At 57.9% G+C, this 57,671-nt stretch carries 47 protein-coding genes, 3 rRNA genes and 2 riboswitches (2 of these 52 only partly in view); of the genes, 34 read left to right on the forward strand and 16 right to left on the reverse strand.

Going from position 1 to position 57,671, the window contains the following annotated elements; translation table 11 throughout:
• Positions 1 to 1,174, reverse strand: the 5' portion of a protein-coding gene (locus JDEN_RS03245; RefSeq protein WP_015770939.1) for an ABC transporter ATP-binding protein. 596 nt of this gene lie to the left of the window's left edge; 1,174 of the gene's 1,770 nt are visible here — the first part of the coding sequence; the start codon lies at positions 1,172 to 1,174; its stop codon lies off the left edge, out of view.
• Between the two features lie 45 nt (positions 1,175 to 1,219).
• On the opposite strand from JDEN_RS03245, the gene JDEN_RS03250 reads away from it, so the two are divergent.
• From JDEN_RS03250 to JDEN_RS13940, 5 genes are all read left to right on the forward strand, one after another.
• Complete coding sequence (locus JDEN_RS03250) at positions 1,220 to 1,624, forward strand: DUF3817 domain-containing protein (RefSeq protein ID WP_226926609.1); 405 nt, start codon at positions 1,220 to 1,222, stop codon at positions 1,622 to 1,624.
• Between the two features lie 5 nt (positions 1,625 to 1,629).
• Positions 1,630 to 2,283 carry a hypothetical protein gene (locus JDEN_RS03255; protein WP_015770941.1) on the forward strand — a complete coding sequence of 218 codons (654 nt, stop codon included), beginning with the start codon at positions 1,630 to 1,632 and terminating at the stop codon, positions 2,281 to 2,283.
• Between the two features lie 30 nt (positions 2,284 to 2,313).
• Positions 2,314 to 3,894: a glutamine-hydrolyzing GMP synthase gene (gene guaA / locus JDEN_RS03260; protein ID WP_041287796.1), complete on the forward strand. Its 1,581-nt coding sequence runs from the start codon at positions 2,314 to 2,316 to the stop codon at positions 3,892 to 3,894.
• A 196-nt stretch (positions 3,895 to 4,090) separates the two neighbouring features.
• Positions 4,091 to 4,666: a hypothetical protein gene (locus tag JDEN_RS03265; protein WP_015770943.1), complete on the forward strand. Its 576-nt coding sequence runs from the start codon at positions 4,091 to 4,093 to the stop codon at positions 4,664 to 4,666.
• Between the two features lie 183 nt (positions 4,667 to 4,849).
• A complete protein-coding gene (locus JDEN_RS13940; RefSeq protein ID WP_174564709.1) occupies positions 4,850 to 6,007 on the forward strand; it encodes a hypothetical protein in 1,158 nt (385 codons plus the stop codon).
• Here JDEN_RS13940 and JDEN_RS03275 read toward each other — a convergent pair.
• Positions 6,004 to 6,270, reverse strand: a complete 267-nt coding sequence (locus tag JDEN_RS03275) for a hypothetical protein (protein ID WP_015770945.1) — start codon at positions 6,268 to 6,270, stop codon at positions 6,004 to 6,006. The genes JDEN_RS13940 and JDEN_RS03275 overlap by 4 nt on opposite strands.
• The gene (locus JDEN_RS03280) at positions 6,267 to 7,661 is read right to left on the reverse strand and encodes a PspC domain-containing protein (protein ID WP_015770946.1); all 1,395 of its coding nucleotides are present in this window, start codon (positions 7,659 to 7,661) and stop codon (positions 6,267 to 6,269) included. The genes JDEN_RS03275 and JDEN_RS03280 overlap by 4 nt, the downstream gene beginning before the upstream one ends.
• A 121-nt stretch (positions 7,662 to 7,782) precedes the next feature.
• Here JDEN_RS03280 and JDEN_RS03285 point away from each other — a divergent pair, with 121 nt between their 5' ends.
• From JDEN_RS03285 to JDEN_RS13360, 3 genes are all read left to right on the forward strand, one after another.
• Positions 7,783 to 9,108: an ATP-binding protein gene (locus tag JDEN_RS03285; protein WP_041287797.1), complete on the forward strand. Its 1,326-nt coding sequence runs from the start codon at positions 7,783 to 7,785 to the stop codon at positions 9,106 to 9,108.
• Positions 9,105 to 9,761: a response regulator gene (locus JDEN_RS03290; protein ID WP_015770948.1), complete on the forward strand. Its 657-nt coding sequence runs from the start codon at positions 9,105 to 9,107 to the stop codon at positions 9,759 to 9,761. Before JDEN_RS03285 ends, JDEN_RS03290 begins: the two co-directional genes overlap by 4 nt.
• Before the next feature lie 85 nt (positions 9,762 to 9,846).
• Complete coding sequence (locus JDEN_RS13360; protein ID WP_226926608.1) at positions 9,847 to 10,542, forward strand: sirohydrochlorin chelatase; 696 nt, start codon at positions 9,847 to 9,849, stop codon at positions 10,540 to 10,542.
• Here the strand turns inward: JDEN_RS13360 and cobA are convergent.
• From cobA to JDEN_RS03320, 5 genes are read right to left on the reverse strand one after another with little or no spacing between them, the layout of a single operon-like run.
• Positions 10,460 to 11,803 (reverse strand): uroporphyrinogen-III C-methyltransferase, encoded by a 1,344-nt coding sequence (gene cobA, locus JDEN_RS03300; protein WP_015770950.1) that lies wholly within the window; start codon positions 11,801 to 11,803, stop codon positions 10,460 to 10,462. The two genes, JDEN_RS13360 and cobA, sit on opposite strands and share 83 nt — an antisense overlap.
• Before the next feature lie 21 nt (positions 11,804 to 11,824).
• Positions 11,825 to 13,129, reverse strand: coding sequence for a sulfate adenylyltransferase subunit 1 (locus tag JDEN_RS03305; protein WP_015770951.1), 1,305 nt, complete (start codon positions 13,127 to 13,129; stop codon positions 11,825 to 11,827).
• Positions 13,129 to 14,046 (reverse strand): sulfate adenylyltransferase subunit CysD, encoded by a 918-nt coding sequence (gene cysD, locus JDEN_RS03310; RefSeq protein WP_015770952.1) that lies wholly within the window; start codon positions 14,044 to 14,046, stop codon positions 13,129 to 13,131. The genes JDEN_RS03305 and cysD overlap by 1 nt, the downstream gene beginning before the upstream one ends.
• Positions 14,043 to 14,867, reverse strand: a complete 825-nt coding sequence (locus JDEN_RS03315) for a phosphoadenylyl-sulfate reductase (protein WP_015770953.1) — start codon at positions 14,865 to 14,867, stop codon at positions 14,043 to 14,045. The genes cysD and JDEN_RS03315 overlap by 4 nt, the downstream gene beginning before the upstream one ends.
• Entirely contained in the window at positions 14,864 to 16,567 is a 1,704-nt protein-coding gene (locus tag JDEN_RS03320) for a nitrite/sulfite reductase (RefSeq protein ID WP_015770954.1), read from the reverse strand. The genes JDEN_RS03315 and JDEN_RS03320 overlap by 4 nt, the downstream gene beginning before the upstream one ends.
• A 402-nt stretch (positions 16,568 to 16,969) precedes the next feature.
• Between JDEN_RS03320 and JDEN_RS03325 the strand changes: the two genes are divergently transcribed.
• Positions 16,970 to 17,332: a hypothetical protein gene (locus JDEN_RS03325; protein WP_015770955.1), complete on the forward strand. Its 363-nt coding sequence runs from the start codon at positions 16,970 to 16,972 to the stop codon at positions 17,330 to 17,332.
• Between the two features lie 13 nt (positions 17,333 to 17,345).
• A complete protein-coding gene (locus tag JDEN_RS03330) occupies positions 17,346 to 17,819 on the forward strand; it encodes a DUF456 domain-containing protein (protein ID WP_015770956.1) in 474 nt (157 codons plus the stop codon).
• A 35-nt stretch (positions 17,820 to 17,854) separates the two neighbouring features.
• Here JDEN_RS03330 and JDEN_RS03335 read toward each other — a convergent pair whose 3' ends face one another.
• Entirely contained in the window at positions 17,855 to 18,604 is a 750-nt protein-coding gene (locus JDEN_RS03335) for a GntR family transcriptional regulator (RefSeq protein WP_015770957.1), read from the reverse strand.
• A gap of 284 nt (positions 18,605 to 18,888) precedes the next feature.
• Here JDEN_RS03335 and JDEN_RS03340 point away from each other — a divergent pair, with 284 nt between their 5' ends.
• The 8 genes from JDEN_RS03340 to JDEN_RS03375 all read left to right on the forward strand — a co-directional run bounded on the left by JDEN_RS03340 (position 18,889) and on the right by JDEN_RS03375 (position 28,641).
• Positions 18,889 to 19,776 carry a transporter substrate-binding domain-containing protein gene (locus tag JDEN_RS03340; protein ID WP_041288117.1) on the forward strand — a complete coding sequence of 296 codons (888 nt, stop codon included), beginning with the start codon at positions 18,889 to 18,891 and terminating at the stop codon, positions 19,774 to 19,776.
• 5 nt (positions 19,777 to 19,781) lie between these two features.
• The gene (gene ehuC, locus JDEN_RS03345; protein WP_041288118.1) at positions 19,782 to 20,510 is read left to right on the forward strand and encodes an ectoine/hydroxyectoine ABC transporter permease subunit EhuC; all 729 of its coding nucleotides are present in this window, start codon (positions 19,782 to 19,784) and stop codon (positions 20,508 to 20,510) included.
• A complete protein-coding gene (gene ehuD / locus JDEN_RS03350) occupies positions 20,507 to 21,163 on the forward strand; it encodes an ectoine/hydroxyectoine ABC transporter permease subunit EhuD (RefSeq protein ID WP_015770960.1) in 657 nt (218 codons plus the stop codon). The genes ehuC and ehuD overlap by 4 nt, the downstream gene beginning before the upstream one ends.
• Positions 21,147 to 21,968, forward strand: coding sequence for an ectoine/hydroxyectoine ABC transporter ATP-binding protein EhuA (gene ehuA / locus JDEN_RS03355; protein ID WP_269149087.1), 822 nt, complete (start codon positions 21,147 to 21,149; stop codon positions 21,966 to 21,968). The genes ehuD and ehuA overlap by 17 nt, the downstream gene beginning before the upstream one ends.
• A gap of 121 nt (positions 21,969 to 22,089) precedes the next feature.
• Positions 22,090 to 24,591, forward strand: a complete 2,502-nt coding sequence (gene pcrA / locus JDEN_RS03360) for a DNA helicase PcrA (RefSeq protein ID WP_015770962.1) — start codon at positions 22,090 to 22,092, stop codon at positions 24,589 to 24,591.
• Between the two features lie 145 nt (positions 24,592 to 24,736).
• Complete coding sequence (sucC, locus tag JDEN_RS03365; protein WP_015770963.1) at positions 24,737 to 25,903, forward strand: ADP-forming succinate--CoA ligase subunit beta; 1,167 nt, start codon at positions 24,737 to 24,739, stop codon at positions 25,901 to 25,903.
• Between the two features lie 22 nt (positions 25,904 to 25,925).
• Complete coding sequence (sucD, locus tag JDEN_RS03370; RefSeq protein WP_015770964.1) at positions 25,926 to 26,819, forward strand: succinate--CoA ligase subunit alpha; 894 nt, start codon at positions 25,926 to 25,928, stop codon at positions 26,817 to 26,819.
• 220 nt (positions 26,820 to 27,039) lie between these two features.
• Positions 27,040 to 28,641, forward strand: a complete 1,602-nt coding sequence (locus tag JDEN_RS03375; RefSeq protein WP_015770965.1) for a methyl-accepting chemotaxis protein — start codon at positions 27,040 to 27,042, stop codon at positions 28,639 to 28,641.
• A 33-nt stretch (positions 28,642 to 28,674) separates the two neighbouring features.
• Here JDEN_RS03375 and JDEN_RS03380 read toward each other — a convergent pair whose 3' ends face one another.
• Complete coding sequence (locus tag JDEN_RS03380; protein WP_015770966.1) at positions 28,675 to 31,089, reverse strand: glycogen/starch/alpha-glucan phosphorylase; 2,415 nt, start codon at positions 31,087 to 31,089, stop codon at positions 28,675 to 28,677.
• Between the two features lie 488 nt (positions 31,090 to 31,577).
• On the opposite strand from JDEN_RS03380, the gene JDEN_RS03385 reads away from it, so the two are divergent.
• The 4 genes from JDEN_RS03385 to JDEN_RS03400 all read left to right on the forward strand — a co-directional run bounded on the left by JDEN_RS03385 (position 31,578) and on the right by JDEN_RS03400 (position 38,312).
• Positions 31,578 to 33,123: ribosomal RNA gene (locus tag JDEN_RS03385) — 16S ribosomal RNA — on the forward strand.
• 353 nt (positions 33,124 to 33,476) lie between these two features.
• Positions 33,477 to 36,582, forward strand: a 23S ribosomal RNA gene (locus JDEN_RS03390).
• Between the two features lie 94 nt (positions 36,583 to 36,676).
• A 5S ribosomal RNA gene (gene rrf, locus JDEN_RS03395) occupies positions 36,677 to 36,793 on the forward strand.
• The 16S, 23S and 5S rRNA genes sit together here, the layout of an rRNA operon.
• Positions 36,794 to 36,929: 136 nt before the next feature.
• The gene (locus tag JDEN_RS03400; protein ID WP_015770967.1) at positions 36,930 to 38,312 is read left to right on the forward strand and encodes a cell division protein PerM; all 1,383 of its coding nucleotides are present in this window, start codon (positions 36,930 to 36,932) and stop codon (positions 38,310 to 38,312) included.
• On the opposite strand, the gene JDEN_RS03405 is transcribed toward JDEN_RS03400, so the two are convergent.
• Complete coding sequence (locus JDEN_RS03405; RefSeq protein ID WP_015770968.1) at positions 38,309 to 38,812, reverse strand: hypothetical protein; 504 nt, start codon at positions 38,810 to 38,812, stop codon at positions 38,309 to 38,311. The two genes, JDEN_RS03400 and JDEN_RS03405, sit on opposite strands and share 4 nt — an antisense overlap.
• A gap of 106 nt (positions 38,813 to 38,918) precedes the next feature.
• On the opposite strand from JDEN_RS03405, the gene purN reads away from it, so the two are divergent.
• Positions 38,919 to 39,596 carry a phosphoribosylglycinamide formyltransferase gene (gene purN, locus JDEN_RS03410; RefSeq protein ID WP_015770969.1) on the forward strand — a complete coding sequence of 226 codons (678 nt, stop codon included), beginning with the start codon at positions 38,919 to 38,921 and terminating at the stop codon, positions 39,594 to 39,596.
• Positions 39,597 to 39,600: 4 nt separating this feature from the next.
• Positions 39,601 to 39,687: riboswitch (ZMP/ZTP riboswitch) on the forward strand.
• 19 nt (positions 39,688 to 39,706) lie between these two features.
• Positions 39,707 to 41,350, forward strand: a complete 1,644-nt coding sequence (gene purH, locus JDEN_RS03415; RefSeq protein ID WP_083775100.1) for a bifunctional phosphoribosylaminoimidazolecarboxamide formyltransferase/IMP cyclohydrolase — start codon at positions 39,707 to 39,709, stop codon at positions 41,348 to 41,350.
• 89 nt (positions 41,351 to 41,439) lie between these two features.
• On the opposite strand, the gene JDEN_RS03420 is transcribed toward purH, so the two are convergent.
• A complete protein-coding gene (locus JDEN_RS03420; RefSeq protein WP_015770971.1) occupies positions 41,440 to 42,753 on the reverse strand; it encodes an FAD-dependent oxidoreductase in 1,314 nt (437 codons plus the stop codon).
• A gap of 92 nt (positions 42,754 to 42,845) precedes the next feature.
• Positions 42,846 to 42,979: riboswitch (FMN riboswitch) on the forward strand.
• 126 nt (positions 42,980 to 43,105) lie between these two features.
• Between JDEN_RS03420 and ribD the strand changes: the two genes are divergently transcribed.
• The 6 genes from ribD to JDEN_RS03450 all read left to right on the forward strand — a co-directional run bounded on the left by ribD (position 43,106) and on the right by JDEN_RS03450 (position 48,166).
• Positions 43,106 to 44,191 carry a bifunctional diaminohydroxyphosphoribosylaminopyrimidine deaminase/5-amino-6-(5-phosphoribosylamino)uracil reductase RibD gene (gene ribD / locus JDEN_RS03425; protein WP_049754413.1) on the forward strand — a complete coding sequence of 362 codons (1,086 nt, stop codon included), beginning with the start codon at positions 43,106 to 43,108 and terminating at the stop codon, positions 44,189 to 44,191.
• Entirely contained in the window at positions 44,184 to 44,816 is a 633-nt protein-coding gene (locus JDEN_RS03430) for a riboflavin synthase (RefSeq protein WP_015770973.1), read from the forward strand. Before ribD ends, JDEN_RS03430 begins: the two co-directional genes overlap by 8 nt.
• Positions 44,813 to 46,048: a 3,4-dihydroxy-2-butanone-4-phosphate synthase gene (ribB, locus tag JDEN_RS03435; protein WP_015770974.1), complete on the forward strand. Its 1,236-nt coding sequence runs from the start codon at positions 44,813 to 44,815 to the stop codon at positions 46,046 to 46,048. The genes JDEN_RS03430 and ribB overlap by 4 nt, the downstream gene beginning before the upstream one ends.
• Before the next feature lie 9 nt (positions 46,049 to 46,057).
• Positions 46,058 to 46,531: a 6,7-dimethyl-8-ribityllumazine synthase gene (gene ribH, locus JDEN_RS03440; RefSeq protein WP_015770975.1), complete on the forward strand. Its 474-nt coding sequence runs from the start codon at positions 46,058 to 46,060 to the stop codon at positions 46,529 to 46,531.
• On the forward strand, positions 46,528 to 46,830 hold the full coding sequence (locus JDEN_RS03445; protein WP_015770976.1) for a DUF3017 domain-containing protein: 303 nt from the start codon (positions 46,528 to 46,530) through the stop codon (positions 46,828 to 46,830). Before ribH ends, JDEN_RS03445 begins: the two co-directional genes overlap by 4 nt.
• Positions 46,831 to 46,945: 115 nt before the next feature.
• Positions 46,946 to 48,166, forward strand: a complete 1,221-nt coding sequence (locus JDEN_RS03450; protein ID WP_015770977.1) for an NADP-dependent isocitrate dehydrogenase — start codon at positions 46,946 to 46,948, stop codon at positions 48,164 to 48,166.
• Between the two features lie 55 nt (positions 48,167 to 48,221).
• Here JDEN_RS03450 and JDEN_RS03455 read toward each other — a convergent pair whose 3' ends face one another.
• On the reverse strand, positions 48,222 to 48,950 hold the full coding sequence (locus JDEN_RS03455; protein ID WP_041287800.1) for a TetR/AcrR family transcriptional regulator: 729 nt from the start codon (positions 48,948 to 48,950) through the stop codon (positions 48,222 to 48,224).
• 142 nt (positions 48,951 to 49,092) lie between these two features.
• Here JDEN_RS03455 and JDEN_RS03460 point away from each other — a divergent pair, with 142 nt between their 5' ends.
• The 3 genes from JDEN_RS03460 (at position 49,093) to JDEN_RS03470 (ending at position 54,406) form a co-directional block, all read left to right on the forward strand.
• Positions 49,093 to 51,933 carry a YhgE/Pip domain-containing protein gene (locus tag JDEN_RS03460; RefSeq protein WP_015770979.1) on the forward strand — a complete coding sequence of 947 codons (2,841 nt, stop codon included), beginning with the start codon at positions 49,093 to 49,095 and terminating at the stop codon, positions 51,931 to 51,933.
• Positions 51,934 to 52,052: 119 nt separating this feature from the next.
• Positions 52,053 to 53,036, forward strand: a complete 984-nt coding sequence (locus JDEN_RS03465; RefSeq protein ID WP_015770980.1) for a malate dehydrogenase — start codon at positions 52,053 to 52,055, stop codon at positions 53,034 to 53,036.
• Positions 53,037 to 53,086: 50 nt separating this feature from the next.
• Positions 53,087 to 54,406, forward strand: a complete 1,320-nt coding sequence (locus tag JDEN_RS03470) for an MFS transporter (protein ID WP_015770981.1) — start codon at positions 53,087 to 53,089, stop codon at positions 54,404 to 54,406.
• A 10-nt stretch (positions 54,407 to 54,416) separates the two neighbouring features.
• Here the strand turns inward: JDEN_RS03470 and purU are convergent, their stop codons facing one another.
• Positions 54,417 to 55,277 (reverse strand): formyltetrahydrofolate deformylase, encoded by an 861-nt coding sequence (purU, locus tag JDEN_RS03475; protein ID WP_015770982.1) that lies wholly within the window; start codon positions 55,275 to 55,277, stop codon positions 54,417 to 54,419.
• Positions 55,278 to 55,346: 69 nt separating this feature from the next.
• Here purU and JDEN_RS03480 point away from each other — a divergent pair, with 69 nt between their 5' ends.
• Positions 55,347 to 55,829: a GNAT family N-acetyltransferase gene (locus tag JDEN_RS03480; protein WP_015770983.1), complete on the forward strand. Its 483-nt coding sequence runs from the start codon at positions 55,347 to 55,349 to the stop codon at positions 55,827 to 55,829.
• A gap of 6 nt (positions 55,830 to 55,835) precedes the next feature.
• Here the strand turns inward: JDEN_RS03480 and JDEN_RS03485 are convergent, their stop codons facing one another.
• Complete coding sequence (locus tag JDEN_RS03485; RefSeq protein WP_015770984.1) at positions 55,836 to 56,651, reverse strand: ATP-binding cassette domain-containing protein; 816 nt, start codon at positions 56,649 to 56,651, stop codon at positions 55,836 to 55,838.
• Positions 56,648 to 57,671, reverse strand: the 3' portion of a protein-coding gene (locus JDEN_RS03490) for an ROK family transcriptional regulator (RefSeq protein ID WP_015770985.1). It continues 185 nt past the right edge of the window; the window shows 1,024 of its 1,209 coding nt (coding positions 186–1,209); its start codon lies beyond the right edge, outside the window; its stop codon occupies positions 56,648 to 56,650. Before JDEN_RS03490 ends, JDEN_RS03485 begins: the two co-directional genes overlap by 4 nt.

Raw genomic sequence — 57,671 nt, forward strand, 5'->3', positions numbered from 1 at the left:
CTTCCAGCGTGTCATGGAGTCGTGCCATGCGGCGGAGTACGGTGGCACTCACGTCAGGGTCTTCGCACACCAGTGCAGCGCAGGTGGCAGCAGGGAGCTGGATCCCGGTGGTGTGATCGATGAGGATTGCATCATCAGGCACTTGGGTTCGGGTACCGGTGTCAGTCACCGTGTTGGTGACACGCAGGACGCGGAGCACTTTTGATGCAGCCACATGGGTCCGAATAGCCACTTGAACGGTCATGATGAGGTTTTGCATCGGCCATGTCAGGAACGCGGCGTATCCGTAGAAGGTGACAAGTTGGCCGGGCGTAATGCGTCCAGCGAGTGCTTCGAGAGCGCCGACCCACAAGATGATGATGACGAACCCGCCGGGAAGGAGAACTTGCAGCCCGTCCATGAGGGATTGCAGATGCGCAACCTTGTTGCCGGCAGTTCGGACCCGTTGGGACTGCTCGTGATATTGGCGAGTAAAGACGCGTTCACCACCAATTCCGCGCAAGATTCGCAGACCTGAGACGGTGTCGGATCCAAGGGAGGTGAGACGTCCCGTGGCTTCTCGTTGATTGTCTTGTCGGCGCTGCAACGGACGGACAAGGAAGGTGAGGATCAGAGCTACTGCGGGCAGGCCAATTGCAATGATGATTCCCAGCGTGGGGGAGGTGGCAAGCATGATGATGGTGACAACAACATAGGTGGCTAACGACCCAAAGAACCGGGCAAGTTGGAAGTACAGATCGCCAATACGGTGGGCATCTGTGGCAACAGATGCGACAACTTCACCGGTGGGGAGTTCATCTCGGATGGCATCGCCCGTGGTGGCAACGGTATGCCCAAGAAGGCGTGAGGTGGTCAGCGCAGCACGGATCCACGAGTAGGTGTCATGGCGGTGACCGATCGCACCAAAGATCACTTGAATGAGTGCCGCGGCGAGCATGACCCCAGCCCACATCATCAAGGTTGAGGTGAGCCCGTTGTCCAGTCCTGCATCGATCGCACGACCGCCAGCAAATGGGGTGACCGCTTGGGTGAGAAAGCTGATCATGCCGCACACCATGGAGATCGCGATAATGCGCCGTTGTTGCCCGGCAAGCCACACCAGGTACCGGGTCGGTGAGGTGAGGGTTGAGGCTGGGGGAGTCTTGTCAGTCAGGGTCCACACAGTTGTGTACATTAGAGTGTGCCCCTGACATGTGGGTAGTTGTTTTTACACCTGAGGATGGTAACGAACGCCATGACGGATGCGCAGACACAGGGTGAACGCCAAAACCGCATCATTGATCGTGCGGCGTCAGCTCTTCGCCGCTACCAGGTGATGGCCTACGTGACCGGCGTGATGTTGCTCTTGCTCACCGTGGAAATGCTCATCATTTATGCGTTCCAGGCCACTCATCTGAAGCCGTACATTGCATGGATCCCGTTCGCGCACGGGTGGATTTATGTGGTCTATCTCATCACAGTGGTCGACATGTGGGTCAAAATGCGTTGGGACTTCACGCGACTCATCACCATGATCCTAGGCGGCGTGGTTCCAGTCATGTCGTTTGTGGTTGAGCGCCGGGTCACTGTTGACGCTCACGCTCGGCTGGCAGCAGCGCGTGACCTGGCACGAGGAGTAGCCTGACCCAGGTGCGTGTCACGTCGGCAGGACGCAGCGGTCGGTCGGTTACTGTTTTGTGCGCCAGTGTAGTGTTCCTTGTTTTCGCTCTCGTGCCATCGGCGACGGCTGGATTAGCAGTGGCCCATGACGTCGATGCTCCAGCCTCCACAGCGTTGCCAGCTACGCCGTGTGCCACAGCACCCCCGGCCCCCATGCGGCCAGGGATCGAGGCACATCTGCAGTTTGGTCTCACTGCGTCCAGCGGTCCCCGGTGCCGTGCGTTGCGTGTTGCGCAGGCGCTCGCGGTTGGGGCGGCAATCCGTGATCAGGTCACACAAGAAGGGGCGACCTGCACGCGTGTCGATGTGTCACATCGGCCTGGGTCGTTGTTGGACCCCAGTGGTGACCACTTTCCGGTTGCTGCGCTGTGGGTGTGTTCTCCGTATCACGGGGTCTACGCGGAGCGCGGCGGGACGACGTGGGGGGACACGTTTGTCACCGCGCAATCTCAGGATGCGGTGCTGGCGGATCCGGCGCTGGTTACCCATGAAGCTCGTCACGTTGCTCAGTGGTTTCGTTATGGCACAACGATGGTGTTTGCCTATGTTGCTGCGGGCACGGATCCGTGTCGCAACGTGTTTGAACAAGACGCAGGGTGGGCAGATGGTGGATACCGTTGCTGAGTTGGTGTGGGCTCCCAGTACCATAGGGGAGTGACCCAGACTCCAGGCTCCACTGAACATCCTGTCCTTGTTGTTGATTTCGGTGCCCAGTACGCGCAACTGATCGCTCGGCGTGTGCGCGAAGCGAAGGTGTACTCCGAGATCGTTCCCCACACCATGCCCGTTGAGGCAATGATGGCGAAGAAGCCTGCTGCCATTATTTTGTCCGGTGGCCCATCAAGTGTGTATGCACCCGGTGCGCCAAGCGTTGATCCGGCGTTGTTTGATCAGGGTGTTCCGGTGATGGGGATTTGCTATGGTTTCCAAGCCATGGCTGCTGCTCTTGGTGGGCGGGTAGCCCACACCGGGGTCCGTGAGTACGGCGGGACTGCGGTCGATGTGTGCGAGGCGGGCGTTTTACTTGCAGGTTCCGCCCAGTCGCAGATGACGTGGATGTCTCACGGTGACGCAGTCCATGACGCGCCGGACGGTTTCGTCGTGTTAGCAACCTCGCCTGGTTCGCCGGTGGCGGCGTTTGAAGACGCTGACCGCAAACTTTTTGGTATGCAGTGGCACCCTGAAGTGAAGCATTCCCAGGGAGGGCAAGCCGCGCTGGAGAACTTTTTGTACCACGGTGCTGGACTTGCGCCGACCTGGACGGCAGACAACGTTGTCGCCGCTCAAATGGAGTTGATCCGGGAACAAGTAGGTTCAGATCAGGTGATTTGTGGGCTGTCTGGTGGGGTGGATTCCTCTGTTGCTGCCGCCCTTGTGCAACGTGCTATTGGGGATCAGTTGACCTGTGTGTTTGTTGATCATGGGTTGCTACGTGAGGGAGAAGCTGAGCAGGTTGAAGTCGACTTTGTTCAGTCCACGGGTGTGCACTTGAAAGTCATTGACGCACGTGAACAGTTCCTCAACGCGTTGGCTGGGGTCACAGACCCGGAAACGAAGCGCAAGATTATTGGTCGTGAGTTTATCCGCGCTTTTGAGGGTGCAGCACGCGAGATTGTTGCTGACGCTGGCGACAAGGACGGTGACGTCAAGTGGCTCGTGCAAGGAACGTTGTACCCGGATGTGGTGGAGTCCGGTGGCGGTGAGGGCGCCGCAAACATTAAGTCGCACCACAATGTGGGTGGCTTGCCTGATGACTTGCAATTCCAGTTGATTGAACCGTTGCGGACGTTGTTTAAAGATGAGGTTCGTGCGGTGGGTGTGGAACTGGGGGTCCCGGATGAGATTGTGTGGCGTCAGCCGTTCCCGGGCCCCGGGTTGGGGATTCGCATCATTGGTGAGGTGACGGCTGAGCGGTTGGCGATCTTGCGTCAAGCTGATGCGATCGCTCGGGAGGAACTAACCCGTGCCGGTTTGGATCGTGAGATTTGGCAGTGTCCTGTTGTTCTTCTTGCCGATGTGCGTTCGGTGGGAGTTCAGGGTGACGGTCGCACGTATGGACACCCAATTGTGTTGCGGCCGGTGTCCTCTGAAGATGCCATGACGGCGGATTGGTCCCGGCTTCCCTATGACGTGTTGTCGGTGATTTCCACGAGGATCACCAATGAAGTCAGGGACGTGAACAGAGTGGTGCTCGATGTCACTTCGAAGCCGCCAGGGACGATTGAGTGGGAGTAATCCTAGAAAAATGGGGCTGTACATCCGCATATACCGGATGCACAGCCCCATGTTTCGTGCTTGCATAGAAAATGTTTGGCGAATATTCGTCAGCAACTTAGGTACTAGTGCCCAGATTAACCACGGACCTGACCGATATAAATGAGGTGTTGGTTCTTAGACACCGCACAACAACTCTTGAAAGTGAGGGCATCCCATGTCCACCACCGTGACCGTCAACCAGTTCAAGTCCGTGAAAATTCTCGGCATCATCACTCTCGTACTCGGGCTCGTCATGCTCGTCGCCGGTGGGGTGGCTTACGGCCTTGTTGGTTCCTACCTCAAAGAAGAAAACATCACCGTCGCAGGCGACGCTGACAACTTCGCCGGCAAGCAAGTTGCCGGCCCGTTCACCGCATTTGCTCAGGCTGAGATCATCGACAAGCACGCACTTGCTGGTTCCAACGGTTTGACCTACGCCGAACTGGGTGACCTGCAACGTGAAGCATCCGCCAAGGTGGAAGAACTTGCTGGCCAGGGCCTCGGTGAAGGTGACGCTGAGTACGACGCTGCCGCAGCAGAACTCGCCGAGATCAGCCAGCAACGCACCACAGTAATGAACGGTTCCTTCCTCCGGGCTTCCCTCTTCACCTCCGTTGTCTCCTTCGGTGTCTCAGTGCTCGTGATGGGAACTGGTGTTCTCTTCGCGATCGTTGGATTCGCGCTGGTCAAGCTGTCCAGTGGCCCCAACGTTGTCACTGAAACTGCACCCAAGCCAACCGCAAGCGCGTAACACTTTTCGCCCCGCGTGGCGAGGCGAAAGCGCGTGACAGGAGATGGCCCCACCCAAACGGGTGGGGCCATCTTTGTGTGTGATGTGGGTGTGGGACGCTACGCCGTAGGTGCGTTGTGGTGGCGACGGGGGGTGCCGGACGGTAGATTCGCAGGCAGAAGTCCCCACAATGAAGGAGAAATCATGGGTTCACGGATCACAGTGCGACCAACAACATCTGTTGGGGTCATTGGGTTGATAGCGATCATCAGTGGCGTCGTGATGGCTGTTGTTGGTGTGGGGGCGTGGGTGGTGGTGTCACAGCAGCTGGGAAGCGAACGCATCACCGTTGCGGATGACGCCCCCTTTTTATCTGGGGCGCGCGTCGCTGACCCATTCACCGCGTTTGCTCAAGCTGAGGTTATCCGCGACCATGCACTCGACGCGAGTGATGGGCGCACATACGCTGAACTGGAGCAGGGCGATCCCACGCGCGCGGTGGTCATGAATGCATCGTTTCTTCGCGCATCACTGTTCACATCAGTTGTTGCGTTTGGGTTGTCAGCGTTCGTGACAGCATCAGGGGTGCTCTTCATCCTGGTGGGGTGGGCGTTACGCCGGTCAGCTGGCGGCCCCCCTGTGGTCATTGACACTGATTCTGCAGGCCCCATCCATGTCCAGGACCATCGGGGTCGAGAAGCTCGCGGTGAGTTTGGAGCACCACCAGCAACCGACAGCACCGTGGTGGGGGGCGAAGAGCAAGACACCCAGGATGCGCCGGTGGCTGAGGGCACCAGCGGTCACAATCACGAAACACTTGGTATGGCTGGGGCACCAGGTGGCGCTCCTCGTGCCACCTCACCGGGGGTGAACGACTCGACCGATGACGATGAGTGGATTCCTGCACCGCCACAGACAGTGGACGCTCCCCCCGCGTCACAGGCCACTGACGCACCCGAGCCCATTTCTCCACCGGCAACCACGCAGACACCTGCCCCGTTGCGCATGAGCCGCTCCGATCGTGCGCTGTCACAGCAACGGTCCTACCCAGCTGATGGGACACCATCCATTTCAAGCGCCATCCCGGTTGTGGGCGAACCACCAGCGCAGGGTATCCCTGCTGACACATCACCATCTGGGGAACGCACACACAGCGAACCTGCACAGGGTCCTGTGGCCGCAGACGCCCCCAAACTCGAGCCAATGAACGAGGACGGTCAGAACACTCCCACCAGTCATGACCCAGACCGCGCCGATGCAACGAGCGCATCGCCCGAACAGAGCACTGAACCGCGCCCGATCACAGGTGCGGTTCAGTGGGGGTCCCCGAAGGATCGGCTCCAGGTGAAGAACGAGGACTAGTGGGGGTGGATTGACGGGGGTGGGTCGTGCTGTGGACGTGACCGTAAGGTACGCACTAGGGAGACGCCCACAAGCAACACCCCGGTCAATCCGAGCAGTGCAATAAGCCCCAGTTGTGCATCAATGTGGGCGCCGAGTGCCACTGCGATCGCGCCACCTCCGACAGCGATCAGAAGGATGCCCCACACGATGGTGGTCAAGCGTACGCGACGAGTTGTGGGCTGTGAGTTTTGTGCTGAGGTGCCTGGATCGTTGCTGGTCATGAGATCTCCTCTGTGATGGTGATGCTGCCGATTCCCATGGTGATGTCGAGGTCAAAAACTGGGTCCTCGCCCGCTTCAGCACGTGAGTTTTCATAAGTAACAATGCCTACTCCAATTCCCCCGGTGCTCGATGAGGTATTGGCCCCCTCTTTCCTTGTTTCTCCAATTCCCACCCCTTGGTTTGCGGTCACAGCAACATCGGAGGGGACAACTATCGTGATGTCCCCGATCCCGCCACTGACGGCGATGGTGACTGGTTGGTCATCACGTGGAGGCTCTTCAAGTTCAGTGAGATCCAGCGTGGTGTCTCCAACACCGAACGCGAAGCCATCAGTCACCTGCGAGAGCGATGTCGGTGTGTAGGTGCTGTCTCCCAGCACTCGCCAGTTATCACGGGTGATGCTGATTCCGCTTGCAGTGGCGCTGGTTGCGCTGAGCGTCACAATGAGTGCAACAATCGCAAAGAACCCGGAAGACCCTGAGCTGTAGCCGCGGATTCCGTTGACCACAACAGCGAGACCACCAAGAACTAAGGCAATCGCGGAGACCAGAGCAACGAGACTGAGATCGTCAACGAGCATGCCACTGGTATCAGCAACCAAGAACCCTGCAGCGACGAGAAAGACGAGTCCAAGCAGGAGCGCAAATTGGCTTCCTCCAGTGGGATTGCTGGAGTTGTGCACTGGTGGCGGCGTCCACCCACTGGTTGTACCGGTCTGGGATGCAGGCGCTGACCACGGTGTGGCTGAGCCGGGGGCAGCGTCAGAAACAGGTGTGCCACTGTGATCATGAACCGCATCGGTTGGCTCCGGTGATTGCGCCGGGATCACTTGCGTGGTGCTCTGGTCAGCCGGGGTGGGGTGAGCCTGCGTGAAGGAGGTGGTTGAGTACCCCTGAGCAGGAGCTGTGCCCGGTGCGGGGTGTGAAGCTGTCGGCGAGGACGGCCCCGACTGTTGCACAAGGTAGTAGATGCCGATGGCAACAGCGATCGAAGCAACAATCCAGAAGACAGCAGCAACTGGGCTGGTGTTGTTTCCAAAGACAAAGAAATTGTCAATACTTCCCAACCCAAGAACAACCATCACCCCGATACCGACCAGTGCCCCATCAAACACCCCCCGGAACGCTTGTTCGAGATGGATGCGCCCATCGCGCTGCTCAGGAAGAAGAAGCCACGCCACCGCATACACCAAGAGAGTGATACCGGTGACAACGATCCCAGCAATAAGAAAAGCGCCTCGAATGATGAGCGGATCAACACGGAGCCGTGACGCTAACCCACTTGCGACACCACCAATCCAGCGCGATGGGGCACGCGAGAATCCGGAGCCTCGGATAGAGTCAAAAAACTGTTGCCCACCAACAGGGGGCGTAGGTTGTGGACTGGTCATGGTTCTATCCTCGCGCTGTTGACGTGGTGGGGCCATCAGGAGTTCCCCTGATCTCTACCCTGACTTTCCGCCAGGGTCGTGGCGAACCAACGAACCGATGTGTGACGATGCTCGTGTGAGTATGCCATCCGCTGCGGTGCCCGCGGCCCCTGACCGACTCCCACTGTTGCGCCCGCGACGTGGCAGGCGTATCGCTGGTGTGTGTGCCGCACTGTCAGCCCACCTGGGTGTGGACGTGCGGGTCATCAGGCTTGTCATGATCGTGACGAGCCTCATGGGAGGGCTCGGGGCAGTCCTGTACTTATTCCTATGGATGACCGTCCCGCCAGGTGACCCATGGGCCACAGCACGGGAACACTCTCCCACCTCACGGGCAGTTCCCCCGCTGACCACAATGGAAGCACCAAGCCCACCGTGGTGGGCTGCGATCCCCATCAAAGATGTCGCCATCGGTGCAGTACTTGTCACCACCGCCGCTCTTCTCATTGCAGATCGAGCCGGTGTTCATCTCCCCTGGGGAGTGGTTCTTGCCGTTGTCGTCACAGTGATTGGGTTATTTCTTGCCTGGGGACAACTCAACGAAACCCAACGAGGGCAACTCGCCAAACACGTCGGTGGACGAACCCCCACATCGATTATGCGCATCACCGGTGGGATAGCTCTTGTGGTTGTGGGGGTCGTGCTGCTCCTTGGCCAAGAACGTGGTGGGACCATGCTCATGCCCGCTCTCGTGTCCGCCGTGGCTGTTCTTGTTGGGGCTGGACTGGTATTAGCCCCATGGTGGCTGCGCCTCATGCGTGACTTGGCCGATGAACGCGCCAGTTCAGCACGAGCACGTGAACGTGCCGACATCGCCGCCCACCTGCACGACTCAGTCCTCCAAACCCTTGCCCTGATCCAACGCAGCGCCCACCAACCAGGCGAAGTCACCCGGCTGGCACGGAACCAAGAACGCGAACTACGCCAATGGTTGTACGAAGACACTCCCCAAGAAGGAACCTCAGTACAGGAAGACGCCCGTGCCCTGATCGCCACCATCGAAAATGATATGACAGCGGCACTAGGCGGACACGAACCTGTCACCATTGATGTTGTCATCGTGGGGGACACCCCACCAGATGACACCTCCCACGCCATGCTGCAAGCACTCGGAGAAGGGGTCAAAAACGCTGTCCGCCACGGGCGTCCCCCCGTCAGCGTGTACCTGGAGATCTCTGACCACACCATGGACGGGTCTGTCACCGACCGCGGCGATGGCTTCGACATCGACGCAATCCCTCACGATCGTTTTGGGGTGCGAGAATCAATCATTGGCCGGGTCGAACGCAGGGGTGGAACCGCACAATACAAACGTCGCGCAGCGGGCGGAACAGAACTACGCATCACCGTCCCCCGAACTCCCACCCGTCCCTCACCACAATCCGCTCAATCCCCGGAGGCATCATGAGCATCCCTATCCGCATCGCCATCATCGACGATCACGCCATGTTCCGAGCCGGAGTGCGCGCCTCCCTGCCACCACGCTTTGACGTGGTCGCGGAAGCAGGTGACGTCGACAATGCAATCACTGTCCTTCATGACACCACCCCCGACGTTGTCCTCCTCGATGTTCACCTCCCCGGTGGCGCAGGCGGTGGCGGGGCTGAAATCCTCACCCGCTGCCACGCCCTCAACGGGGACACAAAATTTCTTGCACTCTCTGTCTCTGACGCAGCAGAAGATGTGGTCGCAGTCATTCGGGCCGGCGCTCGCGGGTACGTGACAAAAAATATCGCCCCTGACGAACTTGCTGATGCGATGGTGCGGGTTCGGGATGGTGACGCAGTTTTTTCGCCGCGACTAGCAGGCTTCGTGTTGGATGCGTTTGGAACCCAACACGCTGACATTGCGACCACAGATGATGAGCTTGATCGTCTCAGCGCCCGGGAACAAGAAGTGATGCGTTTGATTGCACGGGGGTATGCCTACCGTGAGGTGGCGTCGGAGTTGTTCATTTCGGTGAAGACTGTGGAGTCTCACGTCTCAGCGGTGTTGCGCAAGCTCCAGTTGTCGTCTCGCCATGAGTTGACCAGGTGGGCGGCTGCACGCCGGCTTTTGTGAGTGCGTCTGTGACAACGGTGTTAACTTTGACCCGCATGGCGGGTGTTCATGCCGAGCAATGGCTGGAAGAGGGCACGATAGGACCATGATGTTACGTCCCGTGCTGCTTGCGTGCTCCCATGGAACTGATAATCCGACCGGCCAGCGTGTGGTGTCGAGCGTCCTTGACCAGGTCAGAGTTCTCCTCCCTGACGTTGAGGTGATCGAGACCTATGTCGATGTGCAGTTCCCCCAAATTGATACCGTCATCCTTGAGGTGCCTCATCATCGGGATGTCATTGTGGTTCCGGTGCTGTTGTCGGCGGGGTACCACGTGCATCATGACATTGCGCAGGCGGTTGCCGCGCGCAATGAGGCAACAGGTCCACGGTCACAGGCGGTAGCGACACCGGCACTTGGGCCGCACCCGTTATTGGCTGACCTGGTGGTGGATCGGCTACGACAGGGGGGTGTTGACCGTGGTGATGTGGTGTTTGCTGCAGCTGGGTCTTCTGACGCGCGGGCCAGCGCTGATGTCGAAGCGATGGTTGATTTGGTGTCACAGCGTTGGCAGGGGGCAGTGACCCCCGGGTATTGTTCAGCAGCATCGCCGCGCGTTGGTGAGGTGATCACGCCAACTACAGATGCGGTGGCGAATTACTTGCTGGCACCGGGCTTCTTTGATGATCGGCTCCATAAGGTGGCAGATCCACTGGGGGTTACTGTGTCAGCCCCGCTTGGGCATGACCCTCGTGTCGCGCAGGTGATTGTTGACCGATACTGCCAGGCAGAGCAGCACTGAACGGTGAGTGAGCGAACGCAGCGACGTCACCAACAACGGTGATCGCGGGGGATTGCACCCCTACTTGCCGGGCTGTTTGTGCGATGGACGCCAAGGTTCCCGTGGTCGTGCGCTGCCGTGGCCCGTATCCGTCTTCAATGATGGCGCAGGGTGTGTTGGCTGAGTTGCCTTGGGCGATGAGTTGCGCGGTGAGTTCTTCCAACCGGGACACCCCCATGAGCAAAACCACGGTGTGGTCCTGTGCCAGGGGTGCTTTGTCAAGGTCGCAGTGTCCAGTGAGCACAGTGAAACCTCGTGACACTCCACGATGGGTGACAGGAATTCCGGCTGCGGCGGGTACGGAGACAGCCGATGTCACACCGGGGAGCACGGTGACAGGAATGTTGTGCCTGGTGCACGCCTCGTATTCTTCTCCGCCCCGCCCAAAGACGTAGGGGTCGCCTCCTTTGAGTCGAACAACGTGCAGCCCTGCAGTTGCCCGATCGATGAGGATGTCGTGGATTTCTGCTTGGGACACCGGGTGGCGACCACCGGTTTTCCCGACATCAATGATCTCTGCGTGCGCCGGTGCATAGCGGCGTGCTTCTTGAGGTGCGAGACGATCCATGACAAGAACATCAGCATGTTCGATGGCTTGTTTGCCAGCAATAGTCAGAAGGCCGAGGGCCCCTGGCCCACCACCTACGAGTGTGACGTGACCAACAGGGGGCGTGTGGGTGGGTTGCTGTTGTGGTGTGCCGATGCGCCCCCTAGCGAGTCGCGGTTCCTCTGGGTGTGTGGTGAGAAACGCGGCGATCTTGTCGCGTAAGCGGATTGACCGTCGTGGGTTGGGGGAGTGTCCTTGGGAGAGCACCGCGATTGTGGAGTCACCGTGGGTGGTGAGCGCAGGAGCCCAGGCGGTAGCGGAGTGGGGGTCACCACCTTTGAGGCAGAACACACGGTTGTCTTCTGCTGCCTGTGCTACCGCATCATCAACCTCACGGTGGCTGGTTGCCGTGGCAACCAGCCACATGCCGTGGACATCACCGTCGCGGTAGGTGCGGTGATGAACCACAACGCGGTATCCGTGCGCTTGATCGGCCGCGTACTGGGACGTTGCGATGAGTTCTTCCATGTCTGGGCACAACTGTGGGGAGATCACTGTGACACGGGCACCACTACGATGCAGCATCCGGGCCCGGCGTGCAGCGACCGCGCCGCCGCCCACAACAAGGACGGGGCGCCCGGTGAGTCGCACACCAAGAGGAAGAACGTCAGACACGATGACCTCGCAAGGAGCAATCTAGATAGAGTATTGAGACGGACGGGAGGCGGGATCAATTTTTGCTTCGAGTGCGTCACCTACCATTCCTGCGGCAAGGGTGTATCCGCTTGCTGGATCAATAACGAGGAAAGAGCCAATGTGGCGCGAGTCCAAATAATCTTCCACAGCAAGATCAGCAGCCACCCGGAGTGTGACATGGCCAATGTCATTGAGGGTGAGTGAGTCTGCAGGTTCATGGTGGGCGGTGTCAAGGTTGAGGCGTGAGTGGATGTCACGCAGCACTCCTTGAACCACATGGGTGGTGTGCTTGATCAACACTCGGGCCCCCGGCACAGCGGGACGTTCAGCAAGCCAGGCGAGGGTGCCATGAATTGTGCGCGTCGGGTTGGGGGCATCATGGGAGGAGGAAAGAAGATCGCCGCGGGTGACATCGAGGTCATGAGAAAGACGCAAGGTCACTGATTGTGGCGCGAACGCTTCCTCCAGTGGGCCATCAAAGGTGTCAATCCCGATAATTGTTGAGGTGGCACCAGAGGGGAGGACCGTCACCGCATCACCAACCCGGACAACACCTTGAGCCACTTGTCCTGCATACCCACGGTAGTCAACGAACTGTGGTGCAGCCGCACCTTGGGGGCGGATCACTGTTTGCACCGGGAAACGGAAGGAGCCTTCCTCAGGTGTTGGGTCGCCTGGTAGTTCCTCGAGCAGTTCCAGCAAGGACGGACCCTCGTACCACGGTGTATGCACCGAACGGTCCACAATGTTGTCACCGACCAGCGCTGAGACGGGGATTGTGGAAATCCCTTCCACTCCCAGTTCTGCGGCCACCGCCCGAACCTCTGCATCAAGTTCGTCATACCGGTCTTGGGAGTACCCCACCAAGTCAATTTTGTTCACTGCCACCACCACATGGGGGACCCGCAACAATGACGCCACTGCAAGGTGGCGGCGGGTTTGTTCGACTAACCCCTTCCGCGCATCGAGAAGCAACACCACAACGTGCGCGGTGGACGCACCAGTCACGGTATTACGCGTGTACTGGACGTGGCCAGGGCAGTCGGCGAGGATGAACGTGCGTTTCGCGGTAGCGAAGTAACGGTAAGCAACATCAATGGTGATGCCCTGCTCCCGTTCAGCACGAAGCCCATCGGTGAGCAGTGCGAGGTCGGCATGCTCTAACCCGCGGTCACGTGAAACCCGCTCGACCGACTCCAACTGGTCAACTAACACGGATTTGGAGTCATACAACAAGCGACCCACCAACGTGGATTTGCCATCATCAACCGACCCGGCGGTCGCTAAACGCAGCAGTGTACTCATTAGAAGTACCCCTCTTTCTTCCGGTCTTCCATTGCTGCCTCAGACAGCCGGTCATCAGCTCTGGTTGCCCCTCGCTCAGTGATACGAGTGAGTGCCACTTCCTCAATGACGGCGCGGACATCGGCTGCATCAGATGCCACAGCCCCCGTGCACGACATATCCCCAACTGTGCGGTACCGCACCCGGCGGCGGGTAACCTCCTCACCTCCGCGGGGAGCAGACCACGGACCCACCGCAAGGAGCATCCCATCACGGAGAAAAACGTCACGGTCATGGGCGTAGTACAACGACGGCAGCTCAATATTCTCTGCCTCGATGTACCGCCACACATCAAGTTCAGTCCAGTTCGACAAGGGGAACGCACGCACATGCTCACCAACCGTGTGCCGCCCGTTGTACAGGCGCCACAACTCGGGCCGCTGATTACGCGGATCCCATTGCCCAAATTCGTCACGCAACGACAACACGCGCTCTTTGGCGCGGGCCTTTTCTTCATCACGACGCCCACCACCAAACACAACATCACACTTGTTCGCCGCGATGACATCAAGAAGCGGTTGGGTTTGTAACGGATTACGGGTGCCGTCGGCGCGTTCCGCTAGCCGACCATCGTCAATGTAGTCCTGAACCCGTTGCACAATGAGGCGTGCGTTGAGTTTTTTGACAATACGATCGCGGTACTCAAGTACCTCAGGAAAATTGTGTCCGGTGTCCACATGGATTAATGGGAAGGGGACTGGGGCTGGCCAAAAGGCTTTACGGGCCAGGTGCAGCATGACCACGGAGTCTTTCCCACCAGAAAACAGCAGGCCAGGACGGTCAAACTCGGCAACTACTTCCCGAATAATGTGGATCGCTTCGGATTCCAGCGCCTGAAGTTGAGTTAGCTGTCGATGCGAGGTGAGGTTGAGAGTCATACGTGCAGCCCACATTCTGTTTTGGCAAGCCCAGCCCACCGGCCAGCTCGCGGGTCTTCTCCTGGTTGAACGCGACGGGTGCACGGTGCGCACCCAATCGAGGGGTATCCGTCAGCGAGCAACGGGTTGGTGATCACATTGTGCTCCTGGGCGTAGTTCATGAGGTCGTCAAAAGACCACGCAGCCAGAGGATTCACCTTGACTAATCCGTTGGTGTCATCAAAGGTCACCAAAGGCGTTTGTGCACGTGTTGGTGCTTCGTCTCGGCGAACCCCGGTAATCCACACTTCGTACTGGCCTAACGCCCGGTGGATCGGTTCCACTTTCCGCATTGCACAGCATGATGCGGGGTCTCGCTGCCACAGGTTCGCACCATGCTCTGCATCTTGCTGCGCAACAGTGAGTTCTGGGGTCACATCAATCACGGAGACGTTCATCGTGGTGGCAACGGCATCGCGAGTTCCCAGTGTTTCGGGGAAGTGATACCCAGTCTCCAGGAACAGCACATCAACAAAGGGAATGTGGGTGGCTACAAGATGCGGTAACACAGCATCTGCCATCGAGCATGCGACTGCGGTGCGGTAACCAAAAACACGCGTCACCCATTGAAGGACTTCGTTGTAGGTCGCTTCGTCTGCTGCCCCAATCCCAGAGCCACCCAACTGCGTGGCTCCGACCTCAGCTAAACGGCGAAGTTCCTCTGGCGTGCGGATGGTGCGGGTCTCATCAACCTCACGGTTTGCTTGAGCTTGTCCGCGCAGGGTTTCGCGTTCTTCTGCAGCCTTGCGTGCGCGGTCACGCGCCTCCTGGAGTGCACTCATCGTAAATCATCCTCATCAACACGGTGGGCCCACTGGGCGAACGTTTCCGCCTCGTCGCGGTTGGCGTCAAAGCGGCGCACCACACGTTCGACGTAGCCAGGAAGTTCCTCTGCAGTCACCTTCAACCCACGTACGGTGCGCCCAGTTCCTGCTTCATCCCTGGTCTCACTAGCTAAACCACCACCGACATGGACTTGGAATCCGGGAACCTGCTGCCCAGATTCGTCCATGACCAACTGGCCCTTCAAACCAATGTCTGCGGTCTGAATGCGGGCACACGAGTTGGGGCACCCATTGACATGAAGGCGGATTGGAGGCAGATGCGACAGATCACTCAGTTTCTGCTCCAACTCTTTGATCGCGACAGTCGCTGTTGCCTTCGTTTCAACGATCGCGAGTTTGCAGTACTCAATCCCCGTGCACGCCATGGTGTTGCGGTGGAAAGGGGAGGGGCGGGCACTGAGCCCAAGTTCTGCAAGGCGCTGCACTACGTGCTCCACCTGCTCGCCAGGAACATCGAGAATGAGTAGCTTCTGGTGTGCCGTGAACCGGATGCGACCAGAGCCCACGGACTCAGCAAGATCCGCGAGCGCGATGAGTGTGGATCCGGAGACGCGCCCCACATAGGGCGCTGCTCCCACATAAAAGCGCCCATCTTTTTGTTCATGGACACCCACGTGGTCCCCGGGGCGTGTGGGTGGGGGTGGTGCTGGGCCGTCATCGAGGTGGTATCCCAAGTATTCGGTTTCTAGCACGTCCCGGAATTTTTCTGGTCCCCAATCTTTCATGAGGAACTTCAACCGGGCCCGGTTCCGCAGTCGGCGGTACCCGTAGTCGCGGAAGATGCTGGCCACCCCATGCCATACGTCGACAACCTGATCAGGGCGGACAAATGCGCCGAGGCGCTGTGCCATGTGGGCTACTGTGGAGAGACCACCACCAACCCAGACATCAAACCCAACCCCAAAGTCAGGGTGGTTGACGGCCACAAAGGAGACGTCGTTGATTTCGTGGACAACGTCCTGGCTGGGGTGCCCTGTCATTGCGGTTTTGAACTTTCGGGGCAGGTTCGCAAGCTCAGGGTCACCAATAAAGCGTGCTTTGATCTCGTCAATAAACGGGGTGACGTCGATGAGTTCATCGTGGGCGATTCCGGCGACGGGGGAACCAAGGATGACGCGGGGGACGTCACCGCAGGCCTCTATTGTGTTGAGTCCGTTGGTTTCGAGTTTCTCCCAGATAGCAGGGACGTCTTCGACTTGGATCCAGTGGTATTGGATGTTTTGCCGATCGGTGATGTCTGCTGTGTCACGGGCATAGGTAGAGGAGATATCGCCAACCACCCGTAGTTGGTGGGTTGTCAGTGCGCCGCCGTCGATGCGGACGCGCATCATGAAGTATTTGTCTTCGAGTTCGTGGGGTTCCAAGGTTGCGGTGCGGCCCCCGTCGATTCCGGGTTTGCGCTGTGTGTACAGGCCCCACCAGCGAAATCGACCGTGTAGGTCGGTGGAGGGGATAGAGTCGAACCCTTCGCGGGCGTACGTGGAAATTATCCGGTCACGAACGTTGAGTCCGTTGTCTTCCTGTTTAAGTTCTTCGTTGGCGTTCAGTGGGGTTTTGCCATCAATTTTCCACTGACCTTGTGGTTTTGCAGCGCGGGTGGTGCGCGGTGGGTGGGTGGAGGTTTCGGACGCAGTCATCTATTTTCCCTGGGGTCGTGGGTGGTGTTGATGTTGCGCGACACGACCAGGCCGTTGCTCTGGGCTGCAGGGGTGCTGGTGTCGCGCGGATGGGGAAGCGATCAACAACAGCAGCACTGAAAAGGCATGATCCCGCCGGTGGACGCAGTACGCATGGGCGCACCGGCGTCGGTGTGCAAGCGTGAGTGCGTGATGCTGAGGGCGTGGACCATGATGATGACGCTACGCGAGCACACAAGGGGCGTCTAGATCGTCCGAATCATGGAATTAACCCCGGTAACGTAATGTTTCGTTGTGTTAATTGACGCGTTGCCCTGGGGCAGGGGTGGGGTGTGAGGAGTTTCATGACACAGTGTCGGAAACAATGTAGCGCACCTTGGCGAACCTGCCTACGATGACGATATGGACTTCGTATACCAAGCACTTCTCTTCCTCCACCTCCTTTCCTGGGCCATCATCCTTGGTGGCTGGATCGCCACCATGAAAAAGCCTGGGCTCTACCGCGGCATCCCGCATGCAGCACTGACCGCGTTGCTGACCGGACTCCTCATGGTGGGGGTCGCCGAAATGGGCAGTGACGCCGACGTGAACCACATGAAAATTGGCATCAAGACGCTGGTCACCGTTGTTGTGGTGGTCCTTGCATTTCGTGCCAAGAAACAAGGCGACAACGCTCCACGTGGGTTGATTAACACCATTGGTGGGCTCACCGTGCTCAACATCGCACTGGCCATCTTCTTTGCAGGACGGCACACTCTGGGATAATCGCCAGGTGACTATGCCCCAAGATCTCCTGATCGCCCTCGTCCTTATCATCGGACTGATCGGATCAATGATCCAGATCTACCCAGGTCCTGTGATTATTGCGGGGGCGATTGGTGTCTGGGCCGGGCTGGAAGGTGGACACGCCTGGACCATCTTCGCTATCGCTGCCCTCGCGCTTATTCTGACCGGAGTCCTGAAATATGTGTGGGCAGGTCGCTACCTGGCCCGCGGGTCAGTTCCAGGATTCACCATTGTGTGTGGACTTCTCGTTGGGGCGATCGGATTCTTCGTTCTTCCTGTCATCGGATTACCGCTTGGCTTTGTCCTTGCTGTCTATGTCGTTGAGCGGCTGAGGGGAAATGATCATGCCCACGCATGGTCGGCAACGGTCATTGCCTTGAAAGCCACAGGAGTGACCATCATTGTGGAGCTCAGTGGATCCCTCTTGGCCTGCGGGATCTGGGTGATCGGGTTGATCGTCACCTAACACAGAAGTCACGCCTGTGGTGGCGCCACACACTCCTACTCTTGCTCAGGTAACCCAATGGGATCGAGCGACTGTGGGGGATCAGCCAGTGGTGATGCAATCGTGTCAGTGGTACTGTCACGGCCCGTCAACCGAGTGATTGCCTCAGTGAACTGGGTGGCAAGTGCGTCCACTGCTGCAGCGACCTGACCAGACTCAAGGTGTGTCATCAGTGCGTCATATGTGGGGGATACCGAACGGCGTACCACATAACCTTGCGGCATCGAGTAACTGGCAATACGCGTTTCCACAACAAGCCGTTCCATTGCTTTCATCAGGCGTGGGCTGTCACTGAGCGACACAAGAAGTCGGTGAAACTCTAGATCAGCATCACCAATTGCGCGGGCATCATCGCCTTCGGAGACCTCTTTGAGGAAAGTCAACGCTGTGTGGAGCGGCGACAGCGGCCGTGCATGATGCACAATATCCCTCATCGCTTGTGTCTCTACCGCAAGTCGCTCGGTATAAAGATCCGCCACCGCCTCTGGTCCAATGGTGCTCACACGAAGCCCGCGACCAGGAGTCGCCGTCAGTAGCCCTTCTTGCACTAGTCGTTGAGCAGCCTCGCGTAGAGGGCTGCGACTAACTCCCAGCTGTGCGGAAATCTCCACCTCACCGAGTTGCGAGCCCACCGGCAGTGCACCCTCAAAAATCGCCTTGCGTAACTCAATGGCGATCAGGTCAACGGTTGATGCGCGTGGTACCCGTAAAACGGAAACTCCCGATCGAGGTGTGGTGTGTGCCATGTGCGTCCTTTCGATGCGGTGGCTGGGCGGGCGCGCAGTGCCGGTGTCAGAGCGTGATGTGTGCAGTGGTGCTGTGCACACCATTGTGCCGCGTTGAGGGGTGGGGTGTGAATACTGCGGCCAACAAACATGTCCGCACATTGTATACACAAGGACAGTCAGACGTTAAGACTGTGCAAATGTCGTCGACCTGTGTAGTCTGGAACGCGGCCATCACCAATTTCGGGTCGGGTTGCCGGCTCAACGAGCCCGTGGTTCGCCCCGCACAACCGAAAGAGGACACGATGACACGCACAAGAACACAGGTCGCAGCAGTGCTCGCAGCCGCCTCACTCCTCGCAGTGAGCGCATGCTCCTCCGACGACGACGCGAACGCTGACCAAGCAACCTTGGATCGTCTGAAAGACGAAGGAACCATCACTGTCGCCATCGCCGACGAACGCCCATACTCTTGGGTCGAAGGCGACGAAGCGCGCGGCGCCACCATCGCAATGCACGAAGAAATCTTCGCAGGGATGGGAATCGACAATGTCGAGGTTGTCGAAGTGGACTGGAACTCACTGATCCCAGGATTGAACGCAGGCCGCTATGACGCCATCAGCGCAGGGATGTCTATTCTTCCCGACCGTTGCGAACAAGCAGCTTTCTCTGACCCTGAGATCATGTACACCACTGGTCTGATGGTGCCCGAAGGTAACCCCCAGGGCTTGACTACTCTTGACTCTGTTGTCGAGGCCGGCGGAGATGTCCGTCTCGCCGTCCTTAACGGTGGAATCGAAGCTGGCTACGCCGACGCCCTCGGAATTGAGGACGTCACCTACGTCGACAACGCACAAGACGGCATGGACGTTGTGGCCAACGGGCGCGCTGACGCTTTCGCCATGACCGCGATCTCACTGAACTGGATGGCACAGAACAACCCCGACGTCGGAGTCGAAACAACCGACGCGTTCGTCCAAGTCATTGATGGCGTTGAGCAGGTTGGTGCTGGTTCTACCGTGTTCCGCAAAGAAGACACCGCACTTCTGGAGGCATACAACGAGGAACTCGCCACGATCACCGGTGACTCTGCAGCCTACCTCGACCTCGTTGGTGAATACGGATTCACCGAAGAGAACCTTCCACCAGCTGACCTCACCACCGAGCAGCTGTGTGCCGGAGAGCTGGGCTGACCCACTTGTCTGACAACTTCACAGCGCTTCGCGATGCGCTCCCCCAGATTCTCGACGGCATGGGGATCACCCTGCTCTTGACCCTGGGGGGCGCATCGCTCGCTCTCGTCGTTGCGGTTGCTCTCGGGTTGCTCGCGCGGTTCGACAACGTCCTTGTGCGAGGAACCGCACGGGTGTTTATCGAATTCTTCCGCGGAACATCACTCGTTGTGCAACTATTCTGGCTGTTTTTTGTTCTCCCGCGTTTTGGGGTGGAGCTCCCTGCTCTCGCGGTAGGAATTGCGGCCTTGGGATTGAACTACGGTGCCTACGGAGCGGAAGTGGTCCGTGGTTCGATCAACTCCGTTCCTCAAGGACAGTGGGAAGCAACAACGGCACTGAGTTTGAGTCGAACACAGCGGATGTGGCGAATCATCTTCCCGCAAGCCTGGGCGCTGATGATTCCCTCGCTAACCAATCTCCTCATTCAACTACTTAAAGGGACTGCGATCGTGAGCATCATCGCGATGGCTGACCTGACCTTCATGCTGGGGAAGCTGCGTCAAGACACCGACACGTTCTTTGCGTATTCGGTTGGGCTGATTCTGTACTTCGTTCTCGCATACATCCTCACCCTAGGCATGAACGCAATGGAGGTACGGGCTAAACACAAACTTGGTCGCGGACAGTCGCTGCGGGATGTCTTGAGTTTCCGTTCCCTGAAAGCAAGCGCCGGTAAGGGGGAGAACCAATGAATGACTCGATCTGGAGTTGGGATGCAGCCATTGAGGTACTTCCACTCCTCCTTGAAGCCTTTGTCAAAGTGACGCTCTATGTCACACTCGTGTCCTCACTGATCGCCGCTGTTCTTGGGCTTGTCCTTGCCATTGGTCGCCGCAGTGCCCCGCGGCCTATCGCGGTGGTGTTGACGTTCATCTCTGACTTCATCAGAATGACACCCATTGTGGTGCAACTGCTTTTTGCTTACTATCTTTTCCTCGATATGGAACCGATCACCATCGGGATCATCATTTTTGGTATTCACTACGCCACATACATGGCTGAGGTGTACCGTGCAGGGATTGATTCGGTTCCTCAAGGGCAATGGGAAGCAACAACAGCTTTATCCATGTCGAGGGCGAGAACCTGGATAGCTGTCATCATTCCTCAAGCGGTTCGAGCAACGGTCCCCGCACTAGGGAACTATGTCATTTCCATGTTCAAGGACACTCCGTTCCTCATTGCAATCACCGTGACAGAAATTGTGCGTGCCGCACAAACTTATGGTGGAAACCACTTCACCTACATTGAAGCGATTACCTTGACGGGCGTCATTTTCCTTGCGTCTAGTTACCCCACCTCGCTGCTCATCAGCCGATTGGAGAAGCGCCTTGCCTACACCAACTGAACCGCAGACTGCGACATCACCAGCGCGAGCGGAGGATGTCCCGGCGATCAGGTTTGAGGATGTGAAGAAAGCCTTTGGCGACCATGTGGTCCTCAACGATCTCAACTTCACCGTCAATAAAGGCGACAGGGTGACGCTGATTGGTCCATCCGGCTCCGGAAAGACCACCATTCTTCGGTTGGTCATGACCCTTGAAGAACTGACCGACGGGTACATTTACATTGACGGTGAACCGCTCACTCACACGGTACGGGACGGTAAGCGAGTCGAATTACGAGAAAAGCACCGTAATCATATCCGTCAACGCATTGGCATGGTGTTTCAACAGTTCAACTTGTTCCCCAATATGACGGTGATGGAGAACATTATTGAAGCACCAGTTCATGTGTTGAAAATGCCGAAAAAGCAAGCCGTGGAGCGTGGCCGGGAGTTGTTGGCGAAGGTCGGTCTTGCTGACAAGGAGAACGCGCACCCGATGGAGCTGTCTGGTGGGCAACAGCAACGCGTGGCGATTGCTCGGGCTTTAGCGATGGACCCGGAGATCCTGCTTCTTGACGAAGTGACCTCTGCGCTCGACCCAGAAATCGTGGGGGAAGTGTTGGAAGTGCTCCGCGCGGTGGCGCGGACAACCGACATCACAATGTTGATTGTCACCCACGAGATGCAGTTCGCTCGTGACGTGTCCAACAGGGTGCTCATGTTTGATTCAGGCTCCATTGTTGAGGAAGCCTCACCTGAGGTGATGTTCACTGACCCGCAAGAACAGCGGACGAAAGATTTCTTGGCTGCCGTTCTTGACCAGTGACATGTGATTGTCGGTGGAGCACTGCTTCGGCGGTGCTCCACCATTTTTCTGCCGCGGACAGCGCCTGGTCACAGCGGGCTTGTGTGACCTTGTCAGCGGCTCGCGTTAGGCTGGGGTCGCTATGGATTCTTTGTTTGGGCACTTGCCTTCAGTGACCGGTCCGACCTCACAAGCAGCGCTCCCTCGGTTAGCGCCAGGTGGTGCGTGGACACAACCCACCCCTGACGAGCCTCGATCAGCATTCGTCGACGACGCACAAGCGTTACTTACAGGGCTGAACCCGCAACAGCAAGCGGCTGTGGAGCATGCAGGGTCCCCCCTTTTGATTGTGGCTGGGGCAGGATCGGGCAAAACACGAGTGTTGACCCACCGGATTGCGTGGCTCTTGGCGACCGGGCGTGCGTGGCCCAGTGAAATACTGGCTATTACATTCACGAACAAAGCCGCTGCGGAAATGCGTGAGCGCGTGATCCAGATTGTTGGTCCATCAGCTCAACGAATGTGGGTGTCGACTTTCCACTCCACATGTGTACGGATTTTGCGTGCCCATGCAAGCGCACTGGGCCTCAAATCGACTTTTTCGATTTATGACTCCGCTGATTCGCAGCGCTTGTTGGGTTTAGTTGTCCGAGAGTTAGAACTTGACCCCAAACGCTTCACCCCGAAAGGGGTAGCTCAACGGATTTCAGGGCTCAAAGATGAGCTCATGACGCCAGCGGACCACCTGGTTCGTGCTGGTTCCAATGATTACGAGGTCATGATTGGTCGGATTTTTGAGCGCTATCAGCAGCGACTCGCGACCGCCCATGCCTTGGACTTTGATGACATCATTGTGCGCACCGTTGATCTGTTGCGGCAGTTCCCCGAAGTGCGTGACCACTATCAACGCAGGTTCCGGCACATCCTTGTTGATGAGTACCAGGACACAAACCATGCGCAATATGCGCTGATTCGGGAGTTGGTGGGCACCGATCATGATGGTCTCACCGCGAGTGAGCTGACTGTTGTTGGTGACTCTGACCAGTCGATTTACGCATTCCGTGGCGCGTCAATCCGTAACATTTTGGAGTTTGAGCAGGATTACCCTCAAGCGCGCACCATTTTGTTGGAGCAAAACTACCGTTCCACCCAGACTATATTGTCGGCAGCCAACGCAGTCATTTCGCGGAACAATGACCGTCGCCCAAAGAAGCTGTGGACTGCTGCCGGTGACGGCCCAGCAATCGTTGGCTACGTGGGAGATACGGAACACGACGAAGCACGATGGATCGCACGAGAAATTGATTCCCTCATGGACAAACACGGTGTGCGCCCTGGAGACGTCGCCGTGTTTTACCGGACAAATAACCAATCTCGAGCGCTCGAGGAAGTGCTCATCCGAGTAGGTTTACCGTACAAAGTTGTGGGTGGCACCCGCTTCTATGAGCGCAAAGAAATCAAGGACGTTCTTGCCTACCTTCATGCGGTGAATAACAGTGACGACGACGTCAACGTGCGACGCATCATCAATGTGCCCAAACGAGGGTTGGGCGACCGCAGTGAGGCAGTGATCGCCCAGTTTGCTGCCGCCCACGACATATCATTTGCTGATGCGCTTCGCCGTATTGACACGATCCCTGGGCTGACAGCACGGTCAACAAAACCCGCGCGAGCGTTTGCTCAGTTGCTCGACACGTGGCAGCAAAACGTGGATCAAGGGGTCGGCCCGGCAGGGCTTATTTCGGCGATTCTTGATGACACGGGGTACTTGGAGTTACTCCGTGATAGTGAGGACCCACAGGATCAGTCCCGAGTAGAAAACCTTGCAGAACTTCATGCAGTGGCCATGGAATACGAAAAAGAGGACCCCGAGGGAGGCCTTGGAGGATTCCTTGAACGGGTGTCATTGGTCGCAGACGCAGATTCTGTACCGTCAAGTGACGACGCAGGTCATGAAGACACTCCGGTTGTTGACCCTGGAGTGATCACACTGATGACCTTGCATACAGCCAAAGGACTGGAGTTTCCGGTGGCATTTCTCACCGGTTTAGAAGACGGGACCTTCCCCCATATGCGTGCACTCCTTGATGACAGCGAACTGTCAGAGGAGCGGCGTCTTGCCTACGTTGGCGTGACTCGTGCGCGCGAACGTCTCTACCTTACTCGTGCAACAACGCGGTCAGCATGGGGGAGTGCCCAACAGTTCCCGCCAAGCCGTTTCTTGGATGATATTCCTGCTGAGCTCATTGAGTGGCGGCGCCAGTATTCCACAACCGAGGTCCTCATGAATTCTGGATCACGGTCGGGATCCTCCGGTTATAGCGGTGACCGTTCCCGCGCATTGCGTGACGACGATGACTTTGGTGCACCGATTGGTTCCGGGCGCAGTCAGGGCTTGCCGGCGTGGAAGAAGTCAGCTGCGGCGCCGCCCCCAGCACGGGTTGGTGCACCCCAAGCGAAAGATGAGGCAGATATCCCGGTCTTGCGTCAAGGCGACCGTGTGCAGCATGAGACCTTTGGGGTTGGGCGAGTTGTGATGGTTGCTGGGCAGGGGCGCAATGCCACCGCGACGGTCCACTTCGAAACTGAGGGTGAGAAACGGCTCCTGCTTCGCTACGCTCCCGTGACACGCATCGACCAATAGGTCACGACACAGCGCCGCAACACGCCCAGTAAGTGTGTCCCAGTCCACAGATGGCGACATGACGAAAGCCCTAGGGCGCGGTTAGTCTTGAAAGGATATCTCGATGTCGAGATATCTCATCCCGTCGACGGAAGGACGCAGCAGGGTGGACCTGTTCGAATACCAAGCACGCGACATATTCGAGAAGCACGGCGTTCCCGTGCTCGGCGGCGTCGTTGCCACTACACCACAAGAAGCACGCAACGGAGCCGAACAACTGGGCGGCGGAACAGTCGTCGTCAAAGCCCAAGTGAAAACCGGCGGCCGCGGAAAAGCGGGCGGCGTCAAGCTGGCACACTCACCGCAAGAAGCACACGACCGCGCCCAAGAGATCCTTGGCATGGATATCAAAGGGCACACCGTCCACCGGGTCATGATCGCGCAAGGCGCTTCAATCGACCAAGAGTTCTACGTGTCCATTCTGTTGGATCGAGCAAACCGCTCCTACCTGGCAATGGCCAGTGTGGAAGGCGGCATGGAGATCGAACAACTCGCTGTCGAACGCCCCGAAGCACTCGCGCGCGTGGCCGTTGACCCCACAGTGGGCATCGATGACGCCAAAGCAATAGAAATCGCACACGCTGCGAACTTCGCCCCCGAACTCACCGCCAAAGTCGTAGAGGTCCTCAAAAAGTTGTGGGTCGTTTACCGTGACGAAGACGCCACACTCGTGGAAGTGAACCCTCTGGTTCTGACATCCGACGGTGACATTGTGGCACTCGACGGGAAAGTCTCACTCGACGACAACGCCTCCTTCCGACACCCAGACCACGGGGACCTTGCGGACTCAGAAGCAACAGACCCACTAGAAGCAAAAGCGCAAGAAAACGACCTCAACTACGTCAAACTTGATGGCGAAGTAGGAGTCATCGGTAACGGTGCTGGGCTTGTCATGTCAACCCTCGATGTTGTTGCTTACGCAGGAGAACGCCATGGTGGTGTCCGCCCCGCAAACTTCCTTGACATCGGCGGAGGTGCATCTGCGTCCGTCATGGCCGCCGGCCTCGACGTCATCCTCGGTGACCCCCAGGTCAAGTCAGTGTTCGTCAATGTGTTCGGGGGGATCACCGCGTGTGACGAAGTCGCCAATGGGATCGTCACAGCCCTTGACATCCTTGGCGACACTGCAACCAAACCGCTCGTTGTGCGACTCGATGGCAACAACGTCGACGAAGGTCGAGCAATTTTGCGTGCAGCAGCCCACCCCCTAGTCACCCTTGCCGACACGATGGACGGCGGAGCAGACCGCGCTGCCGAACTCGCCAACGCCTGAGTCCGTAGGAGAACGACACACCATGGCAATCTTCATCAACAACGACTCACGCGTCATCGTTCAGGGAATGACCGGCGCCGAAGGTCATAAACACACCACACGCATGCTTGCCAGCGGAACCACAATCGTTGGTGGGGTCAACCCCCGTAAAGCAGGGACCTCCGTTGAGTTCCCCAGCCCACACGGATCCGTGGAAATCCCAGTATTTGGAACCGTGCGCGAAGCAATGGATGCAACGGGAGCAGACGTCTCCGTCATCTTCGTTCCCCCCGCCTTCACAAAAGCAGCCGTGAACGAAGCGATCGACGCCGGTATGCCCCTCACCGTCATCATCACTGAAGGTGTGCCTGTCGCCGACACCGCTGAATTCCACACGCGGGCACAACACGCCGGTGTGCGTCTCGTCGGCCCCAACTGCCCGGGCATCATCAGCCCAGGACAATCCAACGTGGGAATTATTCCCGCGAACATCACCGGTCGTGGCCCCATCGGTCTCGTTTCCAAGTCTGGAACGCTGACCTATCAGATGATGTACGAACTGCGGGACTTCGGTTTCTCCACGGCAATTGGAATCGGCGGCGACCCCATTATTGGGACCACGCACATTGACGCGCTCGCCGCGTTTGAAGCAGACCCCGACACCGAAGCTATCGTCATGATCGGTGAGATTGGTGGTGACGCCGAGGAACGTGCCGCAGCCTACATCTCAGAACACGTGACAAAGCCCGTTGTTGGCTACGTTGCTGGTTTCACCGCTCCTGAAGGAAAAACGATGGGACACGCCGGGGCGATCGTTTCAGGGTCATCAGGAACCGCATCGGCAAAGAAAGAAGCGCTCGAAGCTGCCGGGGTGCGGGTGGGTAAAACCCCATCAGAGACAGCCGCGTTGATGCGTGACATTCTCACCAAGAAATAGCCTTCTCCTCGCCGTGCTCGCGACACTGAGGCCCACAGGCTACCTGCCTGTGGGCCTCAATATGTTCCCGGACATCTCAACGAGTGAGACCTTTGTCCTTGCGTGACGCGAAAAAACAACTTTACTCGTGGCAATACTGTCAAGGACGCCACCCACCGGTCGAAAGAGTAAGTAACCCCGGCGGCCGGGGGAAGGGGGATACACGCACCGGGAGAAAACTATGTCGCGCATAGGCTCGCTAACCATCGCCAAAAAACTGACCGTCCTCCTTGTCTTGACAGCTCTTACACTGATCGCACTCACACTGATTTCCGTGACCGTCACTCGCGAACGCATCTACACTGAGCGCGAGGACGCTACCAGAGCGGTCGTTGAAACGGCGTGGGGCATCGTTAATTCATACGGAGAACAGGCAAAAGCTGGCACACTGAGCCAGGAAGAAGCGCAACAACAAGCGCTTGCTGTCCTGGAAGGATTGCGCTACTCAGGGGAAGAATACTTCTGGGTCAACGACATGAACCCCACCATGATCATGCACCCCTTCAAACCTGAACTCAACGGTTCCGATCTCTCCGGTAACGCGGACCCAGACGGGAAGCTCCTCTTCGTTGACATGGTCGATGTCGTCTCGGCGAACGGCGAAGGGTTCGTGAACTATCAATGGCCAAAACCAGGAGTCGACGCACCACAACCCAAAGTGTCGTACGTTAAAGGGTATGAACCCTGGGGGTGGATTGTCGGTTCTGGAGTCTACGTTGACGATGTCAACGCCGCTGTCATGAGAGACGGAGGGCTCCTCATGGCCGCGGCCGCTGTGCTTGTCGCACTCGTCGGCGCCGTCACTCTGGGGGTGAAGCGTTCTATTGTGCGTCCCATCAACACCGTGACCGCAGCGCTGCGTAGTTCAGATGTCACCACCCGACTCGACGTCGGAGCAAGCCGTACGGAACTAGATCACCTCGCACACGCTCTCAACGGAATGCTCGATCGAACTACAGACATCACCACCGGTGTTGCACAAGCCGCCCACGGAATTGACGCGGCCGCAGCGCAACTTGCGCAATCAAGCGAAGAAATCGCGCGAACCGCACACGACTCGGCAACCCGCACCACACAAGTCACCCAAATGTCCCACCGTGTGTCTGAAGGAATCTCCACTGTCGCTGCGGGAGCTCAACAAATGGGAGCGTCCATTGCAGAAATCTCCCGTGGCGCCAACGAAGTGTCTGCGATGGCATCCAACGCTGTTGCTTCCTCACAGTCAGTGACCACGACCGTCACCGAACTCGGTGAATCCTCCGCCGCGATTAACGATGTGGTGCGAGCCATCACATCGATTGCGGAACAAACCAACCTGCTCGCCCTCAACGCCACTATCGAAGCGGCCCGAGCCGGAGACGCCGGGAAAGGGTTCGCCGTGGTCGCATCAGAAGTCAAAGATCTCGCCCAAGAAACAGCGCGCGCAACGGGCGATATCACCTCACGCGTGGAATCGATCCAAGCTGCGGTCGAGAAAGCTGCACAGAACATCGCAGACATCACGCAACTGGTGATCTCGATCAATGATCACCAAACTACGATCGCGGGTGCGGTCGAGGAACAAACAGCAACCACTCATGAGATTGTTACCTCGGTGACAGCAATCTCAGAAGCAAGCCACAATATGACGAGCGCCCTGGAAGCTGTCAGCGAAGCAACTGACCTGTCCACGTCTGAGGCAGAGCGTGTCCGTAGCGCGGCTAGCCAACTGCTCACAACAGCCGGGGACCTCCAGGCCAGTTTGTCCGTATTCACGACAGCGACGCACTCGAGTAACCAGTAACGACACCTGCGATGCCCGGCGCCCCATCAGGTTCTACTTGGTGGGGCGCTGCCATACTCGCGTTTGGTAGTCGCGAATCGACCGGTCAGAGGAAAAGAACCCAGTACGCGCCACGTTGAGAATAGCGCTGCGTGTCCACTGATCTGGGTTGGCGTAGTGACGGTCGACGGCTTCTTGGCACCGTGCGTAGTCCTCGTAATCCGCGAGAGCCATGAACCGGTCGTTCCACAGCCAGTCGGATACAAGCGACTCGTAACGCCCAGGTTCAGAGGGGCTAAAAGCTCCTGACGAGATGGTGTCGATGGCCAAAGCAAGATCAGCAGATTGCTCATAGACAGTGTGGGGGTGGTAGCCGTCGCGTTGTCGTTGGACAACGTCAGGTTCTGTCATTCCAAACAAGAAGAAATTGTCTGGGCCAACGAGTTCACGGATTTCCACGTTAGCGCCGTCCAGCGTGCCAATAGTCAACGCACCGTTCAGCGCAAATTTCATGTTGCCTGTTCCCGACGCTTCCTTGCCGGCTAACGAGATTTGCTCAGACAGATCTGCGGCAGGGATCGCGGTTTCTGCGAGTGTGACGTTGTAGTTAGCTGGAAAGGCAATGCTTAAGTAGGGGCGAATCTCGTCGTCCGCATTGAGCGTTGTGGCGACAGCGTTGATGAGCGAAATCGTTTCCTTGGCAAGCCGATACCCGGGGGCCGCCTTTGCACCGAAGAACACAGTGCGTGGGGTAACCGTTGCAAGGTCAATCAGTCCATTCTTCATTTTCGCGTATTGGGTAATGACATGCAGAATTCGCAGTGACTGCCGTTTGTACTCGTGGAGACGTTTCACCATGACGTCGAGCATGGCGTTGGTGTTGAGTTCGATCCCATCACGATTAGCAAGCGTGCGAGCAAGTCGTTCTTTGTTGTTGTGCTTGACTTCCCGGAAGGCTGCGATGAAGGCGGGGTCATCGACGTGGTCCTCGAGTCCACGCAGGAGATCAAGGTCCTTGAGCCACCTGTCACCAACATTGAGGGTGTCAGAGATGAGGCTGGCTAGTTCAGGATTTGCCAGTGCGAGGAAGCGCCGCGGTGTGACCCCATTGGTGACGTTGGTAAAACGATCCGGCCAATACGATGCGAATTGTGCCAATACCGAGGTGCGCAGAAGCTCTGAATGAAGTTCTGCTACCCCATTGACTGTGCGGGATCCGACTGTTGCTAGGTGTGCCATACGCACCGCGCGAACCGGGTGTTCTTGGATGAGGGACATTGATCGAACGCGGAGTTCGTCCGCCCCGGATCGGCGGAGGTCATCGAGGAAGTGGTGGTTGATGGCGAAGATGATCTCAAGGTGCCGTGGCAGAAGCGGCCCCAGGATGTCAAGTGGCCATACTTCCAGGGCTTCAGGAAGGAGTGTGTGGCAGGTGTAGTTGAAGGTCTGTTGGGTGATGTGCCATGCGTCATCCCAGCTCAGGCCGTGCTCATCGAGGAGAAGTCGCATGAGCTCAGGAATGGCGATGACGGGGTGTGTGTCGTTGAGCTGGATGGTGACGGCATCAGGGAGAGTGTGGAGCGAGCGTCCGGCCTTGAGGTGTCTGGTGAGCAGGTCATGGAGGGACGCTGCCGCGAAGAAGTACTGCTGGGTCAGACGAAGTGTGCGTCCTTGGGGAGTGGAATCTTCGGGATAGAGGACGTGTGAGATTGTTTCTGCGTAGGTGCGTGCAGCGACTGCTTTTTCGTAGTCTCCTGAGTTGAATATGGTGAGGTCGAAGGCATCTGTTGCTCGTGCACTCCATAACCTCAGGAGATTGACAGTGTGGGACTTGTATCCGGGAACGAGGTAGTCACAAGGAATGGCAAGGACGTGCCGTTCGGGTACCCAGCGTCGTGTTGTGTTGTCACCGTCAACGTGTCCACCAAGATGGACTGTGACTGCGCGTTCTGGATGGCTGATCTCCCATGGGCTTCCGTGAGCCAGCCAGGTGTCTGGTTGTTCGTGTTGATTTCCGTCCTGAAATGTTTGTCGGAAGATGCCATAGTCGTACCGTATTCCGTACCCTGTGGCGGGGATCTCCAGGGTGGCGAGGGAATCCATGAAGCAGGCAGCAAGTCTTCCTAGTCCGCCGTTACCGAGGCCTGGTTCGACTTCTCGGCTGGTGATGTCGTCGAGTGATAGACCTAGGGAGGCGAGGGCCTCTCGAGCTGTGTCGGTGAGTTCAGTGGCGAGGAGTGCGTTGCGGGTTTGGGTACCCAGGAGATATTCGGCGGACAGGTAGGCGACGTGTCGTTGCGGTGTGGTTGACGGATTGCCGTGGGTGGTCTGCCACGTGTCGATGAGTTCGGCTCGTACTGTGTGGGCGAGTGCGGTACGCAGGTCGACGTCGCTAGCGCTGTGGAGGTCGACTCCGCGGAGATGACGCAGTGTGGTGGTGAAGCGGTCGGCGAAGTGTGTGGCGTCCATGTCAGTCCGTTTCGCTGTGGGGCGGGCAAAGGGGGAGCGCGATACTGCCGCTGGTTGCGATGCTACCGGTTGGAGGCTCACGGCACCTGGGTTCTTTGACTGTCGATGCGTGGGCGGTTTAGTAGGCGGGGTCCGTTCGCCTGTGGTTGGCGTCACGTGGCGCGGGTTTGATTTCGGTGCTGGGAGTGGGTAGTGTTTTCATTCGTTGGCCTGCACGGCAGATAGCGAATAGTTATCTGGTTCGGGTTCTTCTCCCTGATGATTGTCCTGCTGTTGTGGTGGGGTGGTTGTTGTGGGTTTGTGGTTTGTTATCTCAATAGTGTGTTTTGTAGTTGTTTTGTTTGTTGTCTGGCTGCCTTGTTTGGTGGTTGGATTTTTTTAGTCAATTTTGCGATGGCTGCCTGTTTGGGTGGTTGTTGTGGGGTTGGGATTTTCTTTGTATGGATGAGGGCTGGCTGCCTTGTTTGGTGGTTGGTTTTTGTTTGGTTTTTATGGAGAGTTTGATCCTGGCTCAGGACGAACGCTGGCGGCGTGCTTAACACATGCAAGTCGAACGATGATGACCGGAGCTTGCTTTGGTTGGATTAGTGGCGAACGGGTGAGTAACACGTGAGTAACCTGCCCCCTTCTTCGGGATAACCATTGGAAACGGTGGCTAATACCGGGTATGACATCAGATCGCATGGTTTGGTGTGGAAAGGTTTTTTCTGGTGGGGGATGGGCTCGCGGCCTATCAGCTTGTTGGTGGGGTGATGGCCTACCAAGGCTTTGACGGGTAGCCGGCCTGAGAGGGCGACCGGCCACACTGGGACTGAGACACGGCCCAGACTCCTACGGGAGGCAGCAGTGGGGAATATTGCACAATGGGGGAAACCCTGATGCAGCGACGCCGCGTGGGGGATGAAGGCCTTCGGGTTGTAAACCCCTTTCAGTAAGGAACAAGGCCATGATTGTTGTTGTGGTTGAGGGTACTTGCAGAAGAAGCGCCGGCTAACTACGTGCCAGCAGCCGCGGTAATACGTAGGGCGCAAGCGTTGTCCGGAATTATTGGGCGTAAAGAGCTCGTAGGCGGTTTGTCGCGTCTGTCGTGAAATCCCGATGCTTAACGTCGGGCTTGCGGTGGGTACGGGCAGGCTGGAGTGCGGTAGGGGTGACTGGAATTCCTGGTGTAGCGGTGGAATGCGCAGATATCAGGAGGAACACCGATGGCGAAGGCAGGTCACTGGGCCGTTACTGACGCTGAGGAGCGAAAGCATGGGGAGCGAACAGGATTAGATACCCTGGTAGTCCATGCCGTAAACGTTGGGCACTAGGTGTGGGGATTGTTCCACGATTCCTGTACCGTAGCTAACGCATTAAGTGCCCCGCCTGGGGAGTACGGCCGCAAGGCTAAAACTCAAAGGAATTGACGGGGGCCCGCACAAGCGGCGGAGCATGCGGATTAATTCGATGCAACGCGAAGAACCTTACCAAGGCTTGACATACGCTAGATCGCTCCAGAGATGGGGTTTTCCTTTGGACTGGTGTACAGGTGGTGCATGGTTGTCGTCAGCTCGTGTCGTGAGATGTTGGGTTAAGTCCCGCAACGAGCGCAACCCTTGTTCTATGTTGCCAGCACGTAATGGTGGGGACTCATGGGAGACTGCCGGGGTCAACTCGGAGGAAGGTGGGGACGACGTCAAATCATCATGCCCCTTATGTCTTGGGCTTCACGCATGCTACAATGGCCGGTACAATGGGTTGCGATACTGTGAGGTGGAGCGAATCCCTAAAAGCCGGTCTCAGTTCGGATTGGGGTCTGCAACTCGACCCCATGAAGTCGGAGTCGCTAGTAATCGCAGATCAGCAACGCTGCGGTGAATACGTTCCCGGGCCTTGTACACACCGCCCGTCAAGTCACGAAAGTTGGTAACACCCGAAGCCGGCGGCCTAACCCCTTTTTTGGGGAGGGAGTTGTCGAAGGTGGGACTGGCGATTGGGACTAAGTCGTAACAAGGTAGCCGTACCGGAAGGTGCGGCTGGATCACCTCCTTTCTAAGGAGTAACACGTTCCCCTTTTTTTGTGTGATGGGTTCCCTTTGTTGTGAAGGGGGCTGGGCACGGGGGTTTGTGGTTGTGGAAAGCAAACATTTTTGTGATGGCTATGAGACACACTGTTGGGTTATCGGGTCGCAAACCTGGTTGTTCCCTGCTTTGCCTGGCTTCATGTCATGTCTTGTTGTTTGATGTGATTGTGGTTGGGTGTGGGTGGGGGTTGGTTTGTGGTTGGTTGTCTGCCTTGTGTGGTTGCGCTTTGTGGTGTGGCTGTGTGGGGTGGGTTTGTTGGTTGTGAACTGGATAGTGGACGTGATGATGCATCTTTGTGTGTCTGTAATGTTTTTTTGTTGTTGTTAGTGTTTTAGAGCACATGGTGGATGCCTTGGCATCAGGAGCCGATGAAGGACGTGGTAGCCTGCGTTAAGCCTCGGGGAGTTGGCAAACAAGCTGTGATCCGAGGGTGTCCGAATGGGGAAACCTACCTGGAGTTATGTTCAGGTGCCGTCGTTTGAATGTATAGGACGATGGGTGGGAACGTCGGGAAGTGAAACATCTTAGTACCGACAGGAAGAGATATTCCGTGAGTATTGGCGAGAGAAAGCGGATGAGGCTAAACCGTGCGTGTGTGATACCCGGCAGGGGTTGCGCGTATCGGGGTTGTGGGACCTTTCGTTTCTAGTCTGCCGGCTAGTTGCAAAGTGAGAAAGTCATTGTGTAGGTGAAGCTGGTGGGAAACAGCGGCGTAGAGGGTGAGACCCCCGTAACTGAAACATGGTGGCCTTTGTGTGGAGTGTTCCCAAGTAGCACGGGGCTCGAGGAATCTCGTGTGAATCTGGCAAGACCACTTGCTAAGCCTAAATACTCCCTGATGACCGATAGCGGATAGTACCGTGAGGGAATGGTGAAAAGTAGCCCGGGAGGGCAGTGAAATAGTACCTGAAACCATGTGCTTACAATCCGTCGGAGCCTCCTTAGTTGGGGTGACGGCGTGCCTTTTGAAGAATGAGCCTGCGAGTTAGTGCTCAGTGGCGAGGTTAACCTGTTGGAGGGTAGCCGTAGCGAAAGCGAGTCTGAATAGGGCGTTTTTAGTCGCTGGGTCTAGACCCGAAGCGAAGTGATCTACCCATGGGCAGGTTGAAGCGCGGGTAAGACCGTGTGGAGGACCGAACCCACCTAGGTTGAAAACTGGGGGGATGACCTGTGGGTAGGGGTGAAAGGCCAATCAAACTTCGTGATAGCTGGTTCTCCCCGAAATGCATTTAGGTGCAGCCTTACGTGTTGCTTGCCGGAGGTAGAGCTACTGGATAGCCGATGGGCCCCACCGGGTTACTGACGTTAGCCAAACTCCGAATGCCGGTAAGTGTAAACGTAGGAGTGAGACTGCGGGGGATAAGCTTCGTAGTCGAGAGGGAAACAGCCCAGACCACCAGCTAAGGCCCCTAAGCGTGTGCTAAGTGGGAAAGGATGTGTGATTGCCCAGACAACCAGGAGGTTGGCTTAGAAGCAGCCACCCTTGAAAGAGTGCGTAATAGCTCACTGGTCAAGTGATCGCGCGCCGACAATGTAGCGGGGCTCAAGTACACCGCCGAAGCTGTGGCATGACATCCCTTTGTGGGTGTTGTGGGTAGGGGAGCGTCGTGTAGATGGTGAAGCTGCCGGGTGACCGAGTGGTGGAGACTACACGAGTGAGAATGCAGGCATGAGTAGCGAAAGGCGGGTGAGAAACCCGTCCGCCGAATGATCAAGGGTTCCAGGGTCAAGCTTATCTGCCCTGGGTTAGTCGGGACCTAAGGCGAGGCCGACAGGCGTAGTCGATGGATAACGGGTTGATATTCCCGTACCGGCGAAGCACCGCCCAACACAAAACCATAATGATCGTTGCACCACGGGCATTGATGCTGTGGGATTCCCCTTGTGGGGGTTCTATGGTGTTGGTGCGTTGTGCTGGGACGTGAGTGTGGTGGCGTGAGCGTATTAACAGGGGTGACGCAGGAAGGTAGCCAAACCGTCGCGATGGTTGACGACGGCCAAGACTGTAGCACGGGTATTAGGTAAATCCGGTACCCATGAAGGTGTGAGAGTTGATGGGGTTAAGTTGGTGATCCTCTGCTGCCTAGAAAAACCTCGACGCGAGGTGTTAGCCGCCCGTACCCGAAACCGACACAGGTGATCAGGTAGAGAATACTAAGGCGACGAGAGAATCATGGTTAAGGAACTCGGCAAAATGCCCCCGTAACTTCGGGAGAAGGGGGGCCTGCCCCGTTGCCAGCCCGTGCGGTTGGTGTAAGCGGGTGTAGGCCGCAGAGACCAGAGAGAAGCGACTGTTTACTAAAAACACAGGTCCGTGCGAAGACGTAAGTCGATGTATACGGACTGACGCCTGCCCGGTGCTGGAAGGTTAAGAGGATCGGTTAACCACCTTTGGTGGTGACGCTGAGAATTTAAGCCCCAGTAAACGGCGGTGGTAACTATAACCATCCTAAGGTAGCGAAATTCCTTGTCGGGTAAGTTCCGACCTGCACGAATGGCGTAACGACTTCTCTGCTGTCTCAACCATGAACTCGGCGAAATTGCATTACGAGTAAAGATGCTCGTTACGCGCAGCAGGACGGAAAGACCCCGGGACCTTTACTATAGCTTGGTATTGGTGTTCGCTTCAGTTTGTGTAGGATAGGTGGGAGACTAGGAAACCCGCGCGCCAGCGTGGGTGGAGTCAACGTTGAAATACCACTCTGATTGAATCGGATACCTTAACCTCGGACCCTGATCGGGTCCAGGGACAGTGCCTGGTGGGTAGTTTAACTGGGGCGGTTGCCTCCTAAAGAGTAACGGAGGCGCTCAAAGGTTCCCTCAACCTGGTTGGCAATCAGGTGGCGAGTGTAAGTGCACAAGGGAGCTTGACTGCGAGACTGACAGGTCAAGCAGGGACGAAAGTCGGAACTAGTGATCCGGCCATGGCTTGTGGAAGCGTGGTCGCTCAACGGATAAAAGGTACCCCGGGGATAACAGGCTGATCTTGCCCAAGAGTCCATATCGACGGCATGGTTTGGCACCTCGATGTCGGCTCGTCGCATCCTGGGGCTGGAGTAGGTCCCAAGGGTTGGGCTGTTCGCCCATTAAAGCGGTACGCGAGCTGGGTTTAGAACGTCGTGAGACAGTTCGGTCCCTATCCGCTGCGCGCGCAGGAAACGTGAGAAGACCTGTCCCTAGTACGAGAGGACCGGGACGGACGAACCTCTGGTGTGCCAGTTGTACCGCCAGGTGCACGGCTGGTTAGCTACGTTCGGAAGGGATAACCGCTGAAAGCATCTAAGCGGGAAGCCTGCTTCAAGATAACGTTTCCAACAACCACTTGGTTGTGAAGGCACCCACCAGACCAGTGGGTTGATAGGCCGGACGTGGACACGCAGTAATGCGCGGAGCTGACCGGTACTAATACGCCAACCACTAACACACCACACAAACACACCTGCACACCACGTCCACTACCCGGTTCACCACCCACAAACCACCAACCACCACACCACACGGTTCAGTGGCCCACACAACTCGCGGTCGTCATAGCGGCAGGGAAACGCCCGGTCCCATCCCGAACCCGGAAGCTAAGCCTACCAGCGCCGATGGTACTGCACCCGACAGGGTGTGGGAGAGTAGGACACGACCGCAACACCACCACAAAAAGGGTGGGGTACTCGCAAGGAAACCTTGCCAGTACCCCACCCTTTTCCCATACCCACAACAACACCACACCACCCAGCGTGTAACAAGAACACCACCCCAACACCCCTCATACAATAAACACCATGACAACCCCGCGGCGCTACACCAGTCGGCCCCACAAAACAGGAGACGTCACAGGCGACAACTCTGTCCCAACCAGCGACACTCGCCGCCCAGCGCCCACACAGCAGAAACGCTCTCTCAACTCGCGCAAGACCACGACAAGTACGCACCACGCTGACACGCGTCACGCCGACCAACAGCAAACAGACCTCTGGCGTAGCCTCTTGGCGGGGGTCCAAAGCTATCTGTTCACTGTGCTACTCGTTGTCATACCTGTGGTCGCGACCGTCACAATCTCAACAACACTCCTTGATCAAGATGCCCAGATCGGTTCCGCTATCCACTCAGGATTTATGGTGTGGTTACTCGCCCATGGTCATCACGCCACAATCGCAGACGCCACACTGTCGTTGATCCCCTGGGGACTGACAATCGTGATGATGCTTGCCGCACGCGCCTCAGCGCGACGCACCGCAACACCACAATGGCGTAGCGGTGTTGTGTACACCGCAACCTACTCGATGCTCATGGTGATCACCGCGATCATTGTTGGAGTTCCAGGGACAGGATGGCTGCGCTCGCTCGTCCTCACGTTGGTTTTCGCCCTGGGAACATGGCTGTGGGGTGTGCATAAACCTGGGCAGCCAGTGATCCTCCCCACGCAGTTCGTCCAGACAGTCCGTGCGATCCCGTGGTGGGTCCGGCACGCGGTCCGGACCGGGACGATTGTGACGACCGGGCTCATGATCTTGGGTGCCGTGGTGACATGTGTGTGGCTGTATACGTCACGTGATGCGATGGCCCAAATACTTGGGCAATGGACCCTGGATGCGCCGAGCGGAATCGCTTTAGGGGTCACGCAAGCACTGTACGTACCCACGGTGATTGTGTGGGCAACCGCGTGGAGTGTAGGAGGCGCATTCACGCTTGGCAGCCACACCCACTTTTCGTTTCACCACGTTGCGGGAGGGCCAGTGCCAGCGCTTCCCATGCTCGGTGCGACACCAACAGAGCCTGCGTCGACCCTCACCGTCTGGCTTTTGGCGTTCATTGTTCTTGTATGGTCAGCGGTCGTCGGGTGGAACGCGGTCTCGCGGCTGAAGTCCGCACGGTGGAGTACTGTCGTGGCGATGCCAATTCTCGCCAGCGGGACCGCGATGGTGTTGTTGGCTGCACTGTCGCTGATGACAGCGGGAAGTATAGGACCTGGTGTTCTTGCGCGCGTAGGTGTTGACCTTGTGCCGACTGCCCTGGCCGCTGCTGTCTTGCTTGTCCCCGCGCACTTCCTTGGTGGGTTACTCGGCTCCCGGCTGGTACGCCGTCACATCACAGCATGGGGTCGATCGATGCGTGGGCGCCGTCAACAAGATGCTCCGTCCCCGGAAGACCATGTGGCCTCCTAGTTGGTTGAGGAGGGGCGCGACAGGAACGACTGTCCGTACCGTTCAGTGAGCGCATCTTCATACTCGTGGTCACAAGCCCGGGTTGCCTGGTTGGTGACTGCCTCGTTGTGACACGTTTGGTATGCCATTTCAATGTCCCACCGTGTCAACGATAAGGCGACAGATAAAGTGAGGAAAATGCTGAGTCCAGCCCCGACCCACACGGGAATCTGTTGACCTTTTGGGGTCTGAAGTGTAGAGCCGAGTTGGATTGTTCGAACGGCGGCGACAGTTCCCCACAGCCCAAAGATGATCGCTGTTGCACGCAGTGGTAGGGGCATCATCGATGTGAGGAGTGTGGCAAGCATCAACGTTGCTGTCAGCGTTGTGCGGGAAGACAGTCGTTTGAGTTCGTCAGGGCGTGGTGGTTCAGGGGCGGGGTCTGTGTGCTGTGGTGGTGGACTGTGGTCGCGACGGCGTTCTACCTCGTCCTTGCTGGGGACATGAAAGGGATTGCTCATTGTTCCATTGTCCCTCACACCCAGGATCGTCGCGGTGCCCTTGTGATAATGTCACGTCCGGGGAATCGCCCCAGAGGTTTCATGAACTGTGGGAAAGTGAGCTGACATGTCCACTGGTGAGACATCACCACCATTACAGGCGGCCAATGTCTTCTCAGACGAACGAACACGGGTTGTTCTGCTTGCGTCAGGAAGTGGAACGAATGTGAGGGCTCTACTTGACGCGCAACGCCGTGACGATTTCGGTGCGCGCATCGTTGCTCTTGTCACTGATCTTCCTGGGACAGGCGCAGAAAGGCACGCGCATAATCATGGAGTGCCAGTCACTGTAGTGAACTTTCGTGACTACACCGAACGTGTGGCTTGGGATCGGGCGCTGCGTGAAGCAGTGTCTCAGTACAACCCCGATTTCGTGGTCTCTGCTGGTTTTATGCGGATTCTTGCCCCCACTTTTGTGCAAGCGTTCCCTCACCGTATTCTCAACACCCACCCGGCGCTATTACCTGCTTTCCCGGGGGCACATGGTGTTCGAGATGCGCTTGCGTACGGAGTGAAGGTCACTGGATGCACCCTTCATGTGGTGGATGAAGGGACGGATACTGGGCCGATCATTGCGCAGGTCGCTGTTCCCGTCAATAGTGATGACACAGTTGAGACGTTGCACGAGCGGATCAAGGTGCAGGAGCGGGAGATGCTCACCCGGTGGGTGTCAGACATTGGGCACCGTGGGCTTGTGGTGACTGGGCGTCACGCCGGTCTTGGGGCGAACGGCTCCGGCGTATAGACTGTGTGGTGGTGACAACTGGCGAGGGTGGAATTAACCACCGGGGAGTGACCGCGAACCTCATTGCGCGCCGCCCGCCTGGGTGCGAGGTCGTCTAAATCTGTGCCCCTATGGGCGCAATCGTGATCGACCTGTCTGCCCGAGGAGTAGTTGTGTCTGCTGTGTCATCTCCCGTTTCGTCGTTGCCTCTTGATTCTCGCCGCCCAGTGTCTCGTGCCCTTATTTCGGTGTACGACAAGACTGGGTTGGTTGACCTGGCTACTAGTCTGCATGAGCGTGGCGTCGCTATTGTCTCTACTGGTTCCACTGCAGCCACGATTGCTGGCGCAGGCATTCCGGTGACCGCTGTTGAGCAGGTGACGGGTTTCCCTGAATGCTTGGAAGGCCGTGTGAAAACGCTGCATCCGCGGGTGCATGCTGGAATTCTTGCTGATATGCGTAAACCTGATCATGCGGCTCAGCTGGATGAGTTGGGTGTTGAACCGTTTGATCTTGTTGTGGTGAACCTCTACCCGTTTACACAGACTGTTCAGTCGGGTGCCAGCCCAGATGAATGTGTGGAGCAGATTGACATTGGTGGTCCGTCAATGGTTCGCGCAGCGGCGAAGAACCACCCGACGGTTGCTGTTGTGGTGGACCCGGCTCGCTACACCACAGTGATTGATGCTGTGGACAATGGTGGTTTTACCTTTGCGGAACGCCGGATGCTCGCAGCAGACGCGTTTGCTCATACTGCTGCGTATGATGTGGCGGTTGCGTCGTGGTTCGCGGACCAGTACACGCCAGACGATGCGGCTGTTGCCTCTGGTCGTGGCGTGGTCACTGGGGGTGTGTGGCAGCGTTCAGCAGTGCTGCGGTATGGGGAGAACCCGCATCAGCGCGCGGCACTGTATCAGGATGGAACTGCCAGTGGGGTTGCTGGTGCGACGCAATTGCACGGCAAGGAGATGAGCTACAACAACTATGTCGACGCTGATGCGGCGTGGCGTGCGGCGTTTGATCATGATGAACCTGCGGTGGCAATCATCAAACACGCGAATCCGTGTGGGATCGCAGTGGGAGCGGATATTGCACAAGCACATGAGCGTGCGCATGCGTGTGATCCGGTGTCGGCTTTTGGTGGTGTGATTGCCGCGAACCGTCCGGTCAGTGTTGCTGCGGCTACACAGATTTCACAGATTTTCACCGAAGTTGTCATTGCTCCCGGGTATGAGCAGGGGGCACTGGAGGTGTTGTCTGCGAAGAAGAACATTCGGGTGTTGACTGCCCTGGAGCCGCAAGTCGGCGGAGTGGAGGTGCGTCCGGTTTCTGGTGGTGTGTTGGTCCAGGACCGCGATGCGATTGATGCGCCTGGTGATGCGGTGGAGAACTGGACGTTGGTGTGTGGCGAGCCAGCTGATGAGGGAACCCTCAATGATTTGCGGTTTGCGTGGCGTGCGGTGCGGGCCGTGAAATCGAATGCAATTTTGTTGGCCGCTGAGGGGGCATCTGTGGGCGTGGGTATGGGACAGGTGAACCGTGTTGATTCGTGCCGACTTGCTGTGGAACGGGCTGGTGAGGACCGGGCGCGGGGTGCGGTGGCTGCGTCGGATGCATTCTTCCCGTTTGCTGATGGTGTGCAAGTCCTCATTGATGCCGGGGTGCGGGCTGTGGTTCAGCCGGGTGGTTCTGTGCGTGATGAGGAAGTGATTGAGGCTGCACGTGCGGCTGGAGTGACCATGTATGTCACGGGAACTCGCCACTTCGCCCACTAAACGTGGGGTGGGGTCGTGGTTTTCCCATGATGGAGCAACGATGGGGCAGTGTCTGTGGATGCTGCCCCATCGTGCTGTCTGGGTTTGGGTTATGGGTGGGTGCGCAGTGTTTTGAGGGGCACTGTTGTGTCGGTGAGGGATGCGCTGTTGACGTGGGTGGGGCCGTGCGCGAGGAGTTTGCGGGCACCTGCTGTGTCACGGGGAGAGTTGACAATGAGGACTGCGGTGAGGAGCGCATCGTCAGTGTGGTAGAACGTGACCCATGAGGTGGCGCTGTAGACGCGGGTGGTTGTGGTGTGGTCCTGGTGGGGCACCCCAAACACGTCGATGTGGTGTGGGCCGATTCGTGAGAACGTGTGTGGCGCGGGACGTGGGATGGGTGGGGGCTGCTCATTGTTGTCGCTGGCGATGATTGCGGCGGCGAGAAGGGTGGGGGCGGTGAGTGCTGTCATCCAATGCCCTGGGGTGATGGCGCCCCAGTGGGGGTCAGCCCAGGTGGCGCAGTCACCGACGGCGTGAAGGCCTGGCAGTACCTGCCCGTTGATGGTGACCTGACCGTTGTTGTTTGCGGGGATGGGGGAGCCGGGCGGTAGGGGGGCCGCCTCAGGGAGGGTGGTGAGTAGTTCCGTGTGTGGTGTGGCGCCGAGTGCGGCGACCACGACGTCGTAGGAGGCCTGCCATGATGGGCCGTGCGGGGGTTGTGCGGTCACGCGTGTGCGGTCGTGGTCGTGGGTGACGTTTGTGATGACGGTTGATGTGTGGATCGTGATGTTGGGAAGGAGCGTGCTGATTCGTGCGCCGTGTTCTGCTCCGAGCTGAGCGGCGAGGAGAGTTGGTGCTGCTTCGTAGATGGTGATGGTGTGGCCGTGAGCGTGGAGGTGGGCTGCGAGTTCTATCCCGATCCAGCCGCCTCCAATGATGGCAACGTGTGCGGGGGTGGTGAGTGCGGCGCGTAGGCGGGCGGCGTCGTCGAGGGTGCGCAGCGTGGCGACTGACTCCCATGCGGGTGGGGTGATTGCCGATGCGCCGGTCGCGAGAACAACGTGGTGCGCGTCCCAGCATTCCCCGCCTGTGGTGGTCACCTGCCAGCGTGGCTCTGGATGTGGCGGCGGGTGGTGGGCTGTTGCCTGCGGGTGCACAGGTATGGCGGTGAGAGTGAGGGCGCGAGTGTTGTGGGCGATGGTCGTCGCTGCGGCTGGGGTGTTCAGTGCGAGGTCCTCATCGAGGAGTACTGCTTCGGGGTGGGTGAGGAGGTCTTTTGACAGTGGTGGGCGGTCGTAAGGTGGAGTGTTTTCTCCGTTGAGGAGAGTGATGGACCCGGTGTGGCCAGCGTCGCGCAGGCAGTGAACGGTCCGGATACCGGCAAGACCTGCCCCGACAACCAGCACATCAGTGAACGTCATACAGTGACTATAGGCAGGGCTGAGGCGGGGATGGTTGCGCTCGTGACGAAAACCACGACAACGACCTGATGGGGCGTGCCATAATGAGGCATACGCAATTCCGGGGTCGGTGAAAGTCCGAGCCGGCGGTGATAGCCCGCGACCCGAACGAAGGCGATGCCTTTGTTCGGTTGAACCAGTGAAATTCTGGTGCCGACAGTAAAAGTCTGGATGGGAGGAAAGGCGTGGCTTCACGTGGTGATGCCGGACAGTATCTGCTGTGTGGTGTGCCGTGCCGTGCTGCACCCTGATGGGGTGCACGGTGTTGTGAGCTGATCCCTCCCATCTCTGGCTGATGGTGGGAAGGTGAGAGGTGGATCAGGCAACACGGTGGATGAACGTGGCCCTTGAGCAGGCCGCACGCGGTGTGCGGGGGGCGAACCCTCTGGTTGGGGCTGTCATTGTTGATGAACACTCAGGTGACGTCGCTGTAGGGCACCACCGCGGCCGCGGGACAGCTCACGCTGAAGTTGATGCTCTTCGTTGTGCTCGTGATCGTGGTCTCCGTCTTGATGCTGCGACCATGTATGTCACGCTGGAACCGTGTAATCACTATGGTGTGACTCCTCCATGTACGGATGCCATTCTTGACGCGGGAATCCCCAGGGTTGTCATTGCTGGTGAAGACCCCCACGATGTGGCTGCTGGTGGTGCACACACCCTTCGCGCTGCCGGGGTTGTGGTGGATATTGTCCCACTGGACGCAGCGGTGTCATTGAATGAGCGGTGGCTGACCGCGCAGCGTGAGCGCCGCCCCTTTATTCGGGCGAAGATCGCGCAAAGTTTAGATGGTTTCAGTGCCGCGCTGGATGGCACATCACAGTGGATCACTGGGCCGCAAGCACGAGAGTACGCACATAAGCAGCGGCACCTTGTTGATGCCATTGTGGTGGGGACAGGAACTGTTCTGGCCGACCAACCGACGTTGACTGCGCGCTATGACCCCGGTGGTGCCCAACCTTTACGAGTGCACATGGGGCATACCACCACGCCACCTGATGCGCCGATACGAGGCGCTGATGGCCGGTTTGTCCACCTGCCGACACATGACCCGAACCTGGCAGCGCATCAGTTATATGAGCGTGGTGCACGTGACATTCTCATCGAAGGAGGCCCCCGGCTGATCGGAGCGTTCCTCGAAGCAGGACTCGTTGACCTTCTCGAGGTTTATACCGCGCCCATGTTGCTGGGGGGAGGAACAACGAGTACGGCATTGTCTTCGGTGGCGTCGCTGGGTGACGCCCTGCGTTTTCTCCCTGACCCCATTGCGCAGCCGATGCGCCTCGGCGTGGATCTTCTCACTCACTACATTCCCCGCCACGATTCCGATGGACAGACCAACTCGGTTGACGCGGTGAACACACAGGCTGTGCCAGGAAAGGACAATACACATGTTTAGCGGCATCATTTCGGAAATGGGCGTCGTGTCCTCGGTGACGACTCGAGGAGATGGGGCAATCGTTGAGGTGCGCGCCCACGACATCCTCGAAGGTCTTCCACCCGGTGGTTCGCTGGCGGTCGATGGTGTCTGCTTAACTGCGCTCCCTGATGAGGCAGGTCGCGGTGTTTTCACCGCGGATCTGATGGGGGAAACACTGGCTCGAACAACCCTTGGGTCGCGGGGGGTGGGTTCCCGCGTCAACCTGGAACGGTGCGTAACGCCCACCACGCACCTTGACGGTCACGTTGTGCAAGGTCATGTTGACTCGGTTGGCACAGTGACCGCGCGCACTGACCATGGCGCATGGACAACCCTACGCTGCACGTTTGACCCAGTGTTTGCGCCACTTGTCGCCGAGAAGGGGTCTATCGCACTTAACGGGGTGTCCCTGACGATCACTGGGGTCAGCGAGCCCCATGAGACAAGCGCGTGGTGCGAGGTTGGTCTCATCCCCACCACAATGGCACACACCAACTTAGGCGATGTGCACATCGGTGATCACCTCAACCTAGAGTTTGATGTGCTTGCCAAGTACACCCAACGCATGCTTGCGTTTTCTGCTGCAACTGGAGTTGACCAGTGAACCTCGACCTCCACCCCATTGACCACGCGCTGACTCACCTCACCACTGGTGGAATGGTCATCGTGGTGGATGACGCTGACCGTGAAAACGAAGCGGACCTCATCATGGCGGCGCAAGACGCAACACCTGAGATGATGGCGTTCTTCATCCGCCACACCTCAGGGATGCTGTGCGCTCCCATGACAGCACACCGTGCTGACCACTTGGGGTTGCCACCCATGGTGGCAACAAACGAGGACCCGAAACATACTGCCTACACGATCACCTGTGACGCGGTCCACGGCACCACAACGGGGATCAGCGCTGCAGACCGTGCAACCACACTGCGGGTACTCGCAGACCGCGATTCCGAACCCAGCGACCTCACCCGACCAGGACACGTTCTTCCACTGATCGCCGTGGCAGATGGGGTTCTTGCCCGCAGGGGACACACAGAAGCGGCAGTTGACTTGTGTGAACTTGCAGGTAAAGAACCGGTTGGTGTGATCGCGGAACTCGTGGCCGACAACGGCGACATGCTCCGCGGCGATGCGCTCATGGATTTTGCTCACACATACTCGCTCCCCATCATCTCCATCGCTGACCTAGTGGCGTGGCGCACCAACGTCCAAGTCTTGCATGATATGCAGCCTGTACCCGAACAAACTCCCATGATCACCATGCCCACCCCGCATGGTTCAACCACCGTGCAAGCGTGGCGATTCACCACCCCGCGGGGTGACGTTGTTGAACACTTGACTCTCTCAACGTGGGCACCTGACATGGGCGTCATCCCTGACGTGCGTGTCCACTCCGAATGCCTCACCGGGGACGTGTTTGCCTCCCAACGCTGTGACTGTGGGGAACAGCTTGACCGCGCCCTGATGCATATTGCTACCCACCCTGGGATCGTTGTGTACCTTCGAGGTCACGAAGGCCGCGGAATTGGGCTGTTCGACAAAATCCGTGCCTACCACCTCCAAGACGAAGGGTATGACACCGTTGACGCGAACACCGCGCTCGGGTTTGCCCCAGATCAACGCACCTGGGAACACGCGGCGGCGATCCTCACCGCACTGGGGGCCAGCACCGTGAATCTCCTGACCAACAATCCTGCAAAGCAGCATGGGCTTGAAGCGCACGGAGTGACCGTGCAGGGCACGACGCGCATCGAATTACCCACCACGATCTACAACGCCGACTACATGCGGACAAAAAAGACCCGTATGGACCACCAACTCAACAACGTTTAGGAGCCTCACATGGCCGGACACGGTGCCCCCGATACCCGTATCACCCCCATCGAACAACCCACAAAAATTGCGATCATCGCTGCTCAATGGCATGACCAACTGATGACGCAGTTGGTGGAGAGTGCCAAGCGCTGCGCTGCGGATGCGACCGTGGACGCTGACGTTGTTCGCGTCCCGGGTAGTTTTGAGCTACCGGTTGTCGCAGCAGCGCTTGCGGACACCTATGATGCACTTGTCGTCCTTGGTGTGGTGATCCGTGGGGGAACACCACACTTTGACTATGTATGTCAGGGTGTGACACAGGGAATCACCCAGGTGTCGGTGACTACAGCAACGCCGATCGGTTTTGGTGTTCTCACCTGTGACACTGAAGAACAAGCATTCGATCGTGCCGGTGGCCCAGGAGCAAAAGAAGACAAAGGGTATGAAGCTACTGCCGCTGCTCTTCAGACGCTTCAGGCGTTGCGTACAGTTAAGGCATGAGTTCCTCACCACCTGTTGACACTGCCAAAGAACTGTCTGATCTGCGCACAACAACGATGTGGGTTGTGCTGGGAGCTGTTGCGGTGTGCACGCTGATCATTGCGTTTGTTAGTGCGCGTCTTGGTGTGTATGCGCTGGCGGGGTTGATGGCAATTGTTGGTACGGTGCGCCTCAGCGTTCCGGGGGCCCCCTTTGGCATTTCAGCGCGTTCTCGACTACTCGATGTCGTGTGGTGTTGGGGGATTGCTGTGTGTTTGGCTTTCCTTGCGACGTCGTCGTCAGCGATGCAAACACTGTAAGTGTTCATGAGCTGGAGGACGCTGCATTCGGTGCGCCTCGAAGATATCTTGATGTCAAGAAATCGGCTAAGGTGGACTATGGCAATACCCCCGGACCTCAAGGAGAGTTGCTCGCATGGGCAAGATCAAGGTTGTAAACCCGGTCGTCGAGCTTGACGGCGATGAGATGACCCGCATCATCTGGCAGTTCATCAAGGACCGCCTCATCCACCCTTACCTCGATATCGACCTCAAGTACTACGACCTGTCGATCCAAAACCGTGACGCCACCGACGATCAAGTCACCGTAGACGCTGCGAACGCCATCAAGCAGTACAACGTCGGTGTCAAATGCGCCACGATCACCCCGGACGAAGCCCGCGTGGAAGAATTTGGACTGAAGAAGATGTGGGTATCGCCCAACGGGACGATCCGCAACATTCTCGGTGGCGTGGTGTTCCGTGAACCCATCATCATTTCGAACATTCCCCGGTTGGTGCCTGGGTGGAACAAGCCCATCATCATCGGTCGTCACGCACACGGTGATCAGTACAAGTCCACCAACTTCAAGGTGCCTGGAGCTGGAAAAATCACCATGACCTTCGAACCGGCAGACGGCAGCGAGCCGCAGCAGTTTGACGTCGTCACCATGCCAGAAGAGGGCGGGGTGGCCATGGGGATGTACAACTTCAACGAGTCCATCAAGGATTTCGCGCGTGCATCGTTTGCTTACGGCTTGCAGCGCAACTACCCCGTGTACCTCTCGACGAAGAACACGATCCTCAAGGCCTATGACGGCCAGTTCAAGGACCTGTTCCAAGAAGTGTTCGATGCCGAGTACAAAGAACAGTTCGATGCTGCTGGTCTCACCTATGAACACCGTCTTATTGACGACATGGTCGCGTCGGCCATGAAGTGGGAAGGTGGCTACGTCTGGGCCTGCAAGAACTACGATGGTGACGTGCAGTCGGACACTGTTGCTCAAGGGTTCGGCTCACTTGGCCTGATGACGTCAGTGTTGATGACCCCAGACGGGAAGACCGTGGAGGCAGAAGCAGCCCACGGAACAGTGACCCGTCACTACCGTCAACACCAGCAAGGCAAACCCACCTCCACAAACCCCATTGCATCCATTTTTGCGTGGACCCGTGGGCTGATGCACCGTGGAAAGTTGGACAACACACCTGAGGTCGTGGAATTTGCGCAGACTCTTGAAGATGTTGTCGTGACGACCGTTGAGTCCGGCAAAATGACCAAGGATCTGGCGTTGTTGATCTCCAAGGATCAGGAGTTCCTGACTACTGAGGAGTTCCTTGCGGCGATTGATGAGAACCTGTCAGCACGTCTCGCTGGCTAGGGTTCGCCCCCATTGATGTGTGCCTGAGGGCCACCTGCTGTTGAGCAGGTGGCCCTCAGGCATGTGCGGTGGGGCGTGTGAGGGAACGCAACATGGTGGGCAGGAGCCGTTCGAGAAGTGTTGTGGCATCAGTGATGTGCCGATGAGGTGTGCTGTGGGGGAGCAGTTCGTTGCGCGTTGAGCGGGACAGGATCCCAATAATTCCCTCGACGAGGTCAACAGCAGGGACAACAGGTTCGAGGTCGAAGGACTCAAGGATGCTGTTGAGTAGGTCAACAAGTGCCGCTGAGAACGCTTGAGAATGAGCGGACAGTTCGGCGCTGGAATCTGGAAACCGTATTTCCACAGTGGAGAATTCGTTCCACAGCAAGTATCGGTCCCGATCGCGAGGGAGTACTTGGAGCATGACGTCGACAGCGCCGTCGATGGCATTGTCTTTCGTGATCTCGAGGGTGGACAGGATCGATTCGATGGTGTCGAGAGTGTGTTGCCATTCGAGGCGAGCGACCTCAGCGACGAAGTGGTCCATGTCGGTGAAGTTGGAGTAGAACGCACCTCGAGTAAATCCAGCCTCTTTAGCGAGATCCCCCACGGACACGCCGGCGACCCCCTTGTTGGCGATGAGGGTGCGCCCGGTTGCTAAGAGTGCTTGTTGGGTTAATGCGCGTCGTTCGGTGATATCGCTCGTGATGAGTTTCTCCACCGCCGCACGCCGACCGGAGATGTGTGTGGAGACAGCATGGCCCAGGGAGCGTGCAGGTGGGGTTCGCGGTGTCTTCTCCATCACATAAGGATACATGTCCGTATTGAACGGTTGTCGACCCACGATACAGGTGTGTATCGTCGGGGTTGGAAACGATACACACCTGTATCGAGCGCGGGAAGCCCCGCAGCCCCACAGGTGCCCCGCACACGAAAGACCAGACATGGCACAGCACACCAACCGCCACGAACACAACAGATACCTCCCCCACATGACCCACTCGCGCATCGCCAACATCATCGTTGTCTGCGCTGTCGCTCTCATCCCCCTGCTCTACGCCGGACTCCTCTCCTCCGCCTACCAAGACCCCGTCGAACGCATCGGCGCCATGACTGCAGCCGTCGTCAACCTCGACCAACCCCACACCACGACAGCAGACGGCACCGACACCACACTTGCACTGGGAGACGAACTCGAAGAACGCCTCACCCACCCCACATCCACAGACGACGTCGGATTCACCTGGGTGACCATGAGCCAGGACGACGCAGGCAAAGCCCTCACCACCGAAGACATCCGCGCCTACCTCGTTATTCCTGAAAACTTCTCCGCAACCGCAGCAACCCTAGCGGACACCAACAGCCCTGCCCCCGACCCCACACAGCTCACCATCATCACCGATGACGCCGTGAACTACCTGGCCGGCACAATGGCACGAACTGTCGCCGCATCGCTTCAAGGATCCCTCTCACAGCAAAGCGCCCAACAATACATCGACACGGTGCTTGTCTCTCTAGGGACCATTCACAACAAAACCGAAGACGCCGCAGAGGGCAGCGAACAACTCCACGCAGGGGCTGACGAACTGCACACCGGAGTGGTCACCCTCGCCGAGGCCGCCGCCTCAGCACACACCGGGGCCAGCCAACTCGCCACCGGGGCCACTGACCTCTCCACCGGCACCACCACACTCGCCCACGGTGCACACGATCTCGCCCACGGAGCCGCAAGCGCATCTACAGGTGCGCAGCAGCTCGCAGACGGAGCCCACAACCTAGCCAACGGCACAGCTGACCTCTCCACCGGAGCGTCCGCACTCGCCACCGGAACCAACGCCCTCAACACAACCATTCCCTCGCTCACGCACGGCGCACAGGCACTCGCCACCGGAGCAACAACGGCTGCCACTGGAGCACAGGAAGCAGCCAACGGAGCCACACACCTCCACCAAGGAATCACCAACTACACCGCTGGAGTCGACCAACTCTCCGAATCCATCACTACGCTGACAATCCGCAGTGACACGCTCAACACCGGAGCATCACACCTGGTGAAAGGAAGCTCCACCCTGACACAGGGCGCCACCACAGTTGCGGACGGTGCCACACAAGCAGCCACATCAGCCGCTGAACTCGCCGCCAGCCAGCGCACCCTCGATGCCCGCTCACAAGAACTCAGTGCCGCACTCACGGACCTTGCTGACCAGTGCAACGACCTCCCGCAAGCAGGCGCAGAACACCTGTGTGCCCAGTTGCACAACGCAACGACACAACATCAACAGATCGCAGCTGGCATCACCCAAGGAGCCAACGCAACGCAGGTGCTCGCAGAAGGCGTCACAAAGGTTGCTGACGGCGCGCACAATCTCCAGGATGGGGCAACAGCATTGTCCACGGGTGCGAACGAGATCGCATCAGCGATCGGTCTGGGCAAACAACCAGCAGCGACCACCGTGCGCGGCGCGCTCCACCACCTCGATACTGGCGCGAGCACACTCACCGCCTCGTCAGCGACTATTCGCAACGGCGCAAGTGACCTGGCTGACGCAGTGGAAGCACTCGCCGAAGGCACGCAAGGCCTTGCTGACGGTGCATCCCAGCTGTCTGGGCAGGCACCACAGCTCGCATCGGGTGTCACACAATTACACAAGGGTGCTACCGCAGTGGCAGGCGGTGCAGCGACCGTTGATCACGGAGCTCAGACGCTAGCCCAAGGAACCGGCACACTCACCAATGGGGTCACCCATCTTGCGCAGGGCGCGGGGGTCCTGGCTGATGGTGTCACCTCAGCGCAGGCAGGTGCGTCACAGTTGGCGCAAGGGATCCTCCGCCTCAACAGTGGGATGGGAAGCTTGGACACTGGTGCGAACACACTAGCCCAGGGGGCTGAGCGTCTCACTTCTGGTGCCGGTGATCTGTCTGACGCGCTTGATCAGGGTGCACACGATATTCCGGCATTCACCGAAGAGCAGGCTCAGGACACCGCTGACGCCGCTGCGAACCTGGCTGACGTGACAGCGGAACGTGAAAACGCAGTCCATAACGCCGCTGGGGGATTTGGTCCCATGTTCTTTGCGCTGGCGTTGTGGATTGGTGGTATTGCGATCTACCTGGTCATGCCTGCACTGGATCGCCGCCATTCCACTGCAGAAAAGTGGTGGTGGTCGGCTGCACGGCCCATGCTGGTGGGTGGTGTTCTTGGCCTTCTTCAAGCAGCGTTAGCGGTGCTGGTGGGGAACTGGTTGGTGGATATCCACGCCATGCACGTGGGCAGGTTTGTGGGGATCGCAATGATCGCGTCGGTGACGTTTGTTGCAGTGAACCAGGCGCTGGTTGCGTTGCTGAGTTACCGGGGACGGTTTGTGTCACTGCTTCTTCTTGTTCTGCAAATCACCTCCATGGGCGGAACGTTCCCTGTGGAAACAGCCCCACGGTTCTTCGGGTGGGTGCATGAGGCGTTACCCATGACCTGGGTGCACTATGCGTTCCGCGCCAGTATCGCTGGACAGGGAATTGACGATGTGTGGGGACGTGCGGTGACCCATCTTGTTGTGTGGTGGGCGGTTGCGGTTGTTGTGACGTTCGTGATGGCGTGGGTGCGTTCGGGTCGCCGCCCGTTGCCGCATGATCATGCCAACACCGCGGACATGATCGATGAGGTGCATGCCCCGTATGGGACCGGTGAGTTGGAGCCGGAAGATGTGAATCCGATGGATGAGCTGATTGATGATGCGGTCGGTGCGCAGGGTGACGAACGTGAGCGTGAGTCCTCGTCAGCGCGCTGATACGATGCGAGGCGGCCACCGTATGGTGGCCGCCTCCGCCGTGTCTTGGAGCAAAAAGTGGTGCGGGCCACATAGGATGAGGGGACGGCGGGTTAACCCAACACTTCAGGAGTAGCAGCGTGGCAACACCGAAGACTGTAACTATTACCGGCGGCGCAGGGCAGATCGGGTACGCGTTAGCGTTTCGGATTGCCAATGGGGAGGTGTACGGATCAGATACCCCGGTGTCTTTGCGGTTACTAGAAATCCCGCAAGCGTTGGGGGCGGCTGAGGGCGTCGCCATGGAGTTGATGGATTGTGCGTTTCCTCTTCTTCACTCGGTTGAGGTTGTTGATGACACGGTGGATGCTTTTGACGGGGTGAGTGCGGCATTCCTTGTTGGAGCGAAACCACGCCAACAAGGAATGGAACGTTCTGATCTACTGACGGCAAATGCGGGCATTTTTGTTCCTCAGGGGCGAGCAATCAACGAGGGTGCTGCGCCTGATGTGCGGGTTCTTGTCGTGGGCAATCCGGCCAACACTAATGCGTGGATTACTGCGATGAATGCGCCCGATGTTCCGCGCGAACGGTTCACAGCAATGACTCGCCTGGACCATACTCGTGCGGTGGCGCAGGTTGCTCGTCACTTGGGTGTCGAGTCGTCGCGGCTCAGTCGTCTCACGATTTGGGGTAATCACTCTGCCTTGCAGTACCCGGATATTTCGCACGCCCAGATTGATGGCAAACCGTTGGGGGACGCGGTGGATTCCGAGTGGGCAACCGGTGAGTTTATGACGACTGTTGCGCAGCGCGGTGCGGCCATCATTAAGGCACGGGGGGCATCGTCTGCTGCATCTGCTGCTAATGCCGCGGTGTGGCACATGCGTGATTGGGTGCAGGGAACTCCGGCAGGTGACTGGACCTCTGTGGCGTTGCCTTCTCCAGGGCTTTATGGGGTTCCGGACGGGCTTGTATCCTCATTCCCTGCAGTCAGTGTGAATGGGCAGTGGGAAATCGTCGAGGGGTTGAGTATGTCACAGTTTTCGCAGCAACGTCTGGAGATGTCGGTGGCAGAATTGGTGGCAGAGCAAGAATCGGTGAAGCGTCTGGGAATTGGCTGACCCAACCACATGGTCAGCTAGGGGATTGTGCACGCGTAAAATAATCGTTTGTGCCCACACCCCCTCCCATAACGCTCCGCGGTCACCGTGACTTCCAACGACTGTGGGCGGCTGACGCCCTCAGTCAGGTCGGTGCGCAACTCACTGCCCTTGCCCTTCCGATCTATGCGGTGCGCTATCTTGGTGCCGACGAAATGGCGATGGGGTACTTGTCTTCGTCGCAGACCATTGCCTTTCTTGTTTTGGGTCTGCCTGCTGGTGTGTGGGTGGATCGGATGCGTAAGCGCTCGGTTCTGATCTGGGCAGACCTGCTGCGGGCTGTTGTGTTGGGTGCTGTTGTTGTCGTGGCGATGCTGGGGTACGGGTCGATGCCGTTACTCTACGTGGCGGGAGTGGCGATCTCGGTGGCGACGGTGTTCTTTGATATCGCACACTTGTCTTATCTTCCTGGCCTGGTGGGTCTTGCCCATATTTCGGAGGGAAACACGAAGCTCCAAGCAACGTATTCGATCGCGGCGGTCAGTGTTCCGGCTGTGGGTGGCGCGTTGTTGCGTGTGGTGTCGTCACCGATTCTTATTGCTGTGAACGTGGTGACTTACGTGGTCTCTGTCGTGATTTTGGGGCGCATTCGGCACAGTGAAGACCGCCCGCCGCGTGAGCAGTATATTCCGTTGGTTCCTGCGATGCGGGAAGGGTTGGCGTTTATTGTGCGGACGCCGCTACTGAACCGTTTGGTGTTTGCTACCGCCGCGAACGCGTTTTTCTCCACAATGGGGTTCGCGATGTTCACGTACTACATCTTGGAAACCCTGAAGAGGGACAGTGCGACACTGGGTGTCATTATGACTGCTTCTGCCGTGGGTGGAATCCTTGGAGCTGTTATTGCACGTCGCGCCACACTGTGGGTAGGGGAGGGGCGCATTATTGCACTGTCGGCATTGGCGAGCCCATTGTTGTTTGCAGGTCTCCCGTTGGCTTGGCACCTTCGCGATGCTGTGTCACCCGTGGTTGTGGTGATTTGCGCGGGATTCGCGATGCAGGTGTCGGTGACGTTGTTTAACGTTTCGCAGGTGAGTTTCCGGCAACGATTATGTCCGCCTGAACTTTTGGGGCGGATGAACGCATCGTTTCGGTTCCTTGTGTGGGGGACGATGCCTTTCTCGGGCATCGTTGGCGGTGTGATCGCTGACCGGTGGGGCGTGGTAACCATGCTGTGGGTGGTCGTTGTCGGTGAGGTCGTTGCCGCGCTTTTTCTTGTGCTTTCCCCTTTTGTCACGCTGCGAGATTTGCCGTCGAGGGTGATGGAAACGGTGCATGACGACGGTTCAGCGGAAGAATCGCGCCAGGACCGACCGTCCACAAATGAGTAGGACCCGATTATTAGCGGAAGACCACTGTTTTGTGGCCGTTCATGAGCACCCGATGTTGGGCGTGCCATGCAACGGCTCGCGACAGGACTCGCCGTTCGACGTCTTGACCAAGAGCGATGAATTCCTCCACGCTCATCTCGTGGTCAACCCGGTCAATGTCCTGCTCGATGATGGGGCCTTCATCAAGGTCAGCAGTGACGTAGTGCGAGGTGGCGCCAATGAGTTTGACTCCCCGGTCATGGGCACGGTGGTAAGGGCGTGCTCCTTTGAAGGAGGGGAGGAAGGAGTGGTGAATGTTTATGACTCGACCTTCAAGAGCTCGACACAGAGTGTCTGACAGCACCTGCATGTACCGGGCGAGGACGACAAGTTCAGCACCAGTGGACTGGACAAGGGCAAGTAGTTCGGCTTCTGCTTGCGGTTTGGTGTCCGCGGTGACGGGGATGTGGTGGAACGGAACCCCGTAGAAAGTGGCGAGGTCCGCGAGGTCATTGTGGTTACCGACAACGGCAACAACCTCTATGGGAAGGCGTGCAGCTCGTTGTTGGAAGAGGAGGTCGTTGAGCGCGTGGGCGGCTTTGGACACCATGATGATGGTGGGGATCCGCCGCCCGACAGTGTCGAGGTTCCACGTCCACTCAAACTGTTCGGCTAACGGTGTCAGTGTGGCCAATAGAGTGTCACGGGCAATGGTTGTTTCGCCTTGGACCCGCATGAAGAACAACCCCGTGTCAGGGTCTCCGAACTGTTTGGATTCGGTGATGTTTCCCCCGTGGTCAGCAATGGCGCCAGCAACGGCGCGCACAATGCCAGGACGGTCAGGGCAGGACAGGGTCAGGACCCAGTGATCGGATGCAGGCGTAGTGGTCACACGAACAAGGGTAGCGTCCTCAGCGTGGACAGTGCCGCATCTGACACCAAAGTCTGCGACGATAGGGGCATGAGTGAGAACGACATCACAATCGCCTTGGTCTCCACTGAGCATGCAGGGGAACTGCTCACCCTGCGTCGGGCTGCTTTTGTGACTGAAGCCCAAACATACGGTGACCCTAATATTCCACCGTTGACTCAAACTTTGGAAGAGTTGGTGGATGACCTGGAACGGGACGATGTGGTCACCCTGGGCGCGTGGGCTGGGCACCGGCTTGTGGGGTCAGTGCGGGTCGAACTCGAGGACGGTAAAGCGACACTAGGCCGGCTTGCTGTTGCTCCTGACATGCAGGGGCAAGGTATTGGAACCCAGATGATGTTCGCGGTTCTTCCTCACTTACCTGAGGAAACCACAGAGATTTGGGTGTTCACCGGGAAAGATTCAAAGCACAATTTGGCCATGTACCAAGCACAAGGTTATGAACATCAGCACGATCAGGTGGCTGGTGACTTGACCTACGCTTACCTGCGCAAAATTTTGGGCGAACAGTAACGACTGTTACTCGCGTGGTTCCGCGCGATGAGGGTTCGCGGTGGGCAGGTCAAGGCGATCCGTGGCACCGGTAATGAGCGACACAATCTGTTCATAGGACACATCACGGGTGTGAAAGGTGCCAATATTTCGCCCCAAACGCAACACCATGATCCGGTCTGCTACTGCTTGCACCTCCGCGAGGTTGTGCGACACGATGACCACGCCTAGCCCACGTTCCCTCAACGATTCAATGAGGGTGAGCACCTCTGCGGACTGGGTGACAGACAACGCGGAGGTCGGCTCGTCCAAGAGAATCATTTGGGGGTTACCAAGCAGAGTGCGGGCGATCGCCACCGATTGTTTTTGCCCCCCAGACAAATGAGCAACAGGTGTACGAATACTGGGCATCCGTGCTTTCAAACGACGAAGTAGGGTTGTTGCTTGCTGCTCCATCTCGTGTTCGTTGAGCAAACCACCACGAGTGACTTCCCGCCCCAGGAACAAGTTGTTGACAATCGTGAGGTTGTCAGTGAGGGCAAGATCTTGAAAAACTGTGGCGATACCCGCATGTTGTGCCGCACTGGGTGAGGGCAAAGTGATCGTTGTGCCCTGGTGGCTGATTGTGCCTCCGTCAGGTTGGTACACGCCAGCAAGGATTTTCACCAACGTGGATTTGCCTGACCCGTTATCACCCACGAGTGCAACCACTTCACCCGCGTGGATATCGAGGTCGACATGGGACAGTGCTTGCACCGCGTTGAAGTGCTTTGAGATGTCGCGCAACGAAAAGATCGGGTTCCCCCGGTCACGTGAGGCGGGACCGGATACAGCGTTGTTCACTGGTCCTCCGTGGAGTGGGTTGTCGGTGAGGCAGGATAGCGATGGAACGCTTCACTGCGGTCTAACGCGTAGGTAATGGTGCCGATCATTTCGGCGTCTGCTCCCAAACTACCTGGCACAATCGTGATGCATTCAGCGGTACTGGGAAGCGAAAAACGTTCAATCGTTTCCCGCAGCGGATCAAGCAAAATGGAGCCGGTGTGGGCGAGGTCGCCGCCCACCACCACGCGCTCTGGGTTAAACACATTGCACAGGTTCGCAGCAGCTAACCCAATTGCACGACCTGCGTCTGCGATGGCGCGAATACACCCGAGGTCACCGTCACGCGCGTACCGCATCATATCTTTGAGCGTCATCACACCGTGAGACACGCGCAGCGCTTCAAGTAGAACGTTTCCACCCGCAACAGTTTCTAGGCAACCACGGTTACCGCATCGACAGATTTGGCCGTCGGGGTCAGTCGTTGTGTGACCGAACTCGCCAGCTGAACCGTTCGCCCCCCAAAAGAGCTCGCCGTTGATGATGAGCGCAGCGCCAATACGTTGGCCCACCTGGATATACAACGTGTGCTGGGCTCCTGCAGCAGCGCCCTGACGCAGTTCTCCTAAAGCGCCCATGTTCGAGGAGTTCGCCACATACACGGGTTTGCCGATGCGCTCACTCATGACGTGGGCGACAGCAACGTTGTCCCACCCACGCATGATTCCCGGCGAGGTGATGAGACCTGAAGAATGCTCAACAGGTGCGGGTAAAGCGACCGCAACCCCCTGCAGTTCCGCAGATTCTGCATCGAAGGTTTCCATCATGTCCGCGATGAGTAAGGCGGCACGATCGAGCCCGGCATCAGCGCGGTGGTCTGCACCCAAAGGTAGTTGATGATCCGACAACAGCGACCCGGACGAGTCAGCTAGCGCGACCCGCATGTGGCGTAAACCAAACTGGACTGCACCCACTAAACCAGGTGTTCGAGCCAATGTGACGTGCTGTGCTCGCCGACCACTGCGGGTGCTGGGGGAGGTT

Source organism: Jonesia denitrificans DSM 20603, assembly GCF_000024065.1.
Lineage (GTDB): Bacteria > Actinomycetota > Actinomycetes > Actinomycetales > Cellulomonadaceae > Jonesia > Jonesia denitrificans.

What these genes read in the sequence shown, in the direction of transcription:
- JDEN_RS03445 (WP_015770976.1), top strand. Translation starts at nt 46,528, where the DNA reads ATGAGTTCCTCACCACCTGTTGACACTGCCAAAGAACTGTCTGATCTG.
- JDEN_RS03305 (WP_015770951.1), bottom strand. Translation starts at nt 13,129, where the DNA reads ATGAGTACACTGCTGCGTTTAGCGACCGCCGGGTCGGTTGATGATGGC.
- JDEN_RS03285 (WP_041287797.1), top strand. Translation starts at nt 7,783, where the DNA reads ATGCCATCCGCTGCGGTGCCCGCGGCCCCTGACCGACTCCCACTGTTG.
- JDEN_RS03375 (WP_015770965.1), top strand. Translation starts at nt 27,040, where the DNA reads ATGTCGCGCATAGGCTCGCTAACCATCGCCAAAAAACTGACCGTCCTC.
- purH (WP_083775100.1), top strand. Translation starts at nt 39,707, where the DNA reads ATGGGCGCAATCGTGATCGACCTGTCTGCCCGAGGAGTAGTTGTGTCT.
- JDEN_RS03250 (WP_226926609.1), top strand. Translation starts at nt 1,220, where the DNA reads ATGGTAACGAACGCCATGACGGATGCGCAGACACAGGGTGAACGCCAA.
- cysD (WP_015770952.1), bottom strand. Translation starts at nt 14,046, where the DNA reads ATGACTCTCAACCTCACCTCGCATCGACAGCTAACTCAACTTCAGGCG.
- JDEN_RS03420 (WP_015770971.1), bottom strand. Translation starts at nt 42,753, where the DNA reads ATGACGTTCACTGATGTGCTGGTTGTCGGGGCAGGTCTTGCCGGTATC.
- JDEN_RS03430 (WP_015770973.1), top strand. Translation starts at nt 44,184, where the DNA reads ATGTTTAGCGGCATCATTTCGGAAATGGGCGTCGTGTCCTCGGTGACG.
- pcrA (WP_015770962.1), top strand. Translation starts at nt 22,090, where the DNA reads ATGGATTCTTTGTTTGGGCACTTGCCTTCAGTGACCGGTCCGACCTCA.
- JDEN_RS03455 (WP_041287800.1), bottom strand. Translation starts at nt 48,950, where the DNA reads ATGGAGAAGACACCGCGAACCCCACCTGCACGCTCCCTGGGCCATGCT.
- JDEN_RS03315 (WP_015770953.1), bottom strand. Translation starts at nt 14,867, where the DNA reads ATGAGTGCACTCCAGGAGGCGCGTGACCGCGCACGCAAGGCTGCAGAA.
- JDEN_RS03330 (WP_015770956.1), top strand. Translation starts at nt 17,346, where the DNA reads ATGCCCCAAGATCTCCTGATCGCCCTCGTCCTTATCATCGGACTGATC.
- JDEN_RS03265 (WP_015770943.1), top strand. Translation starts at nt 4,091, where the DNA reads ATGTCCACCACCGTGACCGTCAACCAGTTCAAGTCCGTGAAAATTCTC.
- JDEN_RS03405 (WP_015770968.1), bottom strand. Translation starts at nt 38,812, where the DNA reads ATGAGCAATCCCTTTCATGTCCCCAGCAAGGACGAGGTAGAACGCCGT.
- JDEN_RS03280 (WP_015770946.1), bottom strand. Translation starts at nt 7,661, where the DNA reads ATGACCAGTCCACAACCTACGCCCCCTGTTGGTGGGCAACAGTTTTTT.
- ribH (WP_015770975.1), top strand. Translation starts at nt 46,058, where the DNA reads ATGGCCGGACACGGTGCCCCCGATACCCGTATCACCCCCATCGAACAA.
- JDEN_RS13360 (WP_226926608.1), top strand. Translation starts at nt 9,847, where the DNA reads ATGATGTTACGTCCCGTGCTGCTTGCGTGCTCCCATGGAACTGATAAT.
- JDEN_RS03450 (WP_015770977.1), top strand. Translation starts at nt 46,946, where the DNA reads ATGGGCAAGATCAAGGTTGTAAACCCGGTCGTCGAGCTTGACGGCGAT.
- JDEN_RS03400 (WP_015770967.1), top strand. Translation starts at nt 36,930, where the DNA reads ATGACAACCCCGCGGCGCTACACCAGTCGGCCCCACAAAACAGGAGAC.
- JDEN_RS03290 (WP_015770948.1), top strand. Translation starts at nt 9,105, where the DNA reads ATGAGCATCCCTATCCGCATCGCCATCATCGACGATCACGCCATGTTC.
- JDEN_RS03325 (WP_015770955.1), top strand. Translation starts at nt 16,970, where the DNA reads ATGGACTTCGTATACCAAGCACTTCTCTTCCTCCACCTCCTTTCCTGG.
- JDEN_RS03460 (WP_015770979.1), top strand. Translation starts at nt 49,093, where the DNA reads ATGGCACAGCACACCAACCGCCACGAACACAACAGATACCTCCCCCAC.
- JDEN_RS03380 (WP_015770966.1), bottom strand. Translation starts at nt 31,089, where the DNA reads ATGGACGCCACACACTTCGCCGACCGCTTCACCACCACACTGCGTCAT.
- JDEN_RS03335 (WP_015770957.1), bottom strand. Translation starts at nt 18,604, where the DNA reads ATGGCACACACCACACCTCGATCGGGAGTTTCCGTTTTACGGGTACCA.
- purN (WP_015770969.1), top strand. Translation starts at nt 38,919, where the DNA reads ATGTCCACTGGTGAGACATCACCACCATTACAGGCGGCCAATGTCTTC.
- JDEN_RS03275 (WP_015770945.1), bottom strand. Translation starts at nt 6,270, where the DNA reads ATGACCAGCAACGATCCAGGCACCTCAGCACAAAACTCACAGCCCACA.
- JDEN_RS03340 (WP_041288117.1), top strand. Translation starts at nt 18,889, where the DNA reads ATGACACGCACAAGAACACAGGTCGCAGCAGTGCTCGCAGCCGCCTCA.
- JDEN_RS03320 (WP_015770954.1), bottom strand. Translation starts at nt 16,567, where the DNA reads ATGACTGCGTCCGAAACCTCCACCCACCCACCGCGCACCACCCGCGCT.
- JDEN_RS03480 (WP_015770983.1), top strand. Translation starts at nt 55,347, where the DNA reads ATGAGTGAGAACGACATCACAATCGCCTTGGTCTCCACTGAGCATGCA.
- ehuD (WP_015770960.1), top strand. Translation starts at nt 20,507, where the DNA reads ATGAATGACTCGATCTGGAGTTGGGATGCAGCCATTGAGGTACTTCCA.
- JDEN_RS13940 (WP_174564709.1), top strand. Translation starts at nt 4,850, where the DNA reads ATGGGTTCACGGATCACAGTGCGACCAACAACATCTGTTGGGGTCATT.
- sucD (WP_015770964.1), top strand. Translation starts at nt 25,926, where the DNA reads ATGGCAATCTTCATCAACAACGACTCACGCGTCATCGTTCAGGGAATG.